This window comes from Stieleria sp. JC731, assembly GCF_020966635.1.
GTDB lineage: Bacteria > Planctomycetota > Planctomycetia > Pirellulales > Pirellulaceae > Stieleria.
Genome location: NZ_JAJKFQ010000026.1, coordinates 115,343 through 163,777 on the forward strand (window position 1 = coordinate 115,343; position 48,435 = coordinate 163,777).

General features: G+C 53.6%; 31 protein-coding genes and 1 other RNA gene (1 of these 32 running past the window's edge). 19 read left to right on the plus strand and 13 right to left on the minus strand.

Annotated features, from left to right (window positions below):
* On the plus strand, positions 1–387 hold the 3' portion of the coding sequence (locus LOC67_RS23105) for a class I SAM-dependent methyltransferase (protein ID WP_230265205.1). 102 nt of this gene lie to the left of the window's left edge; the window shows 387 of its 489 coding nt (coding positions 103–489); its start codon lies beyond the left edge, outside the window; it ends in the stop codon at positions 385–387.
* Positions 388–511: 124 nt separating this feature from the next.
* Complete coding sequence (locus LOC67_RS23110; RefSeq protein WP_230265206.1) at positions 512–1,144, plus strand: PEP-CTERM sorting domain-containing protein; 633 nt, start codon at positions 512–514, stop codon at positions 1,142–1,144.
* Between the two features lie 465 nt (positions 1,145–1,609).
* On the opposite strand, the gene LOC67_RS23115 is transcribed toward LOC67_RS23110, so the two are convergent.
* Both LOC67_RS23115 and surE read right to left on the minus strand, forming a co-directional pair.
* Positions 1,610–2,929: a tetratricopeptide repeat protein gene (locus LOC67_RS23115; protein WP_230265207.1), complete on the minus strand. Its 1,320-nt coding sequence runs from the start codon at positions 2,927–2,929 to the stop codon at positions 1,610–1,612.
* A 50-nt stretch (positions 2,930–2,979) separates the two neighbouring features.
* A complete protein-coding gene (gene surE, locus LOC67_RS23120; RefSeq protein WP_230265208.1) occupies positions 2,980–3,741 on the minus strand; it encodes a 5'/3'-nucleotidase SurE in 762 nt (253 codons plus the stop codon).
* 314 nt (positions 3,742–4,055) lie between these two features.
* On the opposite strand from surE, the gene guaA reads away from it, so the two are divergent.
* The 12 genes from guaA (at position 4,056) to LOC67_RS23180 (ending at position 20,016) form a co-directional block, all read left to right on the plus strand.
* Positions 4,056–5,648 carry a glutamine-hydrolyzing GMP synthase gene (guaA, locus tag LOC67_RS23125; RefSeq protein WP_230265209.1) on the plus strand — a complete coding sequence of 531 codons (1,593 nt, stop codon included), beginning with the start codon at positions 4,056–4,058 and terminating at the stop codon, positions 5,646–5,648.
* Between the two features lie 7 nt (positions 5,649–5,655).
* Positions 5,656–7,332, plus strand: a complete 1,677-nt coding sequence (ettA, locus tag LOC67_RS23130) for an energy-dependent translational throttle protein EttA (RefSeq protein WP_230265210.1) — start codon at positions 5,656–5,658, stop codon at positions 7,330–7,332.
* A gap of 83 nt (positions 7,333–7,415) precedes the next feature.
* Complete coding sequence (locus LOC67_RS23135) at positions 7,416–7,613, plus strand: hypothetical protein (RefSeq protein ID WP_230265211.1); 198 nt, start codon at positions 7,416–7,418, stop codon at positions 7,611–7,613.
* Positions 7,614–7,929: 316 nt separating this feature from the next.
* Entirely contained in the window at positions 7,930–8,187 is a 258-nt protein-coding gene (locus LOC67_RS23140) for a hypothetical protein (RefSeq protein WP_230265212.1), read from the plus strand.
* A 26-nt stretch (positions 8,188–8,213) separates the two neighbouring features.
* Positions 8,214–12,407 (plus strand): hypothetical protein, encoded by a 4,194-nt coding sequence (locus LOC67_RS23145; RefSeq protein WP_230265213.1) that lies wholly within the window; start codon positions 8,214–8,216, stop codon positions 12,405–12,407.
* 393 nt (positions 12,408–12,800) lie between these two features.
* On the plus strand, positions 12,801–14,342 hold the full coding sequence (locus LOC67_RS23150; protein WP_230265214.1) for a rhamnulokinase: 1,542 nt from the start codon (positions 12,801–12,803) through the stop codon (positions 14,340–14,342).
* Positions 14,343–14,434: 92 nt separating this feature from the next.
* Positions 14,435–15,070, plus strand: a complete 636-nt coding sequence (locus tag LOC67_RS23155) for a 5-formyltetrahydrofolate cyclo-ligase (RefSeq protein ID WP_230265215.1) — start codon at positions 14,435–14,437, stop codon at positions 15,068–15,070.
* Between the two features lie 181 nt (positions 15,071–15,251).
* On the plus strand, positions 15,252–16,265 hold the full coding sequence (locus LOC67_RS23160; RefSeq protein WP_230265216.1) for a ketoacyl-ACP synthase III: 1,014 nt from the start codon (positions 15,252–15,254) through the stop codon (positions 16,263–16,265).
* Between the two features lie 120 nt (positions 16,266–16,385).
* Positions 16,386–16,883, plus strand: a complete 498-nt coding sequence (locus tag LOC67_RS23165; RefSeq protein WP_230265217.1) for a YqgE/AlgH family protein — start codon at positions 16,386–16,388, stop codon at positions 16,881–16,883.
* A gap of 13 nt (positions 16,884–16,896) precedes the next feature.
* Positions 16,897–17,685, plus strand: coding sequence for a metallophosphoesterase family protein (locus LOC67_RS23170; RefSeq protein WP_230265218.1), 789 nt, complete (start codon positions 16,897–16,899; stop codon positions 17,683–17,685).
* Between the two features lie 34 nt (positions 17,686–17,719).
* A complete protein-coding gene (locus LOC67_RS23175) occupies positions 17,720–19,156 on the plus strand; it encodes a sensor histidine kinase (RefSeq protein ID WP_230265219.1) in 1,437 nt (478 codons plus the stop codon).
* 173 nt (positions 19,157–19,329) lie between these two features.
* The gene (locus tag LOC67_RS23180; RefSeq protein ID WP_230265220.1) at positions 19,330–20,016 is read left to right on the plus strand and encodes a response regulator transcription factor; all 687 of its coding nucleotides are present in this window, start codon (positions 19,330–19,332) and stop codon (positions 20,014–20,016) included.
* Positions 20,017–20,371: 355 nt separating this feature from the next.
* Here LOC67_RS23180 and LOC67_RS23185 read toward each other — a convergent pair whose 3' ends face one another.
* The 3 genes from LOC67_RS23185 to LOC67_RS23195 form a co-directional block, all read right to left on the minus strand.
* Positions 20,372–22,657 (minus strand): DEAD/DEAH box helicase, encoded by a 2,286-nt coding sequence (locus tag LOC67_RS23185; protein ID WP_230265221.1) that lies wholly within the window; start codon positions 22,655–22,657, stop codon positions 20,372–20,374.
* Between the two features lie 406 nt (positions 22,658–23,063).
* Complete coding sequence (locus tag LOC67_RS23190) at positions 23,064–25,052, minus strand: DUF5060 domain-containing protein (RefSeq protein ID WP_230265222.1); 1,989 nt, start codon at positions 25,050–25,052, stop codon at positions 23,064–23,066.
* Between the two features lie 182 nt (positions 25,053–25,234).
* On the minus strand, positions 25,235–26,608 hold the full coding sequence (locus LOC67_RS23195) for a sulfatase-like hydrolase/transferase (RefSeq protein WP_230265223.1): 1,374 nt from the start codon (positions 26,606–26,608) through the stop codon (positions 25,235–25,237).
* Positions 26,609–26,899: 291 nt separating this feature from the next.
* Here LOC67_RS23195 and LOC67_RS27450 point away from each other — a divergent pair, with 291 nt between their 5' ends.
* The gene (locus LOC67_RS27450) at positions 26,900–27,025 is read left to right on the plus strand and encodes a hypothetical protein (protein WP_261367087.1); all 126 of its coding nucleotides are present in this window, start codon (positions 26,900–26,902) and stop codon (positions 27,023–27,025) included.
* Between the two features lie 130 nt (positions 27,026–27,155).
* On the opposite strand, the gene LOC67_RS23200 is transcribed toward LOC67_RS27450, so the two are convergent.
* Positions 27,156–31,544, minus strand: coding sequence for a hypothetical protein (locus tag LOC67_RS23200; protein ID WP_230265224.1), 4,389 nt, complete (start codon positions 31,542–31,544; stop codon positions 27,156–27,158).
* A 163-nt stretch (positions 31,545–31,707) separates the two neighbouring features.
* On the minus strand, positions 31,708–33,909 hold the full coding sequence (locus LOC67_RS23205; protein ID WP_230265225.1) for a C1 family peptidase: 2,202 nt from the start codon (positions 33,907–33,909) through the stop codon (positions 31,708–31,710).
* 413 nt (positions 33,910–34,322) lie between these two features.
* Between LOC67_RS23205 and LOC67_RS23210 the strand changes: the two genes are divergently transcribed.
* The 3 genes from LOC67_RS23210 to LOC67_RS23220 all read left to right on the plus strand — a co-directional run bounded on the left by LOC67_RS23210 (position 34,323) and on the right by LOC67_RS23220 (position 37,790).
* Positions 34,323–34,805: a hypothetical protein gene (locus LOC67_RS23210; protein WP_230265226.1), complete on the plus strand. Its 483-nt coding sequence runs from the start codon at positions 34,323–34,325 to the stop codon at positions 34,803–34,805.
* Positions 34,806–34,990: 185 nt separating this feature from the next.
* Positions 34,991–36,547, plus strand: a complete 1,557-nt coding sequence (locus LOC67_RS23215; RefSeq protein ID WP_230265227.1) for a sulfatase — start codon at positions 34,991–34,993, stop codon at positions 36,545–36,547.
* Between the two features lie 199 nt (positions 36,548–36,746).
* Positions 36,747–37,790, plus strand: a complete 1,044-nt coding sequence (locus LOC67_RS23220) for a methyltransferase (RefSeq protein ID WP_230265228.1) — start codon at positions 36,747–36,749, stop codon at positions 37,788–37,790.
* Positions 37,791–37,852: 62 nt separating this feature from the next.
* Here LOC67_RS23220 and LOC67_RS23225 read toward each other — a convergent pair whose 3' ends face one another.
* The 6 genes from LOC67_RS23225 to LOC67_RS23250 form a co-directional block, all read right to left on the minus strand.
* Positions 37,853–40,234, minus strand: a complete 2,382-nt coding sequence (locus LOC67_RS23225; protein WP_230265229.1) for a hypothetical protein — start codon at positions 40,232–40,234, stop codon at positions 37,853–37,855.
* A gap of 46 nt (positions 40,235–40,280) precedes the next feature.
* On the minus strand, positions 40,281–42,269 hold the full coding sequence (locus LOC67_RS23230; protein WP_230265230.1) for a vWA domain-containing protein: 1,989 nt from the start codon (positions 42,267–42,269) through the stop codon (positions 40,281–40,283).
* A complete protein-coding gene (locus LOC67_RS23235; RefSeq protein ID WP_230265231.1) occupies positions 42,266–43,159 on the minus strand; it encodes a DUF58 domain-containing protein in 894 nt (297 codons plus the stop codon). Before LOC67_RS23235 ends, LOC67_RS23230 begins: the two co-directional genes overlap by 4 nt.
* Before the next feature lie 359 nt (positions 43,160–43,518).
* On the minus strand, positions 43,519–44,388 hold the full coding sequence (locus tag LOC67_RS23240; RefSeq protein WP_230265232.1) for a YgfZ/GcvT domain-containing protein: 870 nt from the start codon (positions 44,386–44,388) through the stop codon (positions 43,519–43,521).
* Positions 44,389–44,501: 113 nt separating this feature from the next.
* Complete coding sequence (locus tag LOC67_RS23245; RefSeq protein WP_230265233.1) at positions 44,502–46,355, minus strand: Gfo/Idh/MocA family protein; 1,854 nt, start codon at positions 46,353–46,355, stop codon at positions 44,502–44,504.
* Between the two features lie 96 nt (positions 46,356–46,451).
* Complete coding sequence (locus LOC67_RS23250; RefSeq protein ID WP_230265234.1) at positions 46,452–47,405, minus strand: DoxX family protein; 954 nt, start codon at positions 47,403–47,405, stop codon at positions 46,452–46,454.
* A 570-nt stretch (positions 47,406–47,975) separates the two neighbouring features.
* On the opposite strand from LOC67_RS23250, the gene ffs reads away from it, so the two are divergent.
* An RNA gene (ffs, locus tag LOC67_RS23255) (signal recognition particle sRNA small type) lies at positions 47,976–48,070 on the plus strand.
* Positions 48,071–48,435 lie beyond the last annotated feature (365 nt).

Sequence of the window (48,435 nt, forward strand, 5' to 3'; positions counted from 1 at the left end):
GTTCGTCAGGTCACCTCCGTCGAATACGACAAATCTTGGTACGACACCGTCGCCGAAGACCTGCCATCAAATGCCAGATTGATCTATCACCCCTTTGATAACACTGCACGTTATGCGGAAACCATTCAGCGGCAGGACACCCGCTTTGATGTTGTCGTCGTTGATGGTCAAGACCGAGTGCGCTGTGTTGAACAAAGCCTTCCCTGCTTGACCGAAGCCGGCATCGTGCTGCTGGACGATTCAGACCGCGAATGCTACCGCCCAGCATTCAAACTTCTGTCCCAACGAGGTTTCAGAGCGTTGAGAATCGCGGGACTTAAACCCGCCAGTTGTTGTCGCCACGAGTCCACCGTGTTCTACCGGCCAGAAAACTGTGTTGGGCTTTGAGCCTTGGGCTCGATGGCCGACCGTGACGTAACCTCGATGAAAAGTTTGCCACCGATGGGTTGTCAGTGTTTAAACTAACGCTAACGCTCCCAACAGTCTTTTCTTTCTTGTCGTGGCTGCCGTGATGAAACTCTTGATTCGATGCGTGGCGCTCGTTTTTCTCGTCGCTTCGCCAGCGTTTGCCGACATTGTCACTCTTCCCAATGGGGATGATGTGATCCCGGTTGATGAAAACCTGAATCCGTTTGATTTTGCCGACTCCTTTGCGACGCCTTCAGCTGTCGGAGTTTTTGGTATCGGCGACACGATCGTCGAAGGCACGATTCTAAACGCAAGTGAATCGGACGAAGACGTTTTCACGTTTACCATCGCCGATGGCACTCGTTTGGATTCGATCACGCTGGACTACATCACCGGTGACGGCAACCACTTTGTCGGAATCGATACGGGAACCTCGATGACGTTCCCCGCCAGCTACGATGGTACTTCGTTGCTGGTTGCACACCTGGTTTCCGACTTGGATAGCGGAGCCGATCTGTTGACAATCGATGTAGCCAGCAACAATTACAACACCATCGCTCCTCCCGGCGCATTGTCGGCGGGAGACTATTCGGTTTGGATCCGCGAAACCGAATTCCAAGACTTCGACTATTCGTTAACCTTCCGCGTCAGCGCGGTCGCGATTCCCGAACCGTCATCACTTGTTGCACTGCTGGGAATCCTCGCCACCACCTGTGTTACGCGAAGACGGAACTAGAGCTTCGTTCCATATAAAAATATGTGTTCGGATCATCAGCCGACGGGCGTTAGCCCCGGTTTTGTCCACGTTGACTTCTGGTTCAACAACCGTGGCTAACGCCAGACGGCTAATCCTAAAAGCGAGTTTCACCCATTAGCCGATGGGCGTTAGCCCCGGTTTTGTCCACGTTGACTTCCGGTTCAACAACCGTGTCTAGCGCCAGACGGCTAATTCTAAAATCGAGTTTCACCCATCAGCCGATGGGCGTTAGCCCCGGTTTTGTCCACGTTGACTTCTGGTTCAACAGCCGTGGCTAGCGCCAGACGGCTAATCCTAAAATCGAGCTTCACCCATCAGCCGATGGGCGTTCGCCCCGGTTTTGTCCACGTTGACTTCCGGTTCAACAACCGTGGCTAACACCAGACGGCTAATCCTAAAATCGAATTGGAACGAAGCACTAGGAGGCTTTCTTGGCTTGGCACTCTAGCTTTTAGCGACCACCACCAGCCCTTCGACTTCACGTCCCCGCTCCATTCTTAGCTTGGCCTTTGTGATGGAGAGAAGTGTTAGTCCGGCCGCCTGAATTGAAGCTTCGATGTATTCTTCATTATGTTGGTAGCGACCGTTGGGAAGCAATCGGTAGTCGACAGAAAGATCCGCCTGTTCCTCTTCGTGCTGCAGGGCAAGGTTTTCGACGGTAAAGATTGTCATCCCCGAGCTGGAGATGCGTTGCCGGACCGCGGCCAAGACCTGCGTCAAGTCTCCGAAGTAACACAGCGTGTCGCCGAAAACGATCAAATCAAATTCCAACGTCAGTTCGCACAGAACCTGCGTGAGCTCGCCTTCGATCAAATCATCATAACGGCCGGTTTGCTCTGCCAAACGAAGCATGTCAGGCGACAAGTCGACGCCTACCAACGTCTGGGCGTAGGGTCGTAGCACGCTTGAACAAAGGCCAGTACCGCAGCCGGCGTCCAAAACGTTTAGCCGGTTTGATTTTTCTAACTGCACCGAATCGATCGCGTCTTGGACTAAGACCGGAACGCTGTAACCGATTCGCGAAAGCTGTTTTTCGTACGATGAAGCAAACGTATCATCAAACGTATTAAGTACATAATCATCGTCGCAGCGGTCAGGCACCATCTCGCCCGTGATTCCGGCGATCATATGCCTGGGAATCGGATTCTCCGGATCGTGCTCGAGCCATTCTTTCCAAACACGCAACGCTTCGTCGTATTCGGTGATTCCGGCATAGGTCCGGCCAAGGTTGTCACGGGCGGAATCGAAATTCGGGTCTAGCTCGATCGCTTTTTCATAGGCTTCAATACACTCTTTGTATTCGCCGATGTCTTCAAGCACGTTTGCAAGGTTGAAGTGCACAATCGCTTCTTGGGGAAAGTCTCTGGCGACTTCGCGAAAATGGTCTGCCGCTTCTTGCGACTTTTCCAACATCACCAAGCAGTTCCCCAGATTGTTCTGGGCTTCGAGCATTTCCGGCTGCAACTTGATCGCATCGCGATAAGCCTGGATCGCTTCGTCATGTTTGCGAAGACTGCTACGGACGAGTCCCAAGTTGTATTGATAAGTCGGCGATTCCGGCTTGAACTGGACCGCCCGTTCAAAGTTGGGTAAGGCATCATCGGTGCGTCCCGCTTGGGCATGAAGGATCCCTTGAAGAAACCAAGCGGATGCGTTTTCCGGATCGCTATCGAGCACTTGTTGGCAGATTTCAGTGGCAAGATCTGGTTGCCCTTCGCGCAGAGCCGCAAAAGCGTCTCCCATACCGTATGAATGTTCTGTCATAGAAATCGTTCCGTTGTGATAAACGCTGCCAACAGGTCAGGGGTGTCAGACTAGATCTTCAAGTCCCATGACTTCATGTCTTCGGTCGTTTGATGACTGGTCATGTCAAACTGCAAACAGGTCAACGTGACATTGCCATCACGAAGTTCTGTAACGTCGGTCTGTTCTTTGGGTGGCTCGTCTGGTTCTTGCCACAACGCCCAGTAATAATCGCGGCCGCCGGGATCCTGTCGTTTTTCGTAGCGGTTGCCGTATTGAGCCAAGCCCATCGGGACAATCGCAAGGTCCGTCGGAGTCTCGGTCGCCTTCGTGGGAATGTTCAAGTTAAAGAGTTTTCCCGAGGCGTTGTGGTTCTTTGCGATTCCGCTGATCACATTTTTCGCGATCACCGCGGCGGCTTGGAAATCCGCGTCGGGATCATATTCCAGTGATACCGCGACGCTGGTTGTCCCAAAGAAAGCGCCCTCGATCGCGGCCGCTACGGTGCCGCTGTACAGCACATTGATTCCCGCATTGAGGCCGTTGTTGATTCCGCTGACAACCAGGTCGACGGGATCGTCACGCAGCAATTCCGCGATTGCCAATTTCACACAGTCCGCCGGGCTGCCTTCGACCGCCCATGCCCAGTGCCGACCGTCGCGATGGATGGATTTTTTAACCAGCGGGGTTAAATAGGTAATCGAGTGCCCAACACCCGACTGTTCCGTGGCGGGGGCAATCACGATGACTTCGCCGAGGTGCCGCAGCTGTTGCTCGAGGGCGGCAAGGCCTGGGGCGAACACCCCATCGTCGTTAGTCAATAAAATTCGCATGGCTGATTCGGCTGAGGAGTCTCGATTGCTTTTGGGGCGAAGTCGCCGGACAAGAATTGTCGCGATTGCGGCGGTATTGGATACCCAACGGCCCTTCAAAAATGCCCTTGAAAGATCCCGCCCTCGGGTCGCAGATGCCGGTGGTAGCCGATGGATCGTAAAAGAGTGCGGCGGCAACGATTGCGAGCTCGTTCTGGCCGATCCCAAAGATTCCTGGTCGTTTAGCCCCTTGGGTATTTTCGTAGCATTTTCTACACTCCGTGTTTGGCATTGACGATGCCGCTCCGGTTTCTTCAACCCCGACTGACGCCCGCATGAGTGTTTCGCACGCCCAAGAGAACTCTGCGAATACGAATAACTCGGCCCTCACCGACCAGCGAATCGTTGTTCTGGATTTCGGCTCGCAGTACGCACAACTGATTGCCCGACGCGTTCGTGAGCAGAACGTGTACTGTCAGATCTTGCGACACGACCTGTCGGCCGAGCGAATCGCAGAGCTGGCCCCCAAAGGAATCATCCTTTCCGGTGGACCGTCCAGTGTTTACGAAGATGGTGCTCCGCAATGTGATCCCGAGTTATTCAACTTAGGGATCCCAGTGCTGGGAATTTGCTACGGCATGCAACTGGCCTGCAAAGCACTCGGTGGCCAAGTCGATAGCACCACCACACGTGAATACGGTCACGCCAAGTGCGAAATCATCAGCGGTGATTCATTGTTTGATGAATTGCCAAGCGAAATCGATGTCTGGATGAGCCATGGTGATCAGGTTTCGTCGATTAGCGAATCGTTCACGACCCTCGCAAAGACAAGCACGTGTCCCTACGCGGCAATTGTCCACCGCGACCTGCCTGTCTATGGGATGCAGTTCCACCCGGAAGTCACGCACACTCCATTGGGCGGCAAGGTCCTAGCCAATTTTGTCCGGAACATCTGCAAGTGTGAACCGAATTGGCATCTCAGTGATTTTGCCGAATTGACCATCAAGCAAATTCGCGAGCAGGTCGGCGACCGGCGCGTGATCTGCGGACTTAGTGGCGGAGTCGACTCGTCGGTCGTCGCCGCACTGTTGTACAAGGCTATCGGAAGCCAGTTGACTTGCATCCTGATCGACAACGGTTTGCTGCGAAAGAACGAACAGACGCTTGTCATCGACGAGTTTTCAAATCACTTCAAAACCGATCTGCACGTCGTCAACGCGGAAGACCGGTTCTTGGCTTCGCTCGCCGGAATTACCGAACCGCAAGAGAAACGGCGCCGCATCGGGCACGACTTCATCGAGTGCTTCAAAACCGAAGCGGAACAAATCGAGAACGCCCATTTCTTGGCTCAAGGAACCCTGTACCCCGACGTTATCGAAAGCGGTGCAGATCCCGACGGCCCGGCAGCCACAATCAAGCTGCACCACAATGTCGGTGGCCTTCCAGAGGAGTTGGGATTTGAATTGATCGAGCCCCTGCGTGATTTGTTCAAAGACGAAGTTCGCCGTCTGGGGCTGGAACTGGGCTTACCTGACAAACTCGTTTGGCGTCACCCATTCCCAGGACCAGGCCTTGCCGTTCGCTGCCTGGGCGAAGTCACCCGCGACAAGCTGGTCGTTCTGCGAGCTGCCGACGCGATCGTCATCGAAGAAATCGAAGCCGCGGGATTGTATCGCGATACCAGCCAAACGTTTGCGGTTCTGCTGCCAGTTCAAAGTGTCGGTGTGATGGGCGATGCCCGAACCTACGACAACGCAATCGCCATTCGCAGCGTCAACACGGATGATTTTATGACGGCTGATTGGAGCCGTTTGCCGTACGACCTGCTGGCGCGAATGAGTACACGGATTATCAACGAAGTCAAAGGCGTCAATCGTGTCTGCTATGACATTAGCAGTAAACCGCCCGCGACGATCGAATGGGAATAAGATCGGAATGTCTCGACAATTCATCTATCAGATCGAAGGACTGACAAAAAAGCACGGCCAGAAAGCTGTGCTGGACGATGTTCATTTGGCGTTCTACCCGGGCGCAAAAATTGGCGTCCTCGGCCCCAACGGTGCCGGCAAGTCGACGCTGATGCGAATCATGGCTGGCCAGGACAAGGAGTTTGACGGTAGCGCCCGCTTGGCGAAAGGTTTCACCGTCGGCTACCTCGAACAAGAGCCGCCTTTGGATCCCACCAAGACGGTTTTCGAAAACGTTCAAACCGCCGTCGCCGAACGGCGCGCGATCATTGATCGGTTCAACGAGATCAGCATGCTGCTCGGTGACGTAACCGACGATGATGAAATGCAGAAGCTGTGCGACGAAATGGCGACGCTTCAAGACACGATCGACACCTACAACCTGTGGGAACTCGATCGCCAAGTCGAAATGTCGATGGCAGTCATGAACTTGCCGCCCGGTGATGCAGACGTCACAAAGTTGTCCGGGGGCGAACGCCGCCGAGTCGCATTGTGCCAATTGCTCATTCGCCAGCCCGACCTGCTATTGCTTGACGAACCGACCAACCACTTGGATGCCGAGTCGGTTTCTTGGCTAGAACAACATTTGCACAAGTATCCCGGCACCGTTGTCGCGGTGACGCACGATCGCTACTTCCTAGACAACGTTGCGAAGTGGATCCTGGAAATTGACCGTGGTCGCGGCATCCCGTTCGAAGGCAACTACACCGCGTGGCTGGAAGCACGCCAAAAGCGGATGGCTTTGGAACAGCGGCAAGCCAAGGCTCGCGAGCGGACGTTGAATCGCGAATTGGAATGGATTCGTATGAGTCCAAAAGCTCGTCAAGCGAAAAGCAAAGCTCGGATCAAAGCCTACGAAGATTTGGCGTCGCAAAAATTCGAGGACCGTCCAGACGAATTGGAAATCCAAATTCCGTCCAATCGCAACCTCGGCGATCTCGTCATCGAAGCGAAAAACATCAGCAAGGCGTTTGGCGAAAAGGTCCTCGTGAAGGATCTCTCGTTCCGCCTGCCCGCCGGTGGCATTGTCGGCGTGATCGGCCCCAATGGTGCCGGTAAAACAACCCTGTTCAACATGTTCACCGGGAAAGAGCCGCCAGATGCGGGTGAGTTCCGGGTCGGCGACACGGTCGATTTGGGTTACGTTGATCAAAGCCGCGATTCTCTCGACGATAACCACACGGTGTTCGAGGAAATCAGTGGCGGACATGAAACGATCGATCTGGGCGGACGAAGCGTCAACGCGAGAGCCTATGTATCGCGGTTTAACTTCCGCGGCCCAGATCAAGAAAAGAAAGTCGGGAAGCTCTCCGGCGGTGAACGCAACCGCGTTCACCTGGCAAAGCTTCTTCGCCGTGGTTGCAACGTCCTTTTGTTGGACGAACCGACCAACGACCTTGATGTCGATACCCTGCGGGCGCTCGAAGAAGCGATCATGAACTTTGCCGGTTGCGTCGTTGTCACGTCGCACGACCGCTGGTTCCTCGATCGACTCGCGACCCATATCCTCGCTTTCGAAGGCGATGGTCAGGTCTATTGGTGTGAAGGAAACTTTGAAGTTTACGAACGGAACCTGCGTGAACGGCTTGGGGAAGATCCCGACAGCATCAAACAGGCTCGTTACAAAAGCATCCATGCCGGCTAGAGCCGGACTTTGATGGCCCGCCATCAACATCGAATCACTGCAGGAGCGGTGATGATTCGTTACTCGCAATTACTCACGGAAACATGACGATTCTTCGCGTAGGAACCAACGAAAAGTACTCCAACAACTGGGACAATATCTTCGGAGGTAGCAAGAAGGCCACCAAGAAGAAAACAACCAAGAAGGCCGCCAAGAAGAAAACTTCGAAAAAGGTAGCCGCAAAGAAAACGACCAAAAAAGCGGCAAAGAAGAAAGCCACCAAGAAGAAGTCGAAGAAGTAGTTTTCGTTGTCGGGACGTCCCGTCACTTCACAAGGTGACATGGAATTCGGCAACCGAATGTCATGGCTGCTAATCGAACCTCAGCGACCAAAATCGAAACCGATGTCCGCTGGTAGCTCGATTCAAGCAGCTAGCTTCGCGATCGATAAAAGCTGCAACCCGGTAAATCAGTTGACAGTAACTCTGGTGGCAGTCAGGCAGCAGTGAAGTGCCAACCGTTCAAAGAGACTGTCACAGGTTTCAGCTGGTCCTATCGACATCCGTTGCGACAGCGCAGCGTGGTTTCGCAAGATCAAAGCCTATCCAACAATCGAGAGTGTCTGCTCGGATAGCTTGGACGAAAGGAAAGTATCGGGAGAGCAGCTTCACAACTCGATTTTGTCCCGGATTTGACGCTCGAAACGAACGCCGAAAACAGTATCCGCTACGTCGCTTGTTGTCGCGTTGCGATGACATTCAAAACCTCCCCACAATTCCTCACCTCATCGTTTCGGCTTTCGTCTGTGAATTGCTTCGCGTTCGGCTGATCAAGCTGAATCCGATCACACGTAAAGAGCCGAACTTTCGCGGCTGACATAACTCGGATTACAACCTTCCACCATGTCAATTATTCCCCCACCGGAGTCGCTCGACGATTCGCTAAGGCGGTTAGCGGGGTATTTGAACTTTTCAGGTGGAAGCAACGATCCGGCTATCGCTTCCCTTTGGAATGATGCCTACCAGCATGCCAGCCAGGGAAAACCGCTGACCGGAACGCCGGCTTGGCTGGTTTTGCACAACTGGATCGAGCAGACGCTATCGAACCTGTCGTCTGGTGCGGCCGGTTTTAGCGATGTCACGCAGGCATCGGATGTTTCGCGGTTGCTGCTTAGCAAGCTGCTGCCAGCGTACATGGATTACCATCGTGATCTGCTATTCCATCAAGAACCCGAAGTCCTTTTCAACGGGTTCTTCTTCGCCAGGGCGGCGGAAGTGTTGCTTCGCATGTACAGCGAGCAAGAAGCGAATCAGCAAGACGACGGCGAAGAAATATCGATCATCGATTCCGGCGTCGGTGCCAAGTTGGTCCACGATGCCATTTTAGAGCTGAATGATTACGTCGGTTATCGACCTGTCGCGGTTCTGGAAAATCGTCGAGTTCAGCCTTACGAGAACGAATTTGTTCGGCCGATTCCCCTGTACGTTCGCGGGGCCGGCGTCAGCGCGGGACCGTATTACGAACTGATCACTCTCGCCGTCGAAATCCTAAACGATACCGATCCGTCGGTACTGCGAGCGGCTTCGTTTGACTTCGACCAACTGGCCGAGCTTTCGCTTGACCCGAGAGCCTACGACTTTGACCATCCGGTTAATCGCCGTCCCAACTACCATTTCGGTGGATGGGACGAACGGACGGTAACACAGGAAGGTTACTACAGCCGTTTTGTGCTGCGGCAGGTGACATTGGATTCGCTGCTCGCGAGAGTTGGCGATGCCGACTTGGTTTCGCGCCAGGGATACAACCAAGACGAGTTGTTTACCGAAGCGGCGACTGTGCTTGCAGGCACGATCTTGATGGCCAGTGGGATCAGCGGCTGGGGACCGAGCGCTTATTCCAGCGACGTCACACTCAGCACGTTAATGAAACCCATCGCGGAATACCGGGATGAGTTTTATCTGGATCGGTTACAGCGGCTCACCGGCGACCATCGCGAACGCTTGAATGAAGAACAGCTTGTTCGGCGTCAGCCCTTCGGTGCCGCGCGGCAGCATTTAAATGCGGCATTGGCGGAACGACGTGCGGCACAGGTGCAACACGTCCAGCTGGCACGTCTTTACGCTCGAATGGGTTATCCCGATGCCGCGACACGGCAGATCGATGTCGTTCCCGCCGCCTCGGCGCGGATGATTTGCCGAATCGATTGCGAAATCACATTGGGACTTCGGGCCCTGCGATCGGGAAAGCTTGATGTCGCGTTGGAAGTCGCTCCGCGAGTTTACGACCTGCTTCAGCGTTCGATCCAGTGCGGTGCACTCGCTGATCCCTGGGACTTGATCGGGTTCGCCGGACAATTCAGTCTGCACCCTAGCCCCGACTGCAGCGTTCATGATTCACGAGTTGACGATCTGCTTTACCTGATCGATCAACTGTTCAGCTACATGGCTCGGGTATGGAGCGAATCGGCGGCACGTAATGACATGCAGTGCTTCGAATCGGTTAGCACCCTTTATCGTGAAGTCGCCCAGTGGTGGCGAAACTTTGGTGCTCATACGGTCGAATCGCTCGAAGCGGCCGACCCGCTGGAGTCCTATGACAGCGCGAAAATGGTCGCGCGAGCGTTACGAATCTGGCATGAAGGCGGCGCAGCTGCTGGTGACGTCAAATTCTGGGCACCGCATGCGGACTTTTTCGATTCTCCGCGAGCCTATTCGTTGGTCGTCACCGCGCTATTGGAACGCAACGACTTCTTGCCTTCGATGGCTCTGCTGATTCACTGGCTCGGCAACGCAGGTGAAATCGGGTTGCGGCAAGGCGGTAACTCACTGCCTCGATTGGCCGAACGCTGGTTGATGAAACTGCGTGGCACAAACGATGAGTTATCAACGGGAGACTACGCGCCATCGACGGTTCAGCCCGATCAGGTGTGGCCGCTGGCGCGAAAATGCTTCGACTACTTGCAAGCCAACGCCGAGGACTTTTATCACGCGCCGCGTTTTTCGTTGGTCGACCAACCCGAAACGCCACGTGACTGGGATCGCGAATTGGCTGGGGATCTGGATAATGATTCCGAAGGTGGCATTTACGACGCCGCATACGAAGACGTTACCTACCACGACACCACCGATGACGGCGTCGACGGATCGATTTATGAAGGCGGCGGAGAATACGGCAGCCACGGCGAATTAGAAGCCGAATGGAAGCGACTGGTCGACCGACTGGCGTTTCTTCAGTCGATGGCTCGCATGTGGGCGGTTGCCGCGGACATCGTCGTTACCGACGAAGTCACCGATGACGAAGGCCGGTCCAAAGACCAACTCGAAGCCCTTCGTGAATGGGCCGAGTGCGCTAAGAACAACCGAATCGGTTTGCTGGAACTTCTCGACGCCGTTCGTGCCTACCGAATTCCGACCGCGGGAAGCGACCGCGACTCGATGCGCGACTACGATCGTAGCCGCGTCCTCCGCGATTCATTGATGGAGCGAATCATTGGGACCGCGGTCGAAATGAGCGACGCGCGCCGATTGATCTGTGGTGCGATCATCGCACACGTTGACCGGCACGAAGTCTTACACGACCAAAAAGCCGACGGTCCCCAAGGGCTGAACGAAGCCGGTTTGGACGAAATGTCCGCGGACGATGTCCAGGCCGTTCGTCTGTACGCGTCGTTGATTGCCGGTGACAAAGAAACGACGCGAGCGTTGTTCCCGGAATACATCGACGCGATCAGCCGCGAAAACTTGCTTTACATCCCGCTTTCTCGCGGTGGTGATCCCGTCAAAATCTTTGTCGCAAGACTTCGCCAAAGAGTTCTGCGTCACTTGATGCACTGGCTGCCACGCCGCGGACTAGTCAGCGAAGCTTGCCGCCTGATCGAAGTTTCTCGGCTGATGGAACAGCAGAATAGCGTCGGAATCGGAGCAGTCACCGAGTTTGACAGTTTGTTCTGCGACGGATTTCGTGCGATCGTCGCCTCAGTCGTAGCAGCGGTTCGTCACGAAGTCAGTTCCGATCAAGCCAGTGACAATGACGAGCCAACTGATATAGGTGCAATCGCGAATGACGAGCGGCTAGCCGGTGATGTCTTGATCCCTCTGATCGAGCGATTGACCGAAACGATGCTCGGTTCATGGCTAGCGCACAGCCAGACCCTTCGGTTGTCGCCGCTGGAAACAGTTGCCGATCGGAATCAGTGGCAGCGATTGGTCGACTTCATTGGACGCTATGGCGATCCGATTTTCACGCAAGTGTTCCTGCAACTTGGGCACGTCCGGGCGATTTTGCACCAAGGCGTAGCGGATTGGCTTCAGCGAGTCATCGACGAAGACGAACCGCAAGTTTCAGACATGCAGCTGTTCGTCGACTTGTCCAACGGCGAACTTTCGATGGTGCAAGCCGAGCGTTGGATAACACTGGTATACGAGTCGTTGATTGACCACCATTCCGAGTACCAGGACTACAACAGCACAACAACACAAAGCGACCGAGGTGACTTGGTCTACATGTTCTTGGACTTCTTGCGACTCCGCGCCGGTTACGAGCGAATCGCATGGAACCTAAAGCCAGTCATGTGGGCACACGAAGTCCTTGTCGGCGAAGGACTCGAAGACGCCGCGATGATGTGGCGGCGCAGTCTGAGCGAACGGATCGGTACAGAGGCGGATAAGTACGTCGACCGTCTGCGGCGGATGCAAAAGAACTACTCGATGCGAATGCCAACAGTCGCCGATCGGATCTTGGAACGTTTCGTCCAACCGATGACAATCGCTCGCATGCGAGCCCTGGTTCTGCCCGCGATGCAAGATGCCGAGTCGGGTGGCAATATCGATCGGTTCGAGTTGCTGGAAGCCGAAGCAGAATTGCTTTCTCGAACCCCGACCGGGGCGGGGCTGGATGTTCCCGCATGGCTGGCCGCTCTTGAAGAAGAAGTCGAGCGCTTGGCGAAACGGAACGCCAGTAGCGAAATCGATCCGGAAGCTCTGATGACGATCACCATCGACCCACTTAGCTTGAAGGAGATGGACGAGCAACTTGACATTGCTCAGTCACAAGGTCGTGGTCTCCCGCACATGCGGTCACAAAAGAAGAAGCCGTAGGTTCGCGTCCCCTCCTCCGCGTCTTCTCCTCCGGGTCTCAAAATACGTGGAAGACGCGTAGTGGCAGGCCCCCACGCCACCGCGTCAAGTTTGGTATCATCGTTGATCCCACGAATCGACTTTGGTGCCGTCGTCATCGCACCAACGACATTCGTTTTGCCATGCGTTTATTCCGGCTAGGGCTGGACTCTGATGCCGGATAAACACGATTGGTTCCCGCCTTGTACTGCCTACCGCGGCGGTTTCAGTCGTATGTATCGCGATCTTCGAGTTTGCATAAACAGCAAGCCATTTCGGACCGCGACATCCGTTGAATCCCTGCCGATCGTTTCGTTGGACAAAGTCCTACGAAAACGAAACTAATTCCACCGGACCATACGATCCCAGACCGCCATGTCAGAGCCTCCCGTTCATCTTGCTGTTGATTTAGGTGCCAGTAGCGGTCGTGTGATTGCGGGTTGGCTTGTCGATGCACAGCTCGAACTTGAAGAAGTTCACCGCTTTGCCAACGATCCGGTTTTGATTCAGAATTCGCTGCAATGGAACGTGCACGCATTGTGGTCAGAGATACTTGAGGGACTACGTAAAGCCGCGACTCGTTATCTGCAAGTTTTGTCAGTCGGAGTCGATACATGGGGCGTCGACTACGTCCTAGTTGATCGAAATGACCAATTGGCTGGTCCGGTACGCAACTATCGCGATTCCAGAACGCATGGCATGCTGGCTAAAGCGTGTGATCGGCTAGGCGGTCCGGAAATCGGACGCGAAAAGATCTTTAAAGCAACTGGATTACAGTTCATGGAGATCAATACGCTTTACCAGTTGTTCAGCGCAGCAGAAAACGGAGAGCGTTCTCTTGAAATTGCCGATCACTTTTTAATGATGGGTGATTTCTTTCATTGGCTTTTGTCTGGTAAGCGCAGCATCGAAGCGACAAATGCGTCGACGACCCAGATGGTTGATCCGGCGACGGGGAAATGGCAAGTTGAACTGTTGGAAAGCTTGGGAATCCCATCACGGATATTCGAACCGACCGTCCAGCCCGGCACCGTCCTCGGCAAGGTTCAACCCAGCGTTGCCGAAGTGACCGGACTGGCCGACGTTCCTGTTGTTGTCCCAGCGACTCACGATACCGGTTCGGCTGTTATTTCGGTTCCCGTCGATGATTTCGCGCCGTCGCAACCCAACTGGTGCTACATCAGTTCCGGTACTTGGTCATTGATGGGGTGTGAACTCGCATCACCGCGCGTCAATGACGTCTGCTCGGAGCTTAACTTCACCAACGAAGGCGGCGTTGCCGGAAGCACTCGTCTGCTGAAGAACATCGGGGGACTTTGGATCTTCCAACAGCTTCGTAAATCGATGCAGCGTCAAGGCGAAGATGTGTCTTGGGAACAGATGGTTCGCCAAGCGAGCCAAGCCCATGCGTTTGAATTGTTGATCGATCCGGATCATCCCGATTTTGTCGCTCCCACCGACATGCTGACTGCGATCAAGTCCTTTGCCCAAGCAACCGATCAACCGATTCCCGAAACCGATGGTGGTTACTACCGAGCCGCGCTGGAAGGACTCGCGCTTCGATATCGGGTTTGCCTGGGGATGCTGGAAAGGCTTGCGGAGAATCGCATCGACACGATCCATATTGTCGGCGGCGGAACGATGAACGAGCTGCTATGTCAAATGACCGCCGACGCGTGTAATCGGACTGTCGTTGCAGGGCCGGTCGAAGCAACCGCGATCGGCAACCTGGTGATGCAGATGATCGGTACCGGTGCCATTGAGAGCGATGGCGACCTATCCCAATCCATTCGCAAAGCACGTGGGATCGTACGTGAAAGTTTCGAAGTCAAAACTTACACGCCCAAGAATCCCGATCTCTGGGACGAACCGGCACAACGATTCATGGCCCTTTCGAAGGCTCCCAGTACCGTTTAAGTGACCGGCCATTCATCGGTTTGAAAGGTCCCACATTCGCTGTCTGGTTCATTGTTCGTTGTCTCGCAATTCGCTTTTGGAATATTCGTCGGTTGGCTGACCAAGCAAAAAACGTGATTCGCGATCAAGCGAGAAAGCGACGGCGTGAAAGGTTCGCCGAAGCGCCAGCCGAGCGAGACCGTGTAAGCGATATCATCTGTAGCCAAGTCGACCAGCTCGCTGGCTACACGGAATCGAAATGCGTCCTCTGGTACGTCGGCGTTCGAGATGAAGTAGCCACGCAACGACGTATTGCCACAGAACTGGAGCGCGGAGCGACTTCACGTAGGGGCAGCTCGCCTACGACAGACCGCAGAATCTTGGTTCCGTTTTGCGAGGGAAACGACCTGGTGCTGTTTGACCTTCACTCGATCGAGGAACTCGAACGCGGCGCATTCGGAATTCTGGAGCCGGCTGCGAACCTGAAAGCTGAACCTGAGCGTCTAGTTAGCCCAGAAGCAGTCGACTTTGCGATCATTCCAGGACTTGCGTTTGATACCTCGGGCCATCGTATGGGATATGGACGTGGATTCTACGATCGCACACTCCAACGGCTAGTTCCAAACACACCACGAGTCGCACTCGCTTTCGATTGCCAAATGTTTGATCGGGTACCGACCGAGGCCCACGACGTGACGATGGACTGGGTCATCACTGAATCCGGCATCATCCAATGTGGGCTCACCTAACATCGCTGTGGTCCGACAGCACGAGCCGAATCATCGCTGGCGTAAAATTGCGTGGTCAGATTGACTAGGTTTTCAACACTGGGGTCCGCGCCAGCTGGCAAGATTGGTACTCTTTTGCGGCATGGAAAAAGCGTCCCCGATGTCGACGCTTACGCCTACTCCTTGTCTTTGGATGCTGAACGTGCCTCACGCTTGCCTTGGCCCCATCTCCGTACATTTGCCCGAACGCGTCGAGACAAATGAGCAACTTCAGGAACAGTTTCCAAACTGGGATTTGCCGTTAATCGAAGAAAAAACGGGAATCCGTCAGCGACACATTGCCGGAGAATCGGAAACCTCGAGCGACTTGGCGGTCCAGGCGTCCCAGAAACTGTTTGCCGAACACGGGATCGATCCGGGTTCGATCGATTTCCTGCTGTTTTGCACCCAAACGCCTGACTATCCACTTCCGACGACCAGCTGTCTGATCCAAGACCGCCTGTCGCTTTCGACGAACTGTGGCGCGTTGGATTTTAACCTGGGCTGTAGTGGCTACGTATACGGGTTAGCGATGGCGGACGGCTTGATCCAAAGTGGCGTTGCCAAGCGGATCCTTTTTTTGACCGCCGAAACTTACACCAAATACATCGATGAATACGATCGCAGCCTCCGGACCATCTTCGGTGACGCCGCAGCAGCGACATTGATCACCGCCGAAGACACTCCTTCGTTGTGGGGGTTCAAATTTGGCAGCGACGGTAGCGGTGGTGACATGCTGTTGGTGGGTGACGGTGGAGCCCGCCTCGAAGCCGACGCGATACGTCCACGCCACCGTAAGCGGTGGAAAAGCCGCCTGTACATGGATGGCCCTAGCTTGATCAATTTCACCGTCGATGCTGTTCCGCGGATGATTGACGAGATTTTGCAAGAAAACGACCTGTCCGATTCAGACATCTCGATGTATCTAATGCACCAGGCAACCTGGAAAATGCTGGACCAGTTGCGTCAGCGAATGGATCTGGAAGAACAGCGTTTACCAATTGAGTTAGCCGAGATCGGCAACACGGTTTCCTGTACGCTTCCAATCTTGATCGATCAGCTTCGCAAGGCTGGTCGTTTGGACCAGGAATCCGTTAATATGCTGGTTGGGTTCGGTGTCGGGCTTTCATGGGCAGGTTGCCTGTGGAAAGATGTGTGGAATCAGGCGGCTCCATGATCAAGCACGCTCGTACCGCGTTCGCGTTTGCCAATTACGGCGTGAGGGCCATCGGGGATGTCTGAATCACTAAGTGGGAGACTGCTAATTGCGTCCCCCTATCTGAACGACCCCAATTTCATGCGCACGATTGTCCTGATCGTCAACCATGACGATGAAGGTGCGTTCGGATTGACGATGACACGACCGACTGACCAACGATTAAGTGACCTCATCGAATTGTCGATCCCAACGGGAACGATCCGTCAGGACGATTTCATTTTCGAAGGCGGACCCGTCGAAGGTCCCTTGCTGGCGGTTCACGACCTAACCGGGATCGGTGCACCGATCTGTGACCAGGACGCCGGAATTTGGCTGACAGGTGACGAAGACCACTTGCGTCTATTGCTTCAGCGTACCGATGCTCGCGTCCGATTCATTTCGCAGTATTCCGGATGGGGCCCCGGGCAATTGGACATGGAGCTTCGCTCGGGTGGTTGGCTTGTCGGTCAAGCGGACAGCCAGGTCATCTTTGCCAATCCTGACCAGATTTGGGAAACGGCGGTGAAGCGATGTGGGCACGAGATCCTTTCTTCGATCTCACCGGGGCTACAGTTCAACGATCCATCGGTTAACTGATTCCGGGCCATTCATGCGTCGTTTCGTAATTGGCGATATCCACGGTTGTTCCAAGGCTCTTCGGACTTTAATCGACACGATTGCCCCGAAGAAAGACGACGAACTAATCTTTCTCGGGGACTACGTTGATCGTGGACCAGACAGCCGTGGTGTCATTGACCAGCTTGTTGACCTGCAATCTCGCTGCAACGTCATCCCATTGCGTGGCAACCACGAAATCATGCTATGCGGTGTAGCGTTCAGTCACCTTGATCCCGAAATGTGGCTCAATTCAGGTGGCAACGCGACGGTCACCAGCTACGGCGGATCGCTGGATAAGATCCCCGATTCCCATGTGAAGTTTCTGCGAGGATTGCGTCCACACTACGAGACACAGAATGCGATCTTCGTCCATGCAAACTATGATCACACGTTGCCAATGGAAGCCCAACCGGATGACGTGCGATACTGGCAGCACTTAACGCGAGCCACGCCGCCGCACTGCAGCGGAAAGCGGGTTTACGTCGGTCACACACCACAGGCCAGCGGCATGGTGCTTGACCTGGGTTACCTGGTTTGCGTCGACACATACTGTTTCGGTACCGGCTACTTGACGGCGATGAACGTCGGAACCGACGAATGCATCCAAGTTGACCGAAAAGGTTTCCGAAGGCGTGTTCCGGCGGAAGCGTTGATCCAATTTTTCGGTATCGCTGCACGATCCATTCGCACTCGATTGTTCGGTTCAAAGTCGGCCACAACAGTCACCGATGCAACCGACGAATTGACGACTTCCAAGAAAGATGATCACCAAGATCCTTGATCGAGCACGCGATCAGGCGGACTGAATTGACTCAATGAGTAAGATGCTTCCCAAGGATGCCGACCGATTGCAAACGGCTTTGTCTGAGGAACTTTCCTCCGATGGCGTTTCGATCGCACCACCGGTTTCCGGCTCGGCAGCCAAGTCAATTGCCCCACGCCCGGTCGAGTATGCGGCCTTCCGTCCTCGCATCGGCATGATCATCGGGCCGTTGGCCAGTATCGTTGCTGCGATTTGGCTGGCGATGATGCTTTCTGTGCAAACGACCGGCATGATGATTGTCGCCACCGCGATGTGTTTTATCGTCGGGACAATCCTGGTCATCTACACCGTCTTGAGATGGGAAAATGCCGAATCGGCTTACGAGCGAGAACGTACCGCTGCGGAGCTTTGGAATCTTCGATACGAAAACTTGCGATCGGAATTTCAACGCACCGCATCGGCGCTTTCACACATGACCGATGGGGTCGTGATGCTTTCGCCGAAAACCGAGATCGTCTTGATCAATGAAGCCGCACGAAGACTGCTAGCGCTAACATCGGGGGGCCAATACTTGGGACGCAAGATTTCGGAGATGGTCCGAATCCCAGAAATCGTTGCCGCCGTGGACCGCGCCGGCCGTGGAAAGATCGACGAAAATGTCGCGGTCGAAGTTGTCGATGGTTCGATCGTTCGTCCCGTCGCCGTACGAGTCAATCGCATCCTGGAAACTCAGCCGCCGCACCTCCTGCTGGTTCTCAGTGACGAAACGGAGGCCCAGCGGGTCGAAGCGATCCGCCGAGAATTCATCGCCAACGTTTCGCACGAATTGAAAACGCCGTTAGCGGCGATCAAAGGCTATGCCGAAACGGTCGAACTTGCCATTCAAGACGACCCCGAATCTGCCGCCCACTTTATCGCTCAGATCGGAAATCAGTGTGACCGACTGGAGTACCTGATCGCCGACATGATGAAGCTCGCGCGGGCTCAGTCTGGCAAAGGCACCTTGTTGATTCAGTCGCTGGATCTGGAAAAGGTCATCAATCACGCGATGACGTCATTCATGCCGGTTGCCGGTGCGAAGCAAATCGAGCTGAAAGTGGAATCGAGCGACAGTCCTGTTCACGTGCTGGCTGACGAAGAAGCTGCTCTGACAATCACCCAAAACTTGATCAGCAATGCGATCCGGCACACCAATGCCGGCGGACACGTCACCGTCAGTTGCCGACGTGAGGAAGCGGGCTGGGTGATGGCAGTCAAAGATGACGGTGTCGGAATTGCCGAAGAGTTCCAGGAACGAATCTTTGAGCGGTTTTACCGAGTCGACCGAACCCGCAAAACGCACGACGGGGGAACCGGCATCGGACTGGCAATCGTCAAAAATCTGACCCGTGCTCTTGGGGGGAGAGTCGGGGTGATCAGCAGCCCCGGAAAGGGCGCAACTTTCGAGGTTTGGCTTCGCTCCTCCGATTCACAACAAAGTCTTCATTAAAGATTTATCGCTCCAGCGGCGGGGGTAGACTGTACATTTCCGAGGATTGTTTCACCATGTCGAAATCGAAACCGAACACCTCGGCGCTCGCTTTTCTGCTAGGCTTGAGGCTTCGGGTTACAAATCTGGAAGTCGAAAGATCGACTGATTGAAACACCGGCAAGCATCGACGCATGTCCAATAACAAGATTCTGATCGTCGAAGATTACGGCCCCTTGGCCGAGACTCTCGAATACCAGCTCAAGCGAACCGGCTACGAGGTTTATCGTGCTGGCGATGGTAAGGAAGGGGTTGATCAAGCCAAGCTTTATTTGCCCGATCTGATTGTCCTCGATATCGACCTGCCAATTCTCAATGGTGTCGAAGTCTGCAAACAGCTCCGTGCCGATCCCAAAACTCGCGAAACGCTAATCCTGATGCTTAGTGCGATGGGTGAGGAATCCGACCAGGTGGTTGGCTTCGCGGTCGGAGCGGACGATTACGTTGTGAAGCCTGTCGAGAGCTACAAAGTTCTGATCCAAAGAATCAAAGCGTTACTTCGCAGACGAGAACCGGTTCTTGAAGATCACGATTCGGTCTCACATCAGAATGTAACGGTCGACCGACGTCGGTTCGTCGTCACGATTGACGAGTCACCACTAAAGCTGACCAAGAGCGAGTTTCGCTTGCTGGACACGCTAATCCGTCAACCTGGCCGAGCCTTCGGACGCAGCGAGTTGGTCGACGCAGCTCTCGGCGAAGACACCGTCGTACTGGACCGAACGATCGATGTCCACGTACGTGCGTTACGAAAGAAAATGGGTGGAGCCGCCGACCTGATCGAAACCGTCCGCGGTGTCGGCTATCGCTTCAAAGAATAACGCCCCCCACAGTACCCATCACGTTCCGCCGTGATGCATGCCCCACTGTACCCATCACGTTCCACCGTGATGCAGGTCCCACTGTACCCATCACGTTCCACAGTGATGAAGCTTCCACAGTACCCATCACGCTCCGCCGTGATGCATGCCCCACACGTCGAAGGCTCTGCGACGGCAGGTCTGCTTGAAACCGCAAGATCTGCAAAGGCCGACGTTTGGGTTTCCCGTTTTTATTTGCTGACATCACGACGGAGCGTGATGGCTACTATTGCAGCCATCACATCCAAGCCTGACGTCTACCGGTGCTGCCATCACGTCCGAGCGTGATGGCCATAGTGAATCATCAACCGAAGCATTAATCGCGGTCGAACTTCTTCTTGAACTTCGACTTCTTGCCGAAAGGTTTCCCACCGGGCTTTCCGCCTAGTTTGCCACCGGAATTACCGTAAGGCTTTCCGCCTGAGCGTCCCGGTTTACCACCGGGGCGTCCGGACGACGATTCAGATCGCGGACCGTCGTAGGATCCTTGGCCGAAGTTCTTACCCGACTTCTTCTTAAAGCCGCCACGCTTTGGCTTACCTTTGCGACCGCCTTCGAAATCACGTGGACGACGCTCGGTGAAGGGGCGGATCCGCAGCTGCTTTCCAGAAACCCAAGTATTCTGCAAGTACTCGATGACGTCATCTGGCAAACCGGATGGCAAATCGACTGTCGAAAACGTTTCATTGATCGCGATCGGGCCAATGTCTGACCCGGGGATGCCAACTTCGTTTGCGATCGCACCAACGATATTGCCGGGACGAACGCCATCGGTGTGACCGACGCCGATCCAGTAGCGATCCATTCCGCTTTCGGCACGATCGCTAATGCGTGGTTTGCGACGACGTGGCCCGTCATCACCGTCAAAGCTTCGCTCACGACGTTCGCGAGGCTCTTTCACTGCGGCAAGATCCTTCGCCACCAGCGGTTGCCCACGACGGCTAAGCACAGCCAGAGCTGCGGCCGCGTCTTCGAGCGTCGTTCCATTTTCTTGGACGTAATCAGCAAGAATCGTTTTGAACAAGCCGAGGTCTTGGTGCGAACGCGCTTCGTCGATCTCGCGTTTGAATTGCTCGATTCGAACGTCGGTCAGTTCTTCCTTCGTTGGCGGATTGAACAACTCGATTCGTTGCTTGGTTACCTTCTCGATCAAACGCAATTTGTTGCGTTGTCGTGGAGTCAAGAAGATGTACGCGACACCTTTTCGCCCAGCCCGACCGGTTCGCCCGATTCGGTGGACGTAGGATTCGGAATCGTGAGGAAGGTCGTAGTTAAAGACGTGGCTGATTCGCTGGACATCGAGCCCGCGTGCTGCCACATCGGTTGCGACCAAGATATCCAACCGACCGGCTTTCAATTGATCGACGGTCTTTTGTCGACGAGCTTGTGGCAGGTCACCGTTAAGCGCCGCGGCTCGAAGCCCGAGCGTTAACAAGTGATCGGCAACAGCAACGGTGGAATCTTTCGTCTTGGTGAAGACAAGAACTCCGTCGGTGTCTTCCATTTCGATCAAGCGGCAAAGCAACTCTCGCTTGCTGCGTTCCTGGATGATGACACAGCGTTGTTCGATCGTATCTGCGGTCAATGTCTTTTTACGGACGGTGATGACGGCAGGATCATCTAGATACTGGTCGGCGACACGTCGAATTGGCGCCGGCATCGTTGCGGAAAACAACGCGATTTGCCGTTCCTGATTCGTCTGCTGCAGAATCCATTCGACATCGTCGATGAACCCGAGGTTCAACATTTCATCGGCTTCGTCCAAAACGACCGACGAGAGGCCATCAAGTTTAAGCGTCCCACGTTTGATGTGGTCGATGACGCGTCCGGGCGTTCCGACGACAACGTGAACACCACGTTTGAGTGCCTTGAGCTGTGGATCGTAGTCCGCACCACCGTAAAGCGCGACGATCTGCAGCTTGGGGATATTGGCGCCATAGGTTTCAAACGATTTGGCCACCTGTGTTGCCAATTCGCGTGTCGGGGCGAGCACCAAAATTTGAGGCAGCTTTGGCCGTCCGCTGATTTTCGACAACAACGGCAACGCGAACGCGGCCGTTTTGCCGGTACCCGTTTGCGACTGGGCTAGAACGTCCCGTCCAGCCAAGATGTACGGAATGATTCGTTGTTGGACTTCAGTCGGGGTGGTGTAGCCCGAGCAGTCAACGGCCAATTGAACTTCATTGCTGAGCTCGAAATCACGAAACCGCGGTTCGTCCGACGCAGCTTTCTCTTTTTTCGATTTTGCACTGACAGCTTCGCCAGTCTCTTCGTTGCGATCCGATTGTGAATCGCTGTTTTCATTGGAAACAGCAACTTCTTCTGCTGCTTCGGGCTCGTTTTGTCCGGCTTCGCTTTGACTCGTTTCGCCGGCAGCACTTTCAGCTTCGACCACAGCACTTTCAGCTTCGACCACAGCACTTTCAGCTTCGACCACAGACGCTGCCGCCTCAGTTTCCTGTTCGGCTGTCAACTGACTTTCGTTCGCCGATTCCGTTTCATTTGTGGGTGATTCTTGTTGATCGCCGCCGTCTTGAACCTCGCTTTGTGGGTTCAGATCAGCGCGCGCAGCTTCATCCATCATATCCAATTCGTTCGACATTCTATCTCTTGCAAACCTTCGTTCTTAAATCGATCGAGTGGTGCAACTCGGCACGCTGACGGACGACACACACATTCGCGTCACGCTTTAAAAACTCGATCGTGGTACGCAGTCGATGAACTCGGGTCTAGAGATGCACTTCGATGGTGCAACAAAAAGATTGCAAACTCGCATGGTTTGCATCGATTCGGCGGGATAGAAACTTCCTCCGCCAGACTTAAGCTCAGGCAACTCGCGATGCTGGGCCAAGTCTATCTACACCCGCGCTTTCTAGAAAGGCATAAAACGTGCCACGCAGCCAATTGTGACGCCATGGCGGTTGCAGGCACCATTAACTGACCGTCAACGGACAGTTAGCGACAATGGAGGCGAAAAAACACTCCCCCCTCCAAATCTCGCGTCCCCGCTACTGTTTACGTAAAACCAACAACCAATCCTCCGCCGGATCACCCGCTGGGCTTTTGATCAACACCCGACCTCCTGCGACAACCGAGCGCTGCCCGCCTTGGATCAATGGACCTCCGGTTCTTGGGTTGAACCAGCTAACGAGGAAGGCTCCGCTTGCGTCTGATAGATCCACCGCGACGTCACTGCCATCGGGAAGATAGACGAGGTAGATTTCGTCAGTCTTGCAAAAGCAATAGCAACGGTTGCCGTGCTCAGGATTGCCAACGAGGTCATCACGGTTTTGCATTTCCCAAAAGGGAATCGTCTCGTCGGCAAAGAATCCGAGCGCGATCCTGCAGTAGTCCCAGCTCCGATCGCGGCTTCGCCAGTCTTCACAGATGATATCGTTCTCGTCGAACTGATAGCCGAAGTAATACTCGTTTCCGGCACCTCCCCCCATCAAATGCCCCCATAAAGTCAGCTTGCGAACTTCATGCTCGGTGTATGCCATCTCGCCTTTTCGGTCATGCCCATCAAAACCGTTGTAGCCTAAGTCGGGACACTGACCGTGGGCGGCACTTCCGGATTCGTCGAATGCGACCACCCATGGCTTGCCTGCGTCCGTGGATTCGCGAACCCAATGAACGGTTTGTTGATGTGTCGTTTCCAGGCTACTGTTCTGCAGTGACACACCTGTCAACTTTGACTTATCGCCCAACAAGGGGCGGTAGACTTTCTCCTGTTGCTCCGGATAGGTATGGATAACGATCGGATGGTCGTAGGCATCTAGGCTTGCGATGTAATCGATCATCGCTTGCTGTTGCTGTGTTGACTGAGTGTTCTCCTCACCCAAGTTCCAATTCAAGGCCAACTCGTGACCGAAACGCGCAATGATTTCGCGACAATACAACCGGCGTTGCGGTCCTAGGTCACCACCGTCAAGGGACTCTGCTACCGTGTTGCTTCCCTTGCCGCCCCGACGATGATCATCGTTTTCCGTTTCTTGAAGTTTGAAGTGAAGATACATCCCAAGCTTCGTCGCATGGTCGAACACGATTCCCCATTGATCTAACTTGCTGCAGTCATAGTGCATCTTGTCGTCGCGATGGATGAACGGCCAAACGTTGTCACCATCACCGCCAGCGTTGTAGGTTAGAAATGAGAATGCGTTGCATCCCTTACCAGCCAAGTAGTTGATCGCACCGATCAATCCCTTGCCCTTACCGTCCTTCCAGGTTGGGTCGCCGTCCTGCCAGTCGCGAATGTGCGGCTGCCAGGTCTTCAGCGGTGCTTTCTTCGCATTCCCGGCAATCGTATTGTCAAAGTCCGCGTACGCCAACAATGTCTCAGGAGCATCCGCGCCGGCCTTCAAAAAGTACCGACCGCTTTCTTGATGTCGCAGGTACCGCTTTCCAACATACTGCAATCGTCCATGGGCACGAAAATCGCGACCGGTTTTATCCGACGGCTTGATGTCGACCGTGCCGCTGACGCTATCGAAAGGTGCCACCGGATCACGAACCGAATCAGGATCGATCGCAATCATCGATCCGCGTTCAAATGAAACCGTCCACTTCCAAGGTCCAGAACGATCGGCTGCGAAATGAGCTTTCCAAGTGGTACCCGACTGAGCCGACGATTGCCCCGCATGACCATCCGCAGCGAAGTACCCCGGAACACAAAACGACGTTCCATCATCATGGGTAAACGTTACCTGCATTCGATAATCGGTGAATGGGTTGGGCGAGTTGTCTTGCTCGTGCGCATATGGACCGTCCAGCACCAATGTCAGCTTGTGCCAACATTTGGGCTCACCTTCAAGCGTCGTCGTCCCATTGCCGTCTGCATGGCGAGGCAACTGAAGTGGTTCGCTGCTGACAGGTTTCGTGGGGCTGGTTAGTTGGCTTAGCTCGTCCGCGAAGGCCTGCTGCGCCAACGCGATACAAGTCAACACACTCAAACCGATCAAGGCGAGCGCCCCGGCAGACCGTTGATTGGAGAACCACATGACAATCTCATTGAATAGACTTCGGCAGAAGTGAACGGTCAGATTGTAAAGGTTCGCAATAGGCTCGGTGCGTCAGAATGTTTCTGGAAAACAACCAGTTCGAAAACAGTGGCGAACACTCGGCAAATTTGCCCGCGCAGACAACACCGGTTTAGGAAAGCAATAGTTCAGAAACCAATATTTTATGGTCTGCCGCGGCGGTCACGACGCGTTGTACTTTCCCAATGGTCGTATGCCGATTTCAAACGTTCGAAGTCCAATGGTCGTTCAACTCGCAAGTCACGCTTTTCAGCAATGTCTTGCGACAAGTCAAACAGGAATTCAGATGACTTATTGGGAGCTGCCTCACTGACATATTTCAAGCTTCCCTCGCGGACCGCTTTCCAGACCTTTTCGCCACGCTGTTTACGCCAGAACAGTTGACGCCCTGGAAACTTTCTGTCACTGGAAACCTGTCCAACGATATCGATTCCTTCGAACGACTTCCCGTCGTTGCGTTTGACTCCTGACAGTTCCGCAATCGAACGCGTAAAATCAAATGTCAAACACGGAATGTCGCTTTCTGTATTCGGTTCGATTCGACCGGGCCAACGAATGATCCCCGGAACCCGGATTCCTCCTTCGAACGTTGATCCCTTGTGTCCTGACAGTGGTGCGTTGCGGGCGCTTTTGGTTCCGCCGTTGTCACTCGCGAAGATGACTATGGTGTCATTGGCAAAACCATGGCGATCGAGTGTCTCTAGGATATCCCCTATCCTGCGATCCATATGCTCGATCATCGCGATGTACGTTTCCGGTGGCGCGTTTCCTTGATTCCAAAGCGGCGAGTCCAAAGGCAAAGGGTTCGCTTGATCGTCATCTGGCCCCTGGAATGGCGAGTGTGGACAGGTATAGGGCAGGTACAGAAAGAACGGTGTCTGGGTGGACTGATCATTGAGGAATTCGATCGCTTCGTCGGTTGCCAGATCTGTGAAGTATCCCTGTGACGCGATCGGCTGCCCTTGGCGAAACAGGTTGTATCCGGCAACGGTGTCCAAGTAGTGGAAATAGTCCATGCCGCCACCGATACAATAAAACGTGCGATCGAAACCATGATGATGCGGTGCGAACTTAGTCTCGTATCCCAAATGCCACTTGCCTGTAATCGCGGTACGATAGCCAGACTTCTGCAGCAATTGGCCGATGGTCAATTCGTCAGCGGGGAGTCCCAAATCATTCGTTTCTCGCAGTCGAACGGCATCGTCGTATCTCCCGACATTCCCAGTGCCGATCGCGCATTCCAAGCCACCGATCCATTGCTGGTATCGCCCAGTTAAGAAAGCCGCTCTCGTTGGCGTGCACTCCGCACCGTTCGCATAATGGTTTGTCAGCCTAACTCCTTGAGAGGCCAATCGATCGAGATTGGGAGTCTTGATATCAGTCCGGCCAAAGCATCCCAGATCGCCGTAGCCCAGATCATCGGCCAGGATGAATACAAAATTCGGTCGACCTTCCGAATCGCCATTCGCCGCGAACGAAACCGAAGCTTGCGTTAAAAGTCCGACAACAGCGCACAAGGCGATAGCGGCGAAACGCTTTGGCGAATGAGATCTGCAACTCTGTCTGTCTAGTGACTGCGACATGCAAACAAATAAAATCACGTGGATCCCCCATCCATTTAATTGCAATAATAGTCTGTCAGCTTTGCGTTCGGGGTTCCCGGAAGTGGGTTCCACCGCAAACCAGGCGATTTTTCTGGGCACGAGAGCCAGCTGTTTGCGAACGACCAACAGTGAGGTGATCCTCAGAAACTAGCAAGCGCACTTCGCGAGCTTGCTGCAATTGTCGAGATTTCCAGTGCTTTGATTATGAGTGACGCGATGGTCTGTCCGGCGAAGATCAGCGCCGTGAATACCAACGACCGCTTGGCGATTAATGACGACCAAGCGACGCTGCCCGAGGAGCCCGAAGCGTTCTTAATGAAGGCATTTTGAGAATGACCGTGGCGACGCAACAGTGCAAATGATCCAAAGCAATGATTAACGTCATAGCCGCGAAATCTTGCGATTTAGTGATTGTAGCACAGTCCCCGCGGGCTTACCTGATGGATAGCACGCTTTTGTTTTAGTTGTCGTCGTCTATTTTCTCGTCTTCAACATTTTGTTTGACTCCGGTTTTCTTTCCCCTCGATCGATTGTTTTTTTGCGGCGGCTTCTCGGCCTGACCGCTGTGAAAGCTTGATTGAAGTTCGGATTCATTTAGGAACCCCAGACACCAGGACCTTGCGAGAGCGCATCGGACGCGGCGTAGGTCAATTTTCTTGAGTCCGACATCCAATTGATGCCGCATCTCGGCGGAAACCAGATCCAACGCATCAGCACCAATCGGCAGTGATTTATCGATGTCCGCTGCAAAACCAAGGACACCTTCATCCGCAACCAGTTGTTCTTGCAGATCAAGTAGGAAGTCATCGAGGCGATCGGCACCATGGACCTCAGCGACTCCACGAGCCACTCGTCCCCAGGCCGACGTCACACATTGCGCAAAGGAAACGGTAGAGACATGTTCGCTGCCAAGAAAAATTGATCGCTCCATTTCGATCAATTCGGCGATGATTTGATCGATATCTCTCAGTACGTCGTGAATGTTTCCGTACCGTGCACCTTGGATCTCTGTATCACGGTTTTGCCGCTGCCCATAGATCGTTGACGCAATCCGTTCGCAAAGATCGATTAGCTTTTCACGCCCTCCGACTTGAAATGCGGCGTGAGGACGGCCACGGTGAATCTCTTGACTGGCAACCGCAATACAAGTCAAGTGTGCCCCCAGTAACGCGAGCATTTCACGGGTATTTGTCTTCTTGTTGGATTCGCAGATGATTGCGTCCCAAAGAATTCCGCACCAGCCGTGTCGATTGACTCCCAGAGCGTTGATGTCATTAATCACCGCAGTTCGGTAAGCACTGCGGACATCGGCATTTCCTTCGTAACGACGCAACCAAAAATCGGCACAGTTTGCCCCTCGCGACCGATGGTGCAACCGCTCGGTCTCTCGTTGAAAAGTCGGAAACGCATACGTGCGACTCGGCCAGATCGCTTCGCTATAGATATCGTCTTTCAAATACGATTTCTCTTCGTAGCATGCGAGCCGATAGGCGGTCAAAAGTCGTTCACGCATGACTTCAAAAAGTGGCTGCTCGATGGTCGATGAAACGCGTTCAGTTTGCCGCGAATCGATCACGCTTCCCGGTTGGCGAAGGCAATAGTCAAATGCTTCGGTGGGACTCGTCCCGACTTTCACATCCTCTGTCGAATCCGGTGATGACGACTGAGAAGCTGCAATACCGTCCGACCAAGGGTTCAGTTCATTGCATAAGCGAGTCGCGATGTGATAACCAAGCGTCCGATACGCGGCGACTTGCTTGTCGTTGTAGAACTGATTGACCGTCGGTTCGTCAGGAAAAGAAGGAAACAAATTGCGAATGTGCTTGATTTCGATCGGATCCGACTCCGTGATCGACATCTGGCAATAAACCAACAGGCCTTCTCTTTTGTCGGTCTTCGACTCCTTTTCAGTTTGATTGGATGGATAACGGACTCGCATGCAGATGAATGGCTGGTGAACCAACCGATCTTCGTTAATCTCCAAGCGACCAAAATCGATCGGAGCTTCGTGATCAAGATCCAAAAAACGAACGCCGTGATCGCGAGAAGCTTGTTCACACATTCTCGCTAAGGTCCCAAGCGAATCGCCGCCAATGTTGGCGCCGGCATCGCTAACGACAATCAGATCACATCGCCGACGAAGCAATTCGCTGACCCCCAAGTAGTCCTGATAGCCTCCGTCGGCAACATAGAAACTGCGTCGGCTGTTAAACCCGGTCTGCTGGTCCGAGTTTTCGGCAAAGGTCAATGAACGAATTAATTCGGGAGATCCAATTCGCTGCACCCAACAGTAGCAAAATAGGAATGCGGCAGCCGCGACCGGTATCGACGACCAATAGAATTCAAGCAACCAAATCGACAGACCGATCGTCAGTAACCCTGCTATTCCGGAAACGAGCACTGGTTGTTGAGACCTGATCTTGCGGGCGATCCCGGTGCGGTCGGTTCGGCGAACCCTTTGACCAATCCCGGTATTGAAGAAGTCAAGGATGATGCTTAGCCAACGATTCTCGCTCATTAGCGGCGTCACCGCGGCGCCCGATAGCGTGACGGCATCGCCTAGAGTAATGGCGGGAGAGTCAGGTGAACGTGAAAAACTGACTTGTTGACTTGGAATCGGGACCTCTCCGTCTTCAAACGAACCCGAGAAATGAGGTGTAAAGAGGAAAGGTCGCGTTGATACTCGATAGCTGCCGTTTCGCAACGATGGTGCCAGCGATGCGGCTAAGATCAATGGGTATGGCAAGCCATCTTGGTACGACTTGATGTCGCTTAATTCCATATCACCGACGGATCGTTTTCGATTCCACGTGGGGACCAAAAAGTTCGATGACAGCTGACGCCGATAAAATTGAAAAACTGTTCCGATGCGATGGGGTCCCAGTCCACCGACCAAGCCAAATAGGAATAGCAAACTCCAGAAGACAAGCCACCGCTTTCGCGTGATCTGATCAAAGTACGGAACGACCAACGTACTGGCGATGTCGTACTTCTGGATCATCGTCGGATAAATGGATTCCAGCAGCAACCGATTTACTTTGGCCAGATCGGCCTGGGAAGCTTCTGAAGCCTGAGATGCAATTGAACTTTCATTCGACTTTGGGTCTGCGGTGGGGAGAAGCACCGTTCGGCAAACCGTAATCATCAATTCCTTTTGGCCCCTCGAAAGCAAAGCCTCATCTGAGTCCAGGAGAGTCGATAGCTGAGCTGGTAGGGCGCCGGGGAAATTCGCATCGAGTTTAGGGAACGTCGAAAACGATTGCCCCGAAGGAGTCAATTGGTAGATCAAGAAGGTAGTTAGACGTTGATCACCAAGATGTTTATTGATCGCCGCCAAGTCATTGAGTTGCCTACCACGCAGAACTTTGTATCGGTTTCGTTCTTGGTCAATGGGTAAGAACGGTCCGGCAAATCCTGCCGACTCGTTGTCAAACAGGACACACGTGACATACGCGTACGCGGCGCCAGCGACACGACGGGGCAGCGACCAAACTTTCGTGATCTCTTCATCACTTTGGGCGGTCGGCGGTGGAGGCCGCGAAAAATCTTTGCTGCGAACGGAATCTCTGCCAAACATTCCGAGTCTGGAAATCGCAAGCGATTTTTGCCAGGTTGAACTCGGTGTCAAAATCGGATTTGAATTTACATCCTCGAGTGATTCTGGCTGACTACTGGAAATCCCCATCACAGACTCGTATGAACCAACCACTTTCCAGAGACGCGGCCAGTCTTGGACATCCCCAGCGACCAGATACGGGTCACGATGTCTGGTGTAACCGCTGATATCTTCTCGGCCCATCCAGTGGATGATGGAAAAGAGCAAAAACATTACCAAGACGGTCGTGACAGCGTGCTGGACATGTCGCTGCCAGGACTTGGCTTCTCCCCGTTCTGATCGAAACAAGCGATCGCGCCCCAGAAAGACGATGATTTGTATTCCGGCTGCCGCGATTGCAAAGTACTGCGCGTACTTATTGAGATAAATCATCTCCGTCCCGCCGCGCACATTCGACTTGCCGTTGCCCAGATAGATTGCGATCGAACTGAGAATTGCAAACAGGAGCAGCAAGAAAGCCCCCGCCCGAAACCAATTGTGGATGCGGCGCACATTCTCATCTTCGAAACCAACGATTAATCGATGCAGTGATATCCCCGCTTCGAAAATGACCATCAGCACAAACAGGATGAAGAAAGGCAGAAACGCGACGAGCAATTCATCGCCATATTGATACAGTCCCAGCGATCCTCCGTAGATCTCGCGAAATTGAACGTTGTCAAACGTTCTCCAGAAAAGAGCAGCGAGTGCGGCGATCACTCCCGCAGCCCCCAAATAAAATGCCAGGCTAAAAAAGAATGACCACAGGTACGCGGGGATAAAAACCAATGGGCGACTTAGATAGCCACCTATCCCAGCCAAACGTGATTGGTCAAACCTGCCAGTTTCCGGATCACGACCGAACGCGTTTCGTTTTGGATCATCATGAAATGAGTGTTCCGATGATGATTCGGAATTTGATCGATCGTGTTCGTCAGAAGACTTGGGGCGAAACTGCGAACTGAGGTGACCAGCGATATAACCGCCGCCAGAAACACTGCACAGATAGTCGCAATAACGTAGGAAACCACGATGCGACAATCCCTGTAGAAAGCCATCGTTGTAAAGCGCCGAACGGATTCCACCACCAGACAGAGCCAAACCAACGAGATGCTTTGGACGCTTTTCGCCCGGCGCAGGTTGATCCGACTGATGTGCACGCTTCCGGCGCTCAAGAATGCATTCCCACTCTTTGATTCGCCACTGTTCAATTCGCTCTTCGCCGTGTTGCCCCTTTCTTTTCGACTGGCTCACAATCAATGCCCCTAAGATGCTACTGATTCCAAGGTACCACAGAGGGGTTCCAGTCTAGCACGAAAGCCCCCCGACTGGTTCAATCGAAAGACAAAAACCGTGTTTTTAAGCGGCTGAAACTACTGACTGGGCAACGTCTGCTAGTGGGGGGATTCTTTCCATCTTAAAAGACCAAACGTTTGACCGGAGGATCAGCTTTGGACCCGCGGAGATGACGAATAACCGAATTCATCAATTCAACTTGGTTGTCAAATGATCCATGCGTTTGCTGAATTTGATTCTGGCCGTCGGAAACAAAACGGTCTGTTGCGACTTGGACGTTCTTTTTGGGGATCTCGGGGGCAAAGCTTTCTTGCCATCGCTGAACGTCAGGATTGATCCGTTCACCAGCACGTCGGGATTGTGGAATATGCCAAAAGTCCGTTGGATAATCGGGATGATCGGTTTGATGCAGCCATTGCAATCCCAGCAAGGGTTCTTTGTGATTGACTTCTAATGCGCGACTGACAAGGTAAAGCAGTGACTTGCCATAGGGGCCGACGCGATCATCGCGTTCGAGCGTGTCGGAAAGGACATGAATATAAAACTCTTTAGGGGAAAGGACCTGTTTTTCGATCGCCCGTCCGTAGGTTGCGTTTGCAAATTCGACGCTGCATGCTGGCGCAAACAATCGACACGAAGCGATATTGATTGGCTTTCGCTCGAAGCGTTTTAGCCAGTGTCCGATCGGAAGTGAGCCAGCGGAATGACCGATCAGATGGACCTGCATGTCTTCGACTTGATTGCGAAGTTTTTCCAGACTGGCAAGCAACAGTGTCAATCCTTTGCCTCGTCCGATCGCCGCCTCCGCGTTTTGTTTCATCTGCGTCCAAACCGGTTTGACCAGCAAATGTTGGCAAGCAACTTCGACAGCTCGATCAGTTGCATCACTGACCTGTTCGGCGATCGCATCCACCCAACCGATCGATTGGGCTCTTGACGGAGGCTGAAAAAATCGATGCAAGCTATCGTCCAGGATTCCTCGGATCGAGTCGAGGAAACTTGTTCGCCAGGTAACGAACAGCGGATAGATTCCATTGGAAAGAAAATAGGGCGCCATCGCTTCGACGCGGCGAAGCGAGTCGGCTTCACTGTTGAGCCCGCCGTGAAAATAGATCATCAGCTGCAACTTGCCAGCGGTTAGTCCCCGATGGTTATTCAGCCATCGCAAGGGCAAATGATAAGCCAATTCATCCACCGAATCGGCGACGTCATCAAAACCAACTCGGCGGCGGACAACGCGACCATCGTTTTCCAGCACAACGGTCAATCCATATGCTTCTTCACGACTGAGAGGTACGTCCGTTCCATGGACGTGTGTTGATTCATCGTGATCCCACAGCCAACCGGGACGCCGTGTCGCGGCGAAGGCGAGCGAATCGACGCGAAAGCTGTGCAGCGAATTCGCGCCGGTGCTTGAAACGAAGGCCTCCGTTTCACCGCTTTCGGCGTCACCATCAATGGACACCGTCGGGACTGCCGTGGGCGCGCCCATGACGGCAACCCAAGCATCTAACGCATTGTCCGCCCAATCGTCGTATGGCAGCAGCGCAAATCCATGGTAACCCCACTCGGTTCCCCAGGAGTTTTGCACGATGAAACCGCGTGGTTCGTAGCCGATAATCGCGAAGGCATGTGCACCGATCGAAGGGGTGGATCCGGTTCTGGAAATGATCGGTATGTCAACGTCGCTGCTGTCAACTTGCCAACCTTGATGGACCATGGCAGAAGCGTACACGGCGCCCACTTCGTAGATCGCAGCTTGCAAGTCATTTATCGAGAGACGGTCGATTCGGTAGTAGGCTCCTAGCGGACGTGTCGCAGCATCGATCTGCCACCGGTCGCGTTCTTCCCCGAGAGGAGCTTGCTTTTCAGGCCATAATTCTTGCAAACAAACACCGTGCTTGTGATAGCCTTTGACCGCGCAACGGCAACTGCTGCCCTCATAGTCTTCACCTTCCCATTCGTCATAGATTCGGGCGAGATGATAAAGCTGAAAGGGACTCACTAAAGGTGCGTTCGCTTTCTCAAGGTCAATCGCCAACAAACCACGATCACTTCGCGGTAGATGCAGCACCAAGTCTCGCCACAGCACAAAGTTAATGACCGACGCCAAGCCGAATCCTGTGCATGCACCCTCTTGCCCCTGATCCAAAACCATTCGCCGGAAAAACGGCAAAGCTAATTCAGTGTCTCGTTTGGTAGGCCATCGAGGCGGCAGCGAAACGAGTCGCGGTTGAAATGGACGGTCCCGATGGTCGACACGGTCGGGACGCGCATCCAAAACAAAAGGACGATCACCAATGTGAATTTCATTGCGAGGCATGCAGACAGACTACCGGGGGGCACTGAGACCGTCCGGTCATAACTAAATTTATGGCCCAGTGGTCTACGAAAATCTGTCTTCTAGGTTTTGCGTTTCATAGCAGTTGAATTCTTCGCAACTTCCTTGGCACCAACGTTAAGACTTGAATCTGCGCCCGAGCTTCTACAATGCGATCGTGTCGGCTGGCTGTTATATGATCAACGATCACATTGAAATCCTTACAGCGAACTGAGCCACACCGTTTTGATGCAGCGTCAACGCATAGGCTGTACCGTTGCTTCACAGGTGAAATTCAAGCTGAGCTTTGACACCACGGCTAAGACCACCTCATCGGTGAATCCACGAACACCTGTCGCGTCAGTTAAGTTGAGATTCCCCCATCAGCAAACGTAGCTAAAGATTGGGGAACGGAAGTGGACGAGGAACCGTTGGCATTCTTCATCACCTTCACCATCTACGGCACCTTTCTTCAGGGCGATAATCGATGGTGGCGTTCTCGGCAAAAAGGATCCCAACCACCACAACCGTTACTGGAGTCCTGGCACCGCGACAGGCTCAAGCACGATATCGTGCTGCTGAATGAAACACAGCAACAAATTGTCGAGTCCGAGATTAATCGGCTATACGACTTTCGTGATTGGATACTACGGAAAGCCAACGCTCGTACCAATCACGTCCACGTCGTTGTGTCGGATTCTGGATGCAGCGGTGGCAAGGTCCGTGATCAAATCAAAGGCAATTGCACTCGCGTACTGCGTGAATCGTCATCGGTATTTGTAGGGCGCCCAGTATGGTCCGTCGGAGGCGATTGGAAATGCATCAATTCGGAAGACGACCTGGAGCAAGCCATTCTGTACGCGGGTGAAGTCCAAGATCGGAAAGGAATCGACGCCTAACGCACGATTCCCCCATCAGCCGAACGGCGTTAGCCACGGTTGCCGGACCGGCAGTCATTGTGCACAAAACCGGGGCTAACGCCCATCGGCTAGTGGGTGGCCAATGCAACATTGATGGATGCCGTGACGGTAGACTGGTGGGCCGTAGTATTTCTGCTTCAACCCGCTTTCAATTCGATTCAATCATGCGGCGAAACCTGGCATCTCTGATCGGCGCGGTTGTCGCCATCACCGGCAGCATTTTTTTTCAGCCGAGCGTCTTAGCGGATAAGACCCAGCCGAATGTGATGGTTTTCTTGGTCGACGACATGGGCATGATGGATACGTCCGTGCCGATGCAAACCGATGCCGATGGCAATCCAAAACGCTATCCATTGAACGACTTCTACCGTACACCATCGATGGAACGGCTCGCCAAAACAGGGATTCGGTTCAGCCAATTCTATGCGATGAGCGTTTGTTCGCCGACACGCGTCAGCATCATGACCGGTCAGAATGCGGCTCGTCACAGGACGACGAATTGGATTAATCCTCGTACGAACAACGGCGGCGAGTTTGGTGCACCGCAGTGGAATTGGGCCGGCCTAAAATCTGGTGACGTTACATTGCCAGCGATCTTGGGTGAGAAGGGATACACGACCATCCACGTTGGCAAAGGTCACTTTGCTCCCGAAGAACATGAGGGCGCCGACCCAAGTCATCTCGGTTTTGACATCAACGTAGGAGGTGACGCGTTTGGAGCTCCTGGCAGCTATTACGGCGAGAAAAACTATGGGGCAGGTACCAAACGCTCACATCACGCAGTACCCCATCTGGACGAATATCACGGGACGGAAACGTTTTTAACCGAAGCGTTAACGATCGAAGCAAAGAAGCGAGTGTCGGAGACGGTTGCTAAAGACAAACCGTTCTACCTGTACTTTGCACATTACGCGGTGCACGCACCATTCGACTCCGATCCACGATTTGCGCAAAACTATCGTGATTCCGGCAAGCCCGCGAACGCCCAAGCCTTTGCGACTTTGATCGAAGGGATGGACAAGTCACTCGGTGACATGTTGGACCATCTAGAACAGTTGGGAGTCGCCGAGAATACGTTGGTGCTGTTCCTAGGTGACAACGGCAGTGATGCTCCGCTCGGGCATCAGCACGAAGTCGCTTGTGCTGCACCTCTGCGAGGAAAGAAAGGGGCACACTACGAAGGCGGCATGCGTGTCCCGTTTATTGCTTCTTGGGCGAAGCCAAACAGTGCAAACGAACTTCAAAAATCTTTTGTCGTTCCCAGCGACGCGATACAGACTCAGGTCGCTAACGTGACAGATTTGTTTCCAACGATCGTATCGTTAACCGATGCAAGCGTTCCCAGTGGCCATGCGGTGGACGGACACAATTTGGCAAAGCTGATAAGCGGACAAAAAGATTCATCGCGAAAAGAACAGTTCTTGATGCACTATCCGCATGGTGTCCATCGCAGCAATTACTTCACCGTTTGGCGTGATGGAGACTGGAAGGCGATTTATCATGCATTGCCAAGTAAGTTTGCGAAGGAAAAACGAATCCAAAGTGACAGCCACTTCCAGCTATTCAATCTCGCCGATGACCCGTTCGAGCAACAGGATCTCGCCGAATCGCATCCAGAGATTCTCCAACGCATGATCACTGAAATGGCAAAGCAGCTTGAACAGCATGATGCTGTCTATCCGATTGACGAGAACGGTGAGCCGATCAAGCCGCGCCTCTAGACTCTCTCTTTATCGTTGCCGGACGGCCGTGGTAGGCTGCTCGGACAAAAGCTGAAGCGAACTACATAGCACGTTCGCTATAGTTTTCTCGGCCGTCGAATAAAGCAAAAGCGATGTCGGCAGCCGAGTACGCGTGGTTGCCAGACACCAAGCACATCGCATGTTTTTTCAATCCAAGTAGATCATCTAACAGACTTCTATGGCATCGTTTGAGCTTTCTTCGACACCGGCAACGGACCCTGCATTACTTCTCCGGTATCGCGATCGGCAATACGCTGCCGACATGATGGCCGTTGCCATATTGAAGCTGAATCTATTCACTTGGATCCATGAACAGGAACAAGTCAGTCGCGATTTAATTGCCGAGCATTTTAAACTAGCCAGTCGAGCGCTGGATGTTCTGATCACTCTCTGTCGTGCAGGTGGGTGGATTACCAGTGGCGACAATGATCTGTTGCGATTGACCGAGCAGGCGAAGGAGTTCTTGGTTGATTCATCAGAATACTTCCTCGGACCCTATTACCAACCGATTGCAGATTCACCGATCGCGACTGGCTGCTTGCAAGTCTTGAAAGAAGACCGACCAGCGAATTGGCAAGCCAAAGACGATTCGAACGATTGGCATGAATCAATGATGGATGAAGAGTTTGCCAAGGGATTTACGGCACTGATGAATTGCCGCGGAGTCGCGATGGGGCAGTCACTTGCCGCTGCGGTGGAGCCTTGGATTGGAAATGTAAAATCGATTTTGGACGTGGGCGGTGGATCGGGGATATATTCAGCTACGCTTCTCGCCAAACATCCGCATTTGGTAGCGACTGTTTTCGAGCAACAACCGGTTGACCGAATCACCCAATCGGAAATTGAACTTCATGGTTTGCAAAGTCGAATCGAAGTCCAAACTGGCAATATGTTTTCCGATCCGTGGCCGAAAACGGATTGTGTGCTGCTCTCGAACGTCTTGCACGACTGGGATTTCCCAGCCATTCGTCAGATCATCCAAAAATGTTCCGAATCGGTTTCGGTCGGAGGAAAGGTCATCGTTCACGAAGCATTTTTGAACGATGACAAAGACGGACCGCTTCCGGTTGCGGAGTACTCGGTGCTGTTGGTTAACATCACGCAGGGGCGTTGCTACAGCCCGGCAGAGTACGGCGAGATCTTTGAGGAGTTTGGTTTTAAATGTGACGCGTACCAAGACACCATCGCGGATCGAGGGTTTTTCGTTGCGATAAAGCAATGAAAAGACTGAAGCACGTAGAGTTCAGGTTGTCACTAGCGCAGGGGCAGGCGATTTCCGCTTGGTCAGCGGTAGCGTTCAAATGCCTCTTTAAGCTTTGGGTCGCTAGGCGGATGCAGCAACAGAATGAATGAGGCTCGCTTCTTTGCCTCGTCATTTTCGCCGGCTTGGTTGAGCCAGGTGATCGCATCCAGTTTTGCTAAGTACCAATCTTTGCTACGCAGTTTTCTGGACGCGGCCCGATGCTCCGCCAGTTCGGCAGCCGCTTGTTTTGCGGCTGATGACCGAGATGAAGACAAGATCATCATGGCCAGATCGCTAGTCGCATCAGCTGTATTCGGCCGCAACGCGAACGTTTTCAGCTCCGCAATGGATTGCTCCGAAGTGTCAGCCCAAAACTTCGCCTTGGCCACTAGCCAGGCATCATCACCTGGCCAACGCAGCAATTGTCTTGCGATTGGCTGAGAAAACGCAGAGCCGGTAAGAATGTCTCGCTCCAGACGCCATTGTGATTGTCGGAGACTGGCTTCTGATGCTGAGTTGAATTCCAAGCTGCCGATACCGGCGGTTCGCAGTTTGTAAACCGATGTGATGAATCTCAGCTGATCGGGATCCGCCGAAGGGAGCTGGATAGGAAAATCCGAGGCTTTGTCAACAAGCAAAGTCACCAAGGGAAATAGGTGCTCGGTAGCTTCCTCACCCTCCGCTGAAACTTCCAGCAATGTCGCGGCGAAAGATTCGAGCTCGGTCTTCGTTGTCTGAGGATCAAGTCTTTTCAAGTACTCGAACCATGTTGACCGAACCAGTTCGGCGGATGCGTTCAAGGGATTCTGCGTGAGCCACTGCAACGAGAACTGCGCCGCATCTTTATATCGTTCGCTCTGTTGAAATATTTTGTTGAGCCAGCCGCAAAGCGATTCCGTTTTTTCATGACGCGGCCAAGTCTGGATGGCTTCCAGCAAAGTTGTTTCTAGGGCGTGCATGCGTTTCGCAGCCGACACTGTCGCAGAATTTTGAGAAAGCAGAATTGACGACTGGATTGCCAATTCGATCGAACCATCCGTCTGTGAATTGTCGATCGCTATTTCACGCAAGGTTTCTGCGGCGGCTAGTAGGTCGCTGTTTTTAAGAGCAGCTGCGGCGCTTTTCGTTGCGTATTGCAGTGCAGGTTTGCCATCGGCAATCGTCGCCGCCTCACGTAGAAGCGTTGCAGCACGAGCGAAATCCCGTCGGCGCAACCAGTCCTCACCCTGCGCAGCGACTATTGCAGGGGACATCGCTTGCGGTTTCGGCGAGTTTGAACCGGAGTCACGTTTCAGCGTTTTGACGATGATCGCTTCTGCACGACGCCGGGCAAATGCTCCTCCTCGATTTTCAATCTGTATTAGCCAGTTGGCCGCATCTCGGCCGGTATCGTCGCGTCGCAATAGCACGTCAAGTTTTGCGAAGTCCATCTCGATCGATCGAGCCGGGGCTTCTTGTTGAAAATAGGAATCTGAAAGCCGCGTCGCGCTTGAAACATTGTTTTTGGAAAGAGCGATCCTGATAGCCAAAGCACACAATGTGGGCGACTGCATGATGTTGTGGTTCGATAGAAGTAGCTTCAATTCACGTTCCGCTTCGCTTACGTCTCCGCTACGAAGCAATGCCTCGATGTATAGCTCTAAAGCATGTCCTTTGATTGGTGCATCGTCAGGAAGCTTGTTGAGTGCGTCTTTTGCTGTTTTGACCGCCGTTGCCGCCGCTTCCAGATAGTCCGTGCTTTTCACGGGGAAAAGTTCACACTGAAGTAGAGCGACTGAGACCTGTCGAATTGCCAATTCACGAGATAGTCGCTCCCACTGGTCACTGTGAATGGCTTTCCCCGACGTGGCTGCATTGGCAAGCGTCCATGATTGGTTGGCAACGCGTTCCAGATCTGCTGCGTCGCGTTGTAAGCGACTGATGGAGGAAAGCAGAATCTCGGTCTGTTGTTCTTCCAGAGGTGAGATTGACGCAACGATCAGGGCGGTGCGAAGCAATGTCGAAGTGGCGGCAATCCGGTCGGACTTTAGGAACGGCGCGGCTTCAAAGTCGGGAAACGATGACAGAAAGTCGTCAACCGGTTTGGAGATCTCTTCAACACGTCTTGTAAACCGGTCGGTCAAGTCAGCTGTTCTGCCATCGAATAGCTGCGATGCCTGCTGTTCGGCAAGGGTTTGCGTCAGCTTTCCTACCCATCGTGCGTGTTCTAGCGTCGCGGGCGGTGCACTCGAAATTTGCTTTTGGCAAACCCATATTGCACTTTCGATGTCTCCAGATCGGGTCAGTGTGGCGACGAGGTCATCGCGCATACTTGTCGTTTTTCGATCTTCGCCGGTAGCGGCCAGAGGCAGCAGAACGATAGAGAGCGTTGTGGGCAACGCTAGACGCCGAATGCCCTGGCAAAATCGATGAATGAGAAGCATCTTGATCCTAAATGCCTATCTAGAAACGTTGCTGAATCATCATAGGCTAGGCAATACGCTTGTTGTAAAGCCACCATTCCGTTGCGATCACAACTAGAACGACCACCAGCAGCCATCGCCAGTACTCGTAGCGTGTTTCGATCGTTCCGGCCGTTTCAATTTTCTCGTATCCGATTTCGAATTCCGATCGTGGGATGATGGAGCTTTCCAATCGGCTAAAAAGGTTGATCGCAAACAGATCGACCAGTTTTTCTTCTGCAACGACACGATAAATCCCGGGCATTTCACTGTCGACAAATTCGACAGATCCCGATTGGCCTGCCGGGACGGCTTCGGGCGTGCCGTTGCCCCTAGCGATTTGTACCTCGTCAATTTGGCTTTCAACTCGTAGTCGCACCGTGTCACCAGGCAGAAATGAAGACGCGGATGTTGCGTCAGCCGCTCCAGCCAAATGACGAAGGATATTCAAAATGAATACTGGCCAGGATCGTTCGGCAAACCAGTTGGTGTTGGTTTGTGGGATGCCAGATTCGTCATTCGTTACGATGGCAAACCCAAGGACCAAATCTTGATAACCGTCCCGAGGTGCCAGTGCGAGCACTGAACCGCTGTCCGCACCGACCAGTTCGCGAGTTCCGGTCGGCCCCGTCACACTTCGGCCCTCAAAGATTAGCAGCGAAAATAGCTCGAGGTATTGCATGATCGGGTGCGTTCGATCAATGTCGACCAAGATGGTTTGCCCTGGTTCGCTTGACCAAGCCCATTGTTCGTTGGGAAGTGAAGCGATTGAAAACGTGTTGGTCAGCGGCATCGTTTTCGGGGCACATCGGTCGTAGATGATCAGGTCATCCAAACCGGCAGTTGCGCGAGCGGTGTATTCTGGTGTCTCCATGTAACTGGGCGCTTGAAAATCAGCGATGCAGACTTTTGCCGCACTCTCGGTTGTCAAACCAAGTTCAAGAGGGCGATTGCCTTCGGTGATCACCAATACAGAGACCGTTCTCATGGGGCGAAGACCAGCGTAGGCGAAGTTGTCGATTGACAAGTCATCGCTAAAGCGTTGTTCGCCATCACTCGATTCAAGCCGAACCTCCAAAGCAGCGGCTTCACCTTGCTCGGCAAGCTGAAACGTCAACGAGCCTTCTTCGTCAGGTTCTAGAGTCAAGGCTTCGGAGTCACGCCATTGGCCGTCTACATAGATCGATGCGTTAAGCGATTCGGATTGCTTGCCAAAATTGACAACCGTCACAAAAGCTTGGGCATCGCCGGTCCGTTCTACATTTCGATCCGCACTGAACGCCGTGATGGCAACGTTGCGCGGATTTTCGGTGCCAACTTTGATGTATGTCGGAACTAGATTGCCCACGTTAAATTCAGCAACGTCGCGAAATCCGCCATCGCTAAAGATCATCAGGTCAGCCGGAAGTGGATCCGCAACTTGGATATCGTTGACATCGCCCGCTTCGCTGCTTCGTCGTGGATTGGCAAGGCCATCGGCGGCTTCTAGTGCGCCGATGATATCAGTAGGACGGTTCGTGACTTGGGCGCGATCCAATGCCGATCGCAACCGTCCACGGTCGCTAGTGAAGGATTGCAAGACTTCGGCGCGATCGCTGAACGTGATCAACATCGCAGTGTCTTGATCTTGCATTTGGTCGATCTGATCGCGAATCATCTTCTTGGCGGATGCGAAGCGGCTTTCTTCTTCGACGTCCTCGGCCATCATGCTGGCCGACGCATCCAACAAAAATACCTTGCGGCTCAAGTCCGATTCTTCGCCTTGCTGTCCTGGTCGTAGCATCGCAAGGGCTGCTAACAATACGGCAAGCAATTGCAAAACCAGCAACAGGTTCTGACGAATCCGTTGGAACAAACTATTGACGTGAAGGTCTTCGACCGTCCGCGACCATAGGTAGGTGCTCGGAATTTCGATTGGCTCGCGACGGAGCTTCAGGAAATACAAAAGGATGATGCCAACGGGCACCGCTGCGAAAACGGCCCATTGCCAAGGCAACAAAGTCGAAATCCAGGTCACCGAACGACTCCTCGCTGGCGAAGGTATTTGGTCATCACATCGTCAACGGCTTGGTCGGTCCGGACCGGGATGTAAGCAATGCTGCGGCGGGCACAAAACGTTTTGATCGATGAAAGGAACGACTGCAGGGTTTGTTTGTAGCGTTCTAAGACGTAGGCGTTCACGGTGATTTCTGTTTGATCACCGTCTTCGATATCAATCAAACGACGGTCGCCACGAATCGGCGGATCGATCTCCTCTGGCGAAAGGACATGCATGATGTAAACGTCCATCCGTCGACCGATCAATAATCGCAGTGCTGACTCAAATCCGTTTTTATCCATCAGGTCGGTCAGTAGAACGACGACCCCGGTTCCTGAATTTCGAAGCGAAAAATCTCGAACTCCTTCAAGCAAAGAAACGTTATCGCCGCTGTCGATCGATTCCAGATACTGCAACATCTGCCACAGTCCCGTTCGACCTCGCAGGACCGGCGCGCGACGGCCTTGTTCGCCCATCGCTTGCACACTAACACGGTCGGCACGACAAAGTCCGATGTAACCAAGTGCCGCCGCCATTTGCTTCGCAACATGAAGCTTGGTCGGCGATCCGAAGTTCATCGACTCGCTGCAATCGACCAAGGCATAAACGTGTAAGTCCTCTTCTTCTTGATAAAGCTTGAGGAACAATTGGTCGAGCCGAGCGTAAAGGTTCCAGTCGATCAGACGCAGGTCATCACCGGGAACGTAGTTTCGAAAGTCAGCGAATTCAACGCTTTGCCCTTTGCGTTTACTACGGCGTTCTCCCTTCATTCGGCCACGAAAAACTTTTCGCGAAACAAGCTCGAGTCTTTCAAGCTTGGCCAACAGTTGTGGAGACAGAAGTTGCAATGGTTCAGTAGCGGCGCTCATGCGCTCAGTTTACTGAATTTTGATTGTGAGAGGGGACGCGGCAAGTTTTGTTTGTCGTTTTTGGAATGTGTGTTGCGGGTAGATAGTACTCGTCACAGCCCCTGTGACGCCCGTTTGGGGTTACCGTGCGTCACGGCGGAGCGTGACGGGTACATTGTTGCCGTCACAGTCCCTGTGACGCGGGTGGGGATGGTATTGTGTGGTGCGTCACGGCGGAGCGTGACGGGTACTTTGTTACCGTCACAATCCCTGTGACGCGGGTGGGATGGTATTGTGTGGTGCGTCACGACGGAGCGTGACGGGTACTTTGTTGCCGTCACAGTCCCTGTGACGTCTCTCTGACAGTTTCGGAGCTTGCTCTACTCACTCCAATCGATCACGACGGCAGCGAATCCTTCTCCTGTCGCTGTCGATCCGACCTCGAAATGCGAACGGCGTGTCATGCCGATTGCGATCGCGGTTTCGTCAGACTGTTTTGCGATACTGGTTAATCGCCCGACGACTTTGTCTTCACTCGAGACTTCAGCACCGGCAGCTGGGATATGCCCGCTAATTCGCCACCGCATCAGTTGTTTTTGAACTTGGCCAAGGGCATCCAGCCGAGCGACCGTTTCCTGTCCTAAATAGCAGCCTTTGGTAAAGCAGATTGTCTTTTCAATTCGGCTGGCTTCTTGAGGCAGGTTTTTTTCACTGATATCGCTGCCGTACCAAGGGTAACCGGCGACCGTGCGGCTAAAGTGAAAACTGTCATCGTCACCGATGGATTCACCAACGGTCTGGATCACTTGCTCGACCGCTCCTGGAGTTTCTGTCAGGATGACGAAGGTGCCTTCACCCAGCCAATTGACTTCGTAACGCTGCGAATTTGTTTGATCCCAGTCAGTTTCACTCTGCAACGATCCAGTGACGTCGGGTGAAAAAACGAAGGCCGTAAAGTCACTCGAGCGATCGACCGGACGCGAATCTTCGCGGATCGTATAGCGATCGGCATGCTGGCTGATCGCTTCGGCTTGTCCTGCTGCGCCGATTAGCCGGAAACCTTCGTTGGTTCGAAAGACATCAACCAAGGCAAGCGTTTTGCCGCGAACATCGGTAATAAACGATTCACAACCACACCCGACTTCCAACTGGCGAACATGATTGGTTGTCAGGTTGTTCAAAATGGTGGGCGAGTCATTGCCGACCAAGTCGAGGACAGTGATTTCGGACAGGCGATGGATTCGCAACATCTGGTCTGGTCTATCGATAAAGGATGCAAAAAACAAAGCCGGCGTTTAAACCGGCTTTGTAGACCTTCAATCCGAAGGATTCGGATTTTGATTGATTCGAATCGCTGAAGGATTTAGGTCAGATCTTTCAGCATGTACTCTTTCTGCTTCGCGATGTCGCTTCCGTCAGGAGTCTCGTCGCTGTTCACATCGAACCATTCTTCTTTGTACTGCAGGTATCCGCCTTTGCCGGCAGCCGCGTTCTTGAGAGCTTGGTTGGCACCCAAAGCGATGACAGCGTCGCCCATCGCGACTTCGGGATAGCAGCGCGGCTTGTTATCGGGATCTGGGTTGCGGATGCAATAGGCCCAGTGTTCGATTTCTTCTCGGTACCCGCGGCTAACCGGTCCGGACGCAGCTGCTTGTGCAACAGGTGCTGCAAAATCACCGCTGGCACTGGTGTCCAAAGCGTATCCGCCACCAGACTGCTTCTTCACGCCAACCTTGCTGCTGGTGTCACTGTTGCGATACAGCAGGACGTCTTGCTCTTTATCCAGAATCAATGTGCCCTTACTGCCCATGACGACTTCGCCCCAGCCGCCGAATCCGTTGCCATTGATCGTGCTGTAAGTAACAACGACTTTCTTGTTCGGGTCTTGTTCGTAACCCGGAACGGCACCGTTGGGATAGCCTTCGACACGATCGTGGTACCCAACGTCGAAGGTTTCGGCGTACTCAGGACCAGGGAACTCGAAGGTGCAATAAATGTGATCACCGACTTCACGGTCACGTGGCATGATGTGACGTCCACCGACGGCATGAACGCTCAGCGGGTGAACTTTCTTGCCATCATCACGAAGCGACGACAAGAAGATGCTGACGGCGTCCAGTTGGTGGCTTCCCAGTTCAGCCATCAAGCCAGCACCGGTTCGTTGGAACAATCGCCAACGGTGTAGCTCTTCGGCAGCGGAGAACATCTCCTCTTTTCCGCCTGGGAATTTGACCGAGAAGTCTTCGTAGCCGAACTTGGCAAGTTGATCGTTCAGCATTTTGTCGGCATCCCAAGCTTCCCACTGGGCGACTTCCGCTGTGAGGCGTTCGATGTCGGCTGGCGAGGTCGCTTCTTCGAGAGCACGACGACGGTGATTGAGGTCGCTCGCAATGCGGTCGAACAGCTTGCCGTTTTCATCCAGTTCGCCACCGGGGATTGGCATCGACCAGCTATCGCGACCGGGCAGGTTTCCACGGTGCCATTGAGCACGAATGTGGTGTAGCTGGCCCAGCAGTCCCCAGCGAATCAAGTTGACCGCGTTTTCATATTTTACGTTGTAGTGACGTTGGTGACCGGTCGCCAAGTGAAGTGGGTTGCCCTTCTTGTCTTTCAGCTCCGCCGCCATACGGCTCATCACTTTGCACTGTGCAACATTGTGAGCCATCAACTTTTCGGTCAGAACGTGCAAACCACGCTCCATCGCCAGCGCGGCGACAGGGGCATGCAACCACAAAGGCAACGCGATGATGACCGCTTCGATATCCGGATCATCCAAGCATTCCATGATGCCGCCGGTTTTCAGGCCGTCATAGACTTTGACGTGTTTGCGTGCTTCGGATTCGTCTTTATAACCGCAAACACGGATCAGACCGGGGCGGCGAACCAATGCAGATGCACTGCTGCAATCGCCGTGAAAGGCGCGGTGTTGGCTGAACGGTCGGATGTCGCAGATCGCGCGAACGTCGACATAGTTGGGGTTACAGCCACCCAGCAGAACGTTGCCTTCGTCACCGGTGCCGATGACCGCGACGCGGACGGGGTCTTTGACTTCACCGTATCCGAAATACGCGGCGCCCAAGCCGGCACCGCTAACAGCACCGGCAGCGACGATACCGCGTAGAAAATCGCGGCGGTTAACGTCGTAATAGCTGGAAACGGCGTTGTAGTAGTTGTCTTCACCGACGGTGCGCTCGTCTGCAGAAAGCTTGTCGACCATCTTGATATCCTCGAAACGTGTTTTTGTTTTGTTGTGTTGTGGGGAGAACGCGACAAGGACGGCTCATCTGGCTTCGTCCTTCAATTCTATCCGGGATTACTTTCCGCTGGCCGGTTTGTCGGCAACCGACTTACGAACGATCAGGTGCAAGAAGTAGTCAAGTCCGGCGAAACGTCCGGCTCCGGTGCTCGCCAATACAAGGCAGGCCATGCATTCGACCAACTGGTAAGTGGTGCTCGATGGCCCGGTCGCTGGAGGAAACTGGCTCAGGAATACAGAACCGAGAAAACCTGCCGCAGCTAACGCCGCTAGTGGGGTGAATAGGCCAAGCAGCAAGCACCATCCGATCGCGACGTCGAAATAGGGCACGACGCGATTAAGAAGCGATGTGTCCACACGTTCGAGGCGAGGGCGGTCCATTTTGATCGGCGGCGATTGTGCACGTTGGTTTGGTGCGGCCAAAGAATTGATGGTCACTTCAAACGCTGACCAAAGCTGATCGATCTCGGCAAGGACCGGCTTCAGCTTCGCCTCGTTTTCTTTGCGGACCGTTTCAACCTGCCCCGCCAAACTTTCAACGCCTTGTCGAGCTGGGTCCGACTGAAGTTTTTGAACTTGCGCCACACCAAGCTTGTATTCGCGGATTTCGTCGGCGTTTGATTCGACGATCAGATCGAAATTTTGCAGCGATGTGTTCAGTGCTGCTTTGGCGGCTTTCTTCTGTTTGTCGCCGAACTGGTAGTAGTCGGCAGCTCGGTCAGAATAATCCTTCAACCACCATTCGTGGTTTTTGCGATCCAAGCGAAACTCGCCACGCCGGTCCCAAACCATGCTGTGGAAATGCTCCGCGAATGGTCCCTTCGCGTTGGCGAAGAAAGGTGCCGCGTCCCAGTCGCCTTCGCGGACTTTGGAACTACCTTCGCTAAGAAAATGAAATCCGATGGTTATCCGAAGCAGGACCAACATGGCAATCGCGAGGATTCCCAAGATCCGTGGTGAGATTCCCCATCCGACCACCAGTCGCAATGGAGATAAGAGGAGGTGTTTCACGATCGCGGAAGGCTCCGATGCAAGGCAAGTAGGCAAGGTGGCTTGCGAAATAAGGCTGCGAACGCCCGGCCACTAGAATCAATTCAAGAGCCGCAAGCTCAAAAGGTGGGAAGTGCGTATTATGGACAAGATTGCGGACGACGCCAAGGAGAAAGCAGGCTTCCCAATCGCTGATACACGAGGAATTTCGGCCTTTGAACGAGCTTTGGGCCGCATAACCGCTGATTCACGAAAAGCCACCCAATCGGATGGGCAATTCGCCGCTGAAAAAGTAAATGACGTAGGAGCTAAGGGTTGACGCGCCGGTTCGCCGCAAGGTTTGTGTCACCGGCCCCCGTCCTATCGCCGCCAAAATCGAACCGCAGTCCCTTTGCAAAGTAAAGGTTCCTCGCCGCTTCATTGCAATCGAGCCTTTGCAAGCTGTGTCCATGACGTTAAGCTTCTGCCCTTCCGCTAATTGATGAGACAAGCTTGAATGTCTCTTAGCGGCAGCGAATAGCTCGGTTTTATGACCGGTTTCGTACGAGATGTACGAATACAACAAGCAAAAATACAACAAGACTGTGCGTCGGTGGCGACCCTTGCGACTGTGAGTCGTGAACCTGGTCAGGACTTAATTGTAGCAGCCATAAGCGATGTAGCTTTGTGTGAGGGTCGCCTCCAACGTGCAGTCTTTCTTAGATCCCAAGCTGATTTCAAGCAACCGTCGCGATCGCGATAAGGGTTTAGTTTGAGTGGTCCTTGTCAGCTGCAACGCGCCAGCGTGCGGTTAGGTTGGCAGGATTGATCGGCGTCACACTTATGCAACCGTCGCTAGCGCGAAACCGGCTCAGTTTGGATGGTTGCTATCAGCCCCAAAGCGCCAGCGTGCGGTTGGGTGGGATCGTGGACCAACGTCCGTTGTGAACCGCGAGCTAGCGCTCTGCGGCTGATAAGATTTCGGCGATGGTGATACATGATCAGCCGCGACGCGCCAGCGTGCGGTTAGGCGGGCAGGATTGATCGGCGCCAAATCCATGCAACCGTCGCT

Excerpts from the sequence above, each read along its gene's own strand:
- LOC67_RS23110 (WP_230265206.1), top strand. The coding sequence starts at position 512 with ATGAAACTCTTGATTCGATGCGTGGCGCTCGTTTTTCTCGTCGCTTCG.
- LOC67_RS23115 (WP_230265207.1), bottom strand. The coding sequence starts at position 2,929 with ATGACAGAACATTCATACGGTATGGGAGACGCTTTTGCGGCTCTGCGC.
- surE (WP_230265208.1), bottom strand. The coding sequence starts at position 3,741 with ATGCGAATTTTATTGACTAACGACGATGGGGTGTTCGCCCCAGGCCTT.
- guaA (WP_230265209.1), top strand. The coding sequence starts at position 4,056 with ATGAGTGTTTCGCACGCCCAAGAGAACTCTGCGAATACGAATAACTCG.
- ettA (WP_230265210.1), top strand. The coding sequence starts at position 5,656 with ATGTCTCGACAATTCATCTATCAGATCGAAGGACTGACAAAAAAGCAC.
- LOC67_RS23135 (WP_230265211.1), top strand. The coding sequence starts at position 7,416 with ATGACGATTCTTCGCGTAGGAACCAACGAAAAGTACTCCAACAACTGG.
- LOC67_RS23145 (WP_230265213.1), top strand. The coding sequence starts at position 8,214 with ATGTCAATTATTCCCCCACCGGAGTCGCTCGACGATTCGCTAAGGCGG.
- LOC67_RS23150 (WP_230265214.1), top strand. The coding sequence starts at position 12,801 with ATGTCAGAGCCTCCCGTTCATCTTGCTGTTGATTTAGGTGCCAGTAGC.
- LOC67_RS23165 (WP_230265217.1), top strand. The coding sequence starts at position 16,386 with ATGCGCACGATTGTCCTGATCGTCAACCATGACGATGAAGGTGCGTTC.
- LOC67_RS23170 (WP_230265218.1), top strand. The coding sequence starts at position 16,897 with ATGCGTCGTTTCGTAATTGGCGATATCCACGGTTGTTCCAAGGCTCTT.
- LOC67_RS23175 (WP_230265219.1), top strand. The coding sequence starts at position 17,720 with ATGAGTAAGATGCTTCCCAAGGATGCCGACCGATTGCAAACGGCTTTG.
- LOC67_RS23180 (WP_230265220.1), top strand. The coding sequence starts at position 19,330 with ATGTCCAATAACAAGATTCTGATCGTCGAAGATTACGGCCCCTTGGCC.
- LOC67_RS23185 (WP_230265221.1), bottom strand. The coding sequence starts at position 22,657 with ATGTCGAACGAATTGGATATGATGGATGAAGCTGCGCGCGCTGATCTG.
- LOC67_RS23190 (WP_230265222.1), bottom strand. The coding sequence starts at position 25,052 with ATGTGGTTCTCCAATCAACGGTCTGCCGGGGCGCTCGCCTTGATCGGT.
- LOC67_RS27450 (WP_261367087.1), top strand. The coding sequence starts at position 26,900 with ATGAGTGACGCGATGGTCTGTCCGGCGAAGATCAGCGCCGTGAATACC.
- LOC67_RS23205 (WP_230265225.1), bottom strand. The coding sequence starts at position 33,909 with ATGCCTCGCAATGAAATTCACATTGGTGATCGTCCTTTTGTTTTGGAT.
- LOC67_RS23215 (WP_230265227.1), top strand. The coding sequence starts at position 34,991 with ATGCGGCGAAACCTGGCATCTCTGATCGGCGCGGTTGTCGCCATCACC.
- LOC67_RS23220 (WP_230265228.1), top strand. The coding sequence starts at position 36,747 with ATGGCATCGTTTGAGCTTTCTTCGACACCGGCAACGGACCCTGCATTA.
- LOC67_RS23225 (WP_230265229.1), bottom strand. The coding sequence starts at position 40,234 with ATGCTTCTCATTCATCGATTTTGCCAGGGCATTCGGCGTCTAGCGTTG.
- LOC67_RS23235 (WP_230265231.1), bottom strand. The coding sequence starts at position 43,159 with ATGAGCGCCGCTACTGAACCATTGCAACTTCTGTCTCCACAACTGTTG.
- LOC67_RS23240 (WP_230265232.1), bottom strand. The coding sequence starts at position 44,388 with ATGTTGCGAATCCATCGCCTGTCCGAAATCACTGTCCTCGACTTGGTC.
- LOC67_RS23245 (WP_230265233.1), bottom strand. The coding sequence starts at position 46,355 with ATGGTCGACAAGCTTTCTGCAGACGAGCGCACCGTCGGTGAAGACAAC.